Below are 56,093 nucleotides of genomic sequence, written 5' to 3' on the forward strand. Positions count from 1 at the left end.
CGGCCGGCTCGCCGCCCGCCGCGCCTGGCTCACCATCGGCACCTGGCTCGCCGTGCTCGCCATCCTCGGTGGCCTCATGGCGGCCTTCGCCACCCCGCCCACGGCGCAGATCAGCATCCCGGGCGCGGGGTTCCAGACCGTGCTGGCGAAGCTGGGTCGTGAGATCCCGGCCGCTGCCGGCGGCATCGGCACCATCACCGTGGAGACCAGGGACGGGAAGGCCTTCACCGCCGACCAGCGCGCCGCCGTGGAGACGACGATCGCTGCGTGGGAGAAGGCTCCCCACGTGCAGTCGGTGACCGACCCGTTCGCGAACCAGAAGCGCCTCGACGACGCCGCCGCGAAGGTCGCCGGCGCCGACCGGAAGCTTGCCACCGAGGAGGCCAACCTCGAGTTCGGCCACAACTTCCTCAACATGGGCGCCATCGACCTCGACAAGGCGCGGGCCGAGCTCGCCCGCCTCGAGCGCGCCGGCCAGGGCGACAGCGCCAGGGCGAACGAGCTGCGCTTCGAGATCCCCCACCGCGTCAAAGGGAACGCCGACCTCGCCGCCCGGCTGCGCGAGGGTGACCGCAAGATCGCCGACGCGCGCGCCGGGCTCGCCGTGGGGCAGCGCACGCTGGCCCTGAGCGACGGCCTGCGGTTCGTCAGCACCGACGGCAGCGCGACGATGCTGCAGATCCAGTTCGACCAGTCCATCCCCCAGCTCGACCCGAAGGTACGCGCCGAGGTGCCCCGCATCGGCGAGCAGCTCGCGAGTGACGGCCTGCGCGTCGACTACAACTCCGACATCCTCCAGACCCGCAGCGTCGTCGGCGCGGGCGAGGTCATCGGCCTCGCGCTCGCCGGTGTCGTGCTGGTCGTCATGCTCGGCACCCTCGTCGCGGCCGGCCTGCCGCTCCTCGTCGGCCTCATCGGCGTCGGCGCCGGCCTGCTCGCCGCCATGGTGGCGACCGCGTTCTTCGAGATGAACTCGATGACGCCGGCACTCGCGCTCATGCTCGGCCTCGCCGTCGGCATCGACTACGCGCTCTTCATCGTCAACCGGCACCGCCAGCAGCTGCTGCACGGCATGAACCTGCAGCACTCCATCGGCATGGCCACCGGCACCGCGGGCAACGCCGTGGTCGTCGCCGGCGTCACGGTCGTCATCTCGCTGGCCGCGCTGACGGTCACCGGGCTGCCGATCCTCGCCCAGATGGGCCTGGTGGCCGCCGGCACGGTGCTCATGACGGTGCTGGTCGCCCTCACGGTGACCCCGGCCGTGCTCAGCCTCATGGGCGAGCGGGTCCTGCCCCGCCGGACGCGGATCGCGCACGAGCGTCCGCAGCGTCGGTTCGGTCGTGGCCAGGGCCGCTGGGCCGTCCACGTCACCAACCACCCGGTGGCCGCCATCGCGCTGACCGTCGTCGTGATCGCCCTCATGGCGGTGCCCGCCGCCGCCCTGCGCCTGGGCCTGCCCGACGGCAGCAGCGAGCCCAAGGACTCCAGCGCCTTCCACTCCTACGTCACGATCGAGAAGAACTTCGGTCCCGGCGCCAACGGCCCCATCGTGGCGATGGTGACCCTCGACCAGCCGGTGGCCGCAGCCGACGTCTCCGCCCGCCAGCTCGAGGTCGGCGAGCGCATCAAGGACCTCGACGGCGTGCGCCAGGTGGTGCCGTTCGGCGTCAGCGCCGACCGCGACACCCTCGCCTTCCAGGTGGTGCCGAAGGAGGGCCCCACGACCGAGGCGACCGTCGAGCTCGTGCACAACCTGCGCGAGCTGCGGAACGACCTGCCCGCCGGCGCCCACCTGGGCATCACCGGGCAGACCGTGGCCAACATCGAGATCGCCGAGCGCCTCTCGGCCGCGCTCCCGCTCTACGTCGCCATCGTCGTCGGCCTCTCCCTGCTGCTGCTCATGGCGGTGTTCCGCTCGGTGGTGGTGCCGCTGGTCGCCACGGCAGGCTTCCTGCTGTCCGTCGCCGCGAGCTTCGGCGCCGTCGTCGCGGTCTACCAGTGGGGTTGGCTCGGCGACCTGCTCGACGTCAGCCGGCCTGGACCGATCCTGCCCTTCATGCCGACGCTGCTCATCGGCGTGCTCTTCGGGCTCGCGATGGACTACCAGATGTTCCTGGTCTCCGGCATGCACGAGGCCCGCGCCCACGGCGAGGACGCCCGCACGGCCGTGCGCACCGGCTTCCGCCAGGGCTACCGGGTGGTCACCGCTGCCGCGATCATCATGGTCTCGGTCTTCGCGGGCTTCGTCTTCGCCCACCTGACGATGATCCGGCCCATCGGCCTCGGGCTGGCGGTCGGCGTGGCCGTCGACGCCTTCCTCGTGCGGATGACCCTGACCCCGGCCGCGATGCACCTGCTCGGTGACCGGGCGTGGTGGATCCCCCGCTGGCTCGACCGCATCCTGCCGAACCTCGACGTCGAGGGCGCCGGCCTGCGCCGCAGCCTCGCCGAGCGTGGGATCGCAGGCGACGGCGGGTATGCCGCGGAGCCCGGGAAGGTCGACGCCGCCCCCACCCCCGTGGGCGGCAACACCGACGCCGCCCCCGCCCTGGTGGGCGGGGACGGCGCGGAGACCTGGCACGACTTCGAGCGCGAGAGCGCTGGGGTCGGTGCTAGCCGGTCTTGACGGCCAGCACCGGGCAGGAGGCGTCGAGCAGGATGCGCTGCGCCACCGACCCGAGCAGCAGCTTGCCCACCGGTGAGCGGTGCCGGATGCCGATGACGAGCACGGACGCCTTCTCCTCCTCGGCGACGGCCAGCAGCGCCTCCGCGGCGTCGTTGCCCTCCTCGATCTGGCGCACCTCGAACGCGGTGCCCAGCTCGCCGAGGTCGCGGCCCACCCGGGCCAGCTGGTCCTGACCGGCGCGGTGGGCGTCGACGAGCACGTCGTCGCGCGACATGTTCACGACGAGCAGCCGTTCGTGCCTCCGCTTGGCCTCCTCGACCGCGGCGGACAGGGCCGCCTCGCCGAACGCGTTGGGCACGTAGCCCACCAGGACGGTCACACCGACACCTCCGTCTTCGTCTCGACGTCGTGGAGGTCGCTGCCACCACGACGAGCCTTGACCAGCTTGGCGACCAGCGGCCACGCGAGGGCGAGGACGATGAGCACGTAGCAGAACCAGGCCACCGGCCCGCCGACGAGGCCGGAGATGTCACCGCCGGTCAGCTGCAGGGAACGTCGTCCCTGGCGCTCGACGAGCGGGCCGAGGATGACGCCGACGATGAGGGGCAGCACCGGGAGCCCGAACCGTCGCATCGCGAAGCCGAGGAGGCCGAGCACGAGCAGCAGCCACAAGTCGAACGGCTGGGAGTTCACGGCATACGCACCCATGGACGCGAAGAAGAGGATGCCGGCGTAGAGGTAGGGCCGCGGGATCTGCAGCAGCTTGGCCCACGCGGGGGCCAGCGGCAGGTTGAGCAGCAGCAGCATCGTGTTGCCGACGAACAGGCTCGCGACGAGGGCCCAGACCAGTGCCGGCTCCTTGGTGAGCAGGAGCGGCCCGGGCTCGATGCCCCAGCCCTGCAGGGCGAACAGCATGATCGCCGCCGTGGCGTTGGTCGGCAGGCCCATGGCGAGCAAGGGCACGAGCGTGCCGGCGGCCGAGGCGTTGTTCGCCGCCTCCGGGCCGGCGACGCCCTCGATGGCGCCGTGGCCGAACTCCTCCGGGTGCTTGGAGAGCTTCTTCTCCGCCGTGTAGGAGAGCAGCGTCGGGATCTCGGCGCCACCGGCGGGGAGGGCTCCGAAGGGGAAGCCGAGGACGGTCCCGCGCAGCCACGGCTTCCACGACCGCGACCAGTCGCTGCGCCCCATCCACGGACGCCCGACGGGGATGACCTCGCCCGCCTTGCGGCGCAGGTGGGCGGCGACCCACAGGGCCTCGCCGACGGCGAAGATGCCGACCGCCACGACGACGACGTCGATGCCGTCCGCGAGCTGGGGCAGCCCTCCGGTGAGCCGCTGCTGGCCCGTGACGAAGTCGATGCCGACGAGGCCGATCGTGAGGCCGACCAGCAGCGACGCGAGGCCGCGGATCCTCGAGGCACCGAGCACGGCGGTGACGCCGGTGAAGGTGAGCAGGATGATCGCGAGGTACTCCGGGGCACCGAGGCTGATCGCGAACTTCGCGACCTGGGGCATGAGGAAGACGATCCCCAGCGTGCCGATGGTGCCGGCGATGAACGACCCGATGGCCGACGTCGCGAGCGCCTGGGCGGCCCGCCCGGCCTTGGCCATCTTGTTGCCCTCGATGGCCGTGACCACCGACGACGACTCGCCGGGGGTGTTGAGCAGGATCGACGTCGTCGAGCCGCCGTACATGCCGCCGTAGAAGATGCCGGCGAACAGGATCAGGCCCTGCACGGGCTCGAGGTCCTGGGCGATCGGCAGGAGCAGGGCCACGGTCATGGCCGGCCCGATGCCGGGCAGGACCCCGACGGCCGTGCCGACGGTCACGCCCAGCAGCGCGATGAGGAGGTTCATCGGCGACAGGACGTCGCCGAAGCCCCCGATGAGGCTGGTGATGTTGTCCATCAGAGGATTCCCTGGAGGATGCCCGCGGGCAGGTTGACGCCGAGGCCGATGGCGAAGACGTAGAAGGTGATGAGGGACAGCGCGACTCCGGCCGCGAGGCCGCGGACGTGGTGGCGGTTGCCGAGGGCGAACGCCGAGCCCCAGAAGAGCAGGGCCCCGCTGATCACCCAGCCGAGCGGCTCGATGAGCACGGCGTTGAGGGCAAAGGACGCGATCAGCAGGCCGATGGTGCGCCAGTCGACGCTGGTCGACAGGTCGACGTCCTCGCCCTCCTCCGCCTCACCGGAGCCGCCGCGAGCGACGTCCATCGCGTAGAGGACCGCGACCACGAGCAGCAGCACCCCGAGGAGGATCGGCATGGGCTTGGGGCCCACGGGGTCGTTGCTGCTCGACACCGCGCCGATTCGGCTGGCGTCGAAGAGCACGTACGCACCGAGCAGTACCAGTCCTGCGCACAGGCCGTACTGCGCACGATCCTTGGTGCCGTGTCCCGTGTTCTCGGGGTGCTGCTGGCTCACGCCAGGCCCAGCTGCTTGAGGATGTCGGCGACCTGGGTGTCCTGCTCCTTGAGGAACTGGCCGAACTCGTCACCGGTGGCGAAGGCGTCGGTCCAGCCGCGCTTCTCCTCCTCGTCCTTCCACGCCTTGGAGTCGTGCATCTTCGTCAGGGCGTCGATCCAGGTCTTCTTGTCGGCCTCGGAGATGCCGGGAGGGGCGACGATGCCGCGCCAGTTGGTGAACACCAGGTCGATGCCGCTGCTCTTCAGGGTCGGCACGTCCTTGAGCGCCGGGATCGGCTGCTCGCTGGTCACCGCCAGGACGCGCACGTCGCCGGCCTCGACCTGGTCGAGGAACTCGCCGAAGCCGCTGGCGCCGAAGGCGATCTTGTTGCCGAGCAGCGCCGGGAGGAGCTCACCGCCACCGTCGTAGGAGACGTAGGAGACCTGCTTCGGGTCGATGCCGACGGTCTTGGCCAGCTGCATCGGCAGCAGGTGGTCGGGGCCACCGGGCGAGGAGCCGCCACCGACGGCCAGCTTCTTCGGGTCCTTCTTCCAGGCCTCGACGAGCTGGTTGATGTCCTTGTAGGGCGAGTCCTTCGGCACGACGATCGCGCCGGCCTCCTCGATCAGCTTGGCGATCGGGGTGGTGTCGTTCAGGGTCGCCTTCGACTTCTGCGTGTAGGCCGCGCCCACGACGCCGAGGCCCATCTGCATGGCGAGCTTGCCGTTCTCCTTCTCGTTCACCGTGCGCTGGAGGCCGACGGTGCCACCGGCGCCGGGAAGGTTGAACACCTGGATGGGGGCGGTGATCTTCTCCGTCTCCATCACCTTCGCGGCGACGCGGGCGGTGGTGTCGTAGCCACCCCCGGGGGAGTTGGGGACCATCAGCTGCAGGCCGGTGGCCGGCTTGCCGTTGTCGGCGGACGCCGAGCCGGACGTGCCCTTGGCGGCGGTGGCACCGCACGCGCTGAGGGCCAGGGCGCCGGTGACGGCCAGGACGCCGAGCAGGGCGGAGGGGCGAGCTCGCATCGTTGAGACCTCTTTCGCTTTTTCGTGGGAGAGCGGGATGATCGTCCTGCCCCTCAGGGAGATTCGTCCCGCTTGTGTCATCAGTGAAGGTTGAGTTCATAGTGGTCATGCGTGCGCTGCGCCGCTCGACCCTCGCCGGTCAGCTCCTGGTCTTCCAGGTCGCCCTCGTGATCGTCGTGCTGGTCGCCGTCGGCGCGCTGTCGCTGGCGCAGTCCGAGGCGACCTTCAACCGCGTCGAGGGCCGGCGCGCCTCGGCCCTGGCCGAGCAGCTCGCCGCCAACCCGCTGGTGCGCGACAACCTCGCGATCCCCGAGCAGCACACCGGCCTCGCCACCCTGGCGCAGCAGTTCGTCGTCCAGTCCCGCGTGACGACCGTGACGGTCGCCGACGCCGACGAGCGGGTGCGCGTCTCCACGGACCCCATCATCGAGCGGTCTCCGCTGCCCCTGGGCGACCGGGGTGTCGACACGGGCAGCAGCTGGTCCGGGACCATGGACGTCAACGGCGACCGCGAGCTCGTGTCGCAGGTGCCGGTGCTCAGCGTGCAGCCGGGTGAGGTCGGCAAGCACCTGGGCACCGTGATGATCACGGTGGACTTCCCGTCGGTGTGGGAACGGCTGCGGGGCGCCTCGTCGTACCTCCTGACCTACGTCGGCATCGCCCTGGTGCTGGGGCTGCTGGGCTCGTGGCTGCTCGCCCGTCGCATCAAGCACCAGACGCTCGGGCTCGAGCCGCGCGAGATCGCCGGGCTGGCCGAGCACCGCGAGGCCCTCCTCTACGGCATCGCCGAGGGGGTCATCGCGCTCGACCCCCAGAACCGCATCACGCTGGTCAACGACGTCGCCCGACGGCTGCTCGACCTGCCCGAGCACGCGGCCGGGGTGAGCCTGGCCGACCTGCGCATCCAGGGGCGCCTGCGCGACGTGCTGTCCGGCGAGGGCGACGCGCGCGACGAGGTGGTCATCCGCCGCGGCCGGGTGCTCGTCATGAACCGGATGGCCGTCGAGAAGGACGGTCACCGTCTCGGCACGGTCACCACCCTGCGCGACCGCACCGAGCTGGCCCAGCTCGAGCGGGAGATCGGCTCGTTCCGCAGCTCCACCCAGCTGCTGCGCGCCCAGGCCCACGAGTTCGCCAACCAGCTGCACACCATCTCGGGCCTGATCCAGATCGGCGAGTACGACGAGGTGGTCAGCTACGTCGACGCCGTCAGCCGGCACCGCGAGTCGCTCGACCTGACCGTGAACCGGAGGGTCCACGACAACGCGGTGGCGGCCCTGCTCATGGCCAAGTCCTCCCTCGCGGCCGAGCGCCGGGTCGAGCTGCGGGTCAGCGGCGACACCTCCCTCGAGCGGCTCGAGCCGGCCGACTCGGCCGACGTCGCGACCGTCGTCGGCAACCTCGTCGACAACGCCATCGACGCCGCCACCGGCTCACCCGACGCCTGGGTCGAGGTGGCCCTGCACCAGGACGCCACCACCGTCGAGGTCGTGGTGCGCGACTCAGGCCCGGGGGTCGCACCCGAGGTGGCGCAGGAGGTCTTCACCCACGGGTTCACCACCAAGGCCGCCGCGTCGGGCGAGCGGGGCATCGGCCTCGCGCTCACGCGACTGGTCTGCCAGCGGCGCGGCGGCGAGGTCGCGCTCTCCAACACCGAGGACGGCGCCATGTTCCGGGCCCAGCTCACCGTCACCGCCGTCGCCGGAGCCGTCACGGAGCCCGTGTCGTGATCCGGGTGCTCGTCGTCGACGACGACTTCATGGTGGCGCGCATCCACACCGGCTTCGTCGCGCGCCTCGCGGGCTTCGAGGTGGTCGGTGCCCGCCACACCGGTCGCGACGCGCTGGCCGCCGTCGCCGAGCTGGGGCCCGACCTGGTGCTGCTCGACCTCTACCTGCCCGACCTCTTCGGCCTCGACGTGCTGGCCCAGCTGCGCGCCGACGGCGAGGACTGCGACGTCATGGTCATCAGTGCCGCCAAGGAGGTCGACGCGGTGCGCCGGGCGTCGCACCAGGGCGTCGTCGACTACCTGCTCAAGCCCTTCGGGTTCGACGACCTGCGCGACCGGCTGGAGCGGTATGCCGCGCGTCGTGACCTGCTGAAGGCGGCCGAGCTCGAGGGCCAGCACGACATCGACCGGCTGCTGGGGCGACGCACCTCCACAGCGACCCAGCCACTCCCCAAGGGCATGAGCGTCGAGACCGCCCAGGTGGTCGAGCGGGTCCTGCGCGACAGCGAGGGCACCCTGTCGGCGAGCGAGTGCGCCGAGCAGGCCGGGCTCTCACGGGTCAGCGCCCGCCGGTACCTCGAGCACTTCACCACCACGGGGCAGGCCGAGGTGCGCCTGCGCTACGGCACCACCGGCCGGCCCGAGCGCCGCTACCGCTGGGGCTCCTGAGGGTCGCTGCCGCAAGGACTCCTGAGCGCCCGGCTCCGGGAGGGGCCGGAGGTCCCTTTCTTTTTCACAAACTTGTTGTGAATATGAATGGTGTCCCCACCCGGAGGTGAACCCATGACCAGCATCCACACGCCGCTCACCATCCTGTACGGCGACTTCTCCTGCCCCTGGTCCTACCTGGCCTACCACCGACTGGCCCGGCTGTACCCCACCGCGGGCGACGTCGAGTTCAGGGCTGTCGAGCACGACCCGTGGCGCGCCCGGCCGAGGAGCTCCGCGAGCGAGTCACTCGCCTGCCTGGACGAGGAGCTCGGCCGCGTCGCCGCGCAGCTGCTGCCCGGCGAGACGCTGCCCCTGGCTCTCCCGCCCGCCGTACCGATCACGCGGGCAGCGGTCTCCGGCTACGCCGAGGCGTTCGGCGCCGACGTCGCCGACCTCGCCGCGACCCGGCTGTTCGAGGCGTTCTGGACCCGCGGCACCGACCTGTCCAGCCCCGCGGCGGTGCGAACCCTCCTGACCGACGCCGTCATGGCGGGCACCTCGCCGAGCGACCCGCTGCGCCGGTGGGGACACGCGGTCGACGTCACCGGCGGCCCCATGACCACGACCGCCTGGCGACTGGTGCGCCGGTGGCGCGAGGAGTGGACGGCCATGGAGAAGGAGGTCGTGCCGGTGCTCGTGCTCCCGGACGGCGAGCACCTCTACGGCGTCGACGCGGTGGAGCACCTCGGTCAGGCCCTGGCGACCAGCGGTGTCGACCCGTCCGCCGACCTGGTCCGGCCGGAGCCGGGACCCCGCCCGCCCCTCGACGGCTACGGCCGCGTGCAGGTCCTCTACCCCGCCACCGGACCGGTCTGGTGAGGTGACGGCTGAGACGACGGCTGAGATGACGGCTGAGATGACGGAGCGATGAAGGACAGCCCTCGAGGTCACGCCTCCACGAACGACGTCGTCGCCGGGCTCGGCCCGCGCCGGGCCGAGGTCCTGGCCGTCGTGCGGCGCTCGTCGACCCCCCTCGACGCCCCGGCTGTCGCCGACCTGCTCGGCATCCACCCCAACAGCGCGAGGTTCCACCTCGAGGCGCTGGTGCGGCTCGGGCTGGCCGACCGCAGCGCGCAGGAGCGGTCCTCCCCTGGCCGACCCGCGGTGGGGTATGCCGCGTCGGCCACCGGGCCGCTCGGGGCGGAGGCGAGCTACCGCGAGCTCGCCTCCACGCTCGCCGATGCCGTCACCCGGCGCGGCCGCACCCCCCAGGAGCGGGCGAGGCGGGCCGGCGCAGCCAAGGGCCGCACGCTGGCCGTGACGCGGTCCACCGGCAGCGCGGCAGCCCTCGACACCGTCGTCCGGTCCCTGGCACGCCTCGGCTTCGACTCCTCAGCGAGCGCCACCCGGGGCGGTGCTCGCATCGAGATCACGCCGTGCCCCTTCCTCGAGCTCGTCGAGGAGCACGGTGCCGTCGTCTGCGCCGTCCACCACGGCCTCATGGACGGCGTGCTCGCCGAGCTCGACGCACCCCTGGTGGTCGACCAGCTCACGCCGTTCGCCGCCCCCGGCCGGTGCGTCGCGACCCTCGCCCGCCGCACCACAACCCGAGGAACCTGACCCACAGCTCGAGGTGGTAACGCGCCGGTGGCGCGCCGCCGCGTGCCACCCTCAGCCTCGTGGGCCGTGCCAGACTCGCCCCGTGGCGAATGCACCCGCTGCGGCCCAGGCCCTCGAGGTCCTCGCCCTCCTCGCCCGGCACACCGAGCCGCTGCCCGCCGGCTCCATCGCGCGCGAGCTCGGCATCCCCCGCTCGAGCACCTACCACCTGCTCGCCGTCCTCCGGGACCACGGCTTCGTGACCCACCTGCCCGAGGAGCGCCGCTACGGCCTCGGCGTCGCGGCCTACGAGCTCGGCTCGGCCTACCAGCGCCAGGCGCCCCTGCAGCGCCTCGCCCGACCACTGCTCGGACGCCTCGTCGACGAGACGACCCACAACGCCCACCTCGCCGTGCTGCACGGCCGCGACGTGCTCTACGTCGTCGAGGAGCGCGCGCCCGGACGGCCGCTGCTCGTCACCGACGTCGGCGTGCGGCTGCCCGCTCCCCTGACCGCGAGCGGGCTGGCCATGCTGGCGGCGCTGCCCGCCGCGCAGGTGCGCGCGCTCTTCCCCCACCGCGACAGCCTCGTCCAGCGCGACGGCCGCGGACCCACCTCGGTCTCGCAGCTGCGCCGCGAGCTCACCGAGGTGCGCAACCGCGGGTATGCCGTGGAGGACGGCTCAGTGAGCGAGGGCCTGTCCTCGGTGGCCCAGGCCGTGCTCGACCACACCGGCCACCCGGTGGCCGGTGTCGCCGTCACCTACCCGTCCGACCAGATCGACGCCGCCGAGCAGGCGCGCCTCGTGGCCGCCGTCAACCGCGCGGCCACCAGCCTGTCGGCCCGGCTCGGCGCGCGCCGCAGCTCCGGCTGAACGGAGCAGTCAGGCCGACCCGTCGCGGACGCGACGGTACCGCTCGTAGACCACCCGCGGGGCGAACGTCCTCGTCTCGAGAAGGCTCAGCCCGATGTCCTCGGTGACCGGTGGCAGGAACGGCGTGCCACCGCCGACGACGACCGGGTTGCGGAAGATGTGGAACTCGTCGACGAGGCCGAGCTCGACCGCCTCCGCCGCCAGGCCGGGGCCGCCGATCCCGACGTCCTTGTCCGTGGAGCCGAGTGCCGCGGCGACCTCCTCGGCGACCGACCCCTCGGCGAGCCGGGCGTTGCTGCCCTCGACGCGGTCGAGCGTGCGGCTGAAGACGACCTTCGGCAGGGACACCCACACGTCGGCGAACGCGGCCTCGAGCTCGGTCTCGCGCAACGAGGGGTCGGTCTCCCAGACCTGCATCGTCTCGTAGAGCCGACGCCCCAGGAGGTGCACGCCGAGCGCGCGGGTCTGCTCGAGGTGGAAGCGGAACTGCTCCTCGCTGGGCACCCCCCACGCGAACTCGCCCCTGCGGTCGGCGGTGAACCCGTCGACCGAGACCCCCATCGAGTAGATCAGCATGGCTCACGATGGCACGGCGCGTGCCGACACCGCACCGGGTTTCGGGCCGGTTCGCGCGCTCTGCCGCGAGCGTGGAAACCTGTCGCCCGTGAGCAGCGAACCGGTGGTGACGACGACGGCGGTCGTCCTGTGCGGCGGAGAGAGCCGGCGGTTCGGCTCCGACAAGACCCGCGCCGACCTCGACGGCCTGCCGGTGCTCGACACCCTGCTCTCCTCGCTGCCCGCCGGCTGGGACGTGCTCTGCGTCGGCCCGGAGCGCCCCACCGGCCGCGAAGCCGTGCGCTGGACCCGCGAGGACCCACCGGGCGGCGGGCCGGTCGCCGGGCTCGCGGCCGCCCTCGCGGTCGTGGACACCCCGGTCACCGTGCTGCTCGGGGGTGACATGCCGCACGCCGGGCCCGTCGCCGCCGAGCTCGCCGCGCACCTCGACGACGTCCCCGACGCGGACGCGGTGGCCGGCGTCGACGGTGAGGGACACGTGCAGCCGCTGCTCGCGGCATACCGGACCTCGGCACTGCGCGCCGCGCTGCCGGAGACGCCGGCCGGCACCCCGCTGCGCCGCCTGCTCGACGGCCTGCTGATCGAGCCGCGCCCGGTGGAGGGCCGCGCCAGCCAGGACATCGACACCCCTGAGGACCTCCAACGCGCGCGTCGCCACGTCGTGCCTAGGCTCGCACCATGAAGGCCATCACCATCCCGCAGCCCGGAGACGCCGACGCCCTGGTCCTCGCCGAGGTGCCCGACCCCGAGCCCGCTGCCGGGGAGGTGCGCATCCGCGTCGCGGCAGCCGGGGTGAACCGTGCCGACGTCATGCAGCGCCGCGGCTTCTACGACCCGCCGCCCGGCTCCTCGCCCTACCCCGGCCTGGAGGTCAGCGGCACCGTCGACGCGGTCGGCGAGGGCGTCACGCGGTGGTCGGTGGGCGACGAGGTCTGTGCCCTGCTGGTGGGGGGCGGCTACGCCGAGCTGGTCTGCGCGCCCGAGGGCCAGGTGCTGCCGGTGCCGGCCGGGCTCGCGCTCGAGGACGCGGCCGCCCTGCCCGAGGTGGCGTGCACGGTGTGGTCCAACGTCTTCATGACGGCCAACCTGCTGCCGGGCCAGACGCTCCTCGTGCACGGCGGGTCCTCGGGCATCGGCACGATGGCCATCCAGCTCGCCCGCGAGGTGGGCGCCCACGTGGCTGTCACCGCCGGGTCGGCCGAGAAGCTCGAGGCCTGCAAGGACCTCGGCGCCGAGGTGCTGGTCAACTACCGCGAGCAGGACTTCGTGGAGGAGGTGCGGGCGGCCACCGGCGGTGCCGGCGCCGACGTCATCCTCGACAACATGGGGGCGAAGTACCTCGCGCGCAACGTGGACGCCCTCGCCACCAACGGCCGCCTCGTCGTCATCGGGCTGCAGGGTGGCACCAAGGCCGAGATCGACCTGAACGCCCTGCTGCGCAAGCGGGCCGCCGTCATCGCGACCTCGCTGCGGGCGCGACCGCTGGCGGAGAAGGCGACCATCGTGGCCGCGGTGCGCGAGCACGTCTGGCCGCTCGTCGAGGCCGGCCGGGTGCGCCCCGTGGTCCACTCGCGCCACCCCCTCGCCGACGCGCCGGCGGCGCACCGGGAGATGGAGGAGAGCGGCCACATCGGGAAGATCCTGCTGCTGCCCTGAGGACTGCGCCCTGCGAGAGGGGACGCGCTCGCGAGACCGAGCACCCGCGGCCGGCCGGTAGAATGGGGGCAGCTAAGGGTTCCTGTGCGTCCTTGGAGGCGGGTTCGGCGCACGCCCGCTGCGCCGTACCCCGGCACCTGCACAGAAACGAACCCGCGTGTCACCCATCGCCTCCTACCGGCGGCTCTTCGCCCTGGCCGGACCCCTCTTCGTCGTCACCGCCTTCCTCGGCCGGCTGCCCCTGGCCATGAGCCAGATGGGCGCCCTCCTCCTCGTGTCGTCCGCGACCGGCTCGTATGCCGCCGGCGGCCTGGCGGCCGGGACGCTCGCCGTCGCCAACGCCGTCTGCTCCCCCGTCGCCGGAGCACTGGCCGACCGGGTCGGGCAGCGCCCCGTGGTGCTGGTGCAGTCGGTGGTCGGCGGCCTGGCGCTCGCCGCTCTCGTCCTGCTCGCCTCCGCCGGCTCGACGACGTCGCTGTTGGTCGCCTCGGCTGGGCTGGCGGGTGCCTTCATGCCCCAGATCGGCCCACTTGCTCGTGCCCGCTGGCGTCCCATCACCCACGGCAGCGGCGCGCACCAGCCGCGGCTGGTCGAGGCGGCCTTCTCCTACGAGGGCGCCGCCGACGAGGCGTCCTTCGTGCTCGGCCCCGCCCTGCTCGGCACCCTCGTCGCAGTGGCTGCGCCCGGCGCCGGCCTGCTGACGGCCGCCGCGCTGCTGCTCGTCTTCGGTGTCTGGTTCGCGCTGCACCCCACCGCCACGCTGACCCACGCCGCACGCCATGAAGGGCACGCGACCGGGCGCCTTCTGACGCCCGTGTTCGTGGTGCTGCTGCTCGCCCAGCTGCTCATCGGGGTGGTCTTCGGGTCGGTGCAGACCGGCACGACCGTGCTCGCCACCGCCGCGGGCGAGGCCGGGGGGGCCGGCCTGGTGCACGCGGTGCTGGGCATCGGCAGCGTCATCGCAGGCCTCGCGATCGCGGCCCTGCCCGAGCGTGTCACCTACGCGACCCGGGTGCTCGTCACCGCCGGCGCGCTGCTCGTGCTCGGCCTGCCCCTGCTGTGGGTCGACTCGCTCCGCTCGCTCGTCCTGGTCGTGCTGGTGCTCGGCTTCGCCGTCGCGCCCTACATGATCAGCAACTTCACGCTGGGCGAGCGAGCCGTGCCGGTGACCCGGGTCGGTGCCGCCATGACCCTGCTGGCCGCGGCCACCGGCCTGGGCTACGCGCTGGGCTCCGCCACCGCCGGCCGGCTGGCCGACGCGTCGGGACACACGGCGGCCTTCGCGGTCACCGTGTCGGCCGGTGCCGCGGCGCTCGTGCTGGCCGCCGTGGCCCAGCCGCTGCTGCGCTCGGTGGTGCGGCATCCCACCGGCGCGCCGGCCACCCCGTCCCTTGACGCTGTGGGCTGATACTCGGTATACCTCTCCCTCACCAGCAGCAATACCCGGTATTGCCGCTCCAAGGGGACACGGAGGGGTCGACGATGTCGGTCAAGCTGGGACTGTTGGCGCTCCTCGCCGAGGAGCCGAAGTACGGCGCGCGGCTGCGGGCCGAGTTCGAGGCCAGGACCGGGGGGACCTGGCCGCTCAACGTCGGGCAGGTCTACACGACCCTGTCCCGGCTGGAGCGCGACGGGCTGGTCGAGGCGGTGGGCGAGGACGCCGAGGGTCGCATCGCCTACCGCCTGACCAGTACCGGGCGCTCCGAGGTCTCGCGCTGGTGGCTCGAGCCGGTCGACCGTGACTCGACGCCCCGGGACGAGCTCGTCATAAAGCTGGCGCTGGCCGTCACGGTGGAGGGCGTCGACGTGCACCGCGTGGTGCAGACCCAGCGCACCGCGACCCTGAAGCACCTGCAGGACCTCACCCGCCTGAAGCACCGGGCCAGCGCCGGCGACAGGGACACCGGGCCCGACACCGACAGCCATGACACGGCGTGGCTGCTCGTGCTCGAGAACCTCATCTTCGCCGCCGAGGCCGAGGTCCGCTGGCTCGACCACGTCGAGACCCGGCTCGCCCGTGAGGCGAGCCGGCCGCGGCGGCGCACGAGCGGCACACCCACCGACGAACCTACCGACGAACCCACAAACGAACGCGGACCAGGGCACGAGCAGGGGCAGCCCACGACGTCCGAGAAGGACCACCACCGCACCACAGCCTGAGGGGGCATCTGATGGGCACGATGGGCACGACGAACACACCGATCCTCCGGCTGGCCGAGGTCACCCGCGTCCACGGCAGCGACGCCACCGCGGTGCGGGCGCTGGCCGGGGTGAGCATGGAGGTCCACGCCGGCGAGCTGGTGGCCGTCATGGGGCCGAGCGGCTCGGGCAAGTCCACCCTGCTGAACCTGGCCGGGGGCCTCGACGCCCCGACGAGCGGGCAGGTCTTCGTCGAGGGCGAGGCCATCGGCGCCCTCAGGGGCGACGGCCTGGCCCGGCTGCGCCGGCGGCGCGTCGGCTTCGTCTTCCAGGACTTCAACCTCATCCCGTCGCTCACCGCGGCCGAGAACGTCGCGCTGCCGCTCGAGCTCGACGGCCAGCGGGTGCGGCGCGCCCGCCGGCACGCCCTGGCCGCGCTCGACCTCGTCGGGGTGCGCGAGCTCGCCGACCGCTACCCCGACGCCATGTCGGGTGGCCAGCAGCAGCGCGTCGCCATCGCCCGAGCGCTGGTGGGTGACCGCAAGCTCGTGCTGGCCGACGAGCCGACCGGTGCTCTGGACTCGCACACCGGCGAGGACGTGCTCCGCGTGCTGCGCGAGCGGTGCGACGACGGCGCCGCAGGGCTGCTCGTCACCCACGAGGCGCGGCACGCCGCGTGGGCCGACCGCGTGGTGTTCCTCCGCGACGGCGTCGTGGTCGACAGCACGGGGCAGCCTGCCACTGCGGACTCGCTCCTCGAGCCCACCGCCTGAGGGCCCGGGCATGACCACGCTCGAGACCGGGCAGCAGGCGCCCACGCCGGACGTCGTCGACCACCCCGGTACGGACAGCGCCGAGCACCGCGCCACCCGCATGAGCCGGTGGCGGGCGAGCTGGCGGGTGGCGCTGCGGATGGCGCGCCGGGACCTGCGCCGGCACAAGGGCCGCGCCGTGCTGGTGTTCCTCATGGTCGCCATCCCCGTCGGCCTGATCGCCGGCGCCGCCACCCTCGGCGCCACGGAGCAGACCGACTCGGCGGACCTCGTCACGGCCCGCATGGGGTCGGGACAGGCACTGCTTCAGGGGCCGGTCGAGGGCACGGTCGCGCAGGCCCCCGACCCCAACCGTGGAGGGATCAGTTACGGGTCGGACAGCGCTGCCACCCCGGTCCCCGGCTTCAACCGCGGATCCGACCCTGCGACCAACGCCGCTGCGGTGGCTCGGCTCGTGGGCGGCACAGCCGTACCTGTGATGGACGTCGAGGTGCGCTGGGTCACCGGTGACCGTCGGGTCAGGGTCTCCGCCCTGGTCACGGACCCTCGTTCGGCCGACCTCGGGGACAAGGCCCGCCTGACCGGCGGGCGGTGGGGTTCCACGGCCGCCGAGGTGGTCGTCACCCCGGCCGGCCGGGCGAAGGGCCTGCCCGCGTCGGGAACCGTCACCCTCTCGTCAGGCGGCACGCCCTCGACCGCCACCGTGGTCGGGACAGCCCAGGCGCTGGGCGAGTGGGGCCAGCCCGTGGACGTCGTCCTGCCGGTCCTGCCGCCCGCTGCCGCCGTCACCGGCAGCGGCGCGTCATGGATCATCGTCGACGACCAGCCGGTCACCTGGCCCGACGTGCAGCGCCTCAACACCTACGGCTTCACCGTCTCCAGCCGCGCGGTGCTGCAGGACCCACCACCCGACAGCGCCCTGGCGCCGGAGCTGCGGCAGCAGCAGTCGATCATGGAGGACACCGGCCGGATGATCGCCGTGATCGGCGGCGTCATGCTCTTCATCATCACGACGCTGCTGGTCGGCCCCGCCTTCGCGGTCAGCGCCTCGCGGCAGCGGCGGACCCTCGCCCTGGCCGCCACCAACGGCGCGGAGACCCGCCAGCTGCGCCGCACGGTACTCGCCCAGGCCGTGGTGCTCGGCGTCATCTCCGCCATCGGCGGCACCCTGCTCGGCGTGGCCGGGGTGCAGGTCGGCCTGTGGTGGTGGGTGCGCACCCACCCGTCGTCGAGCTTCACCTCCGTCGGCCTCGACATCCCGTGGGCGGCCTTCGCGATCCTGGTGCCCTGCGCGGTGCTCAGCGCCGTCGTCGCCGCGCTGCTGCCGTCGCTGCGGCTCGGTCGTCTCGACGTCGTCGGCGTGATGCGCGGCCAGAGCGTCTCACCCCGCCTCAACAAGGTGCTGCCCGTGGTGGGGCTCGTTCTCGCCCTGCTGGGCGGTTTCGTGGTGCTGTCGTCGGCGCGCGTGGGCTCGGGCGGTGAGATCCGCATCGCCCTCGGCGCGATCGGCCTGGTGCTCGGCGCCCTGTGCCTCATCCCGGCACTGCTCGTGCTGGCCGGACGGCTCGCCTCCGGCCTGCCGGTCGCCCCACGGATGGCCACCCGCGACGCGGCCCGACACCGCAGCCGCTCCACCCCGACCGTCGCCGCCATCCTGGCCGGCGTCACCGCCCTGACCGCGTTCAGCATCGGCCTGGCCAGCGACACCAAGCAGCAGATGGCGACCTACCAGCCCACGAACCTGCCGGGCGAGGGCGTCGTCTACACCGGCGACGCCGAGACCCGGCTCGCCGTCGAGGCGGCCCTCCGCGACGACGCAGGCGGGCTGGTGCAGACGCCGTTCCTGGTCGTCCGGCCACCGGAGGACCCCTTCGCGCAGGGGACCGGCGCGCCCGAGCATCGCGTCACCTTCGTCAGCGCCGTGCCGCCGGGCTGCACCGCTGAGGCGTCGATCGTCATGAGCGGCCCGGACAGCCAGGGCTGCGTCCGGCTCGGCTCCCAGGCCTACGACGGCAACGGCCAGATCGGCGCCCTGCCGGCCGCCGAGATCGGCCGTCGGCTCGGGCTCACCAACGCCCAACGTCGAGCGGTCGAGCAGGGAGCGGTGGCCGTCGCCGTGACGGGGCTGGCCGACCAGCCGGTGCTCCGGTTCGCGAGCGGCACCTTCGTGATGGACCAGAACACCTACACGGCGACCAAGGTGGAGGTCGGCCGCACCGACCAGCTGCCCGTGGTCCGTGTGGACCGGCGCCGCGCGGCCCCCGGCGCCCTGCCGGGACAGGCCGGCGCGCTCGTCACACCAGAGACCGCCAAGCGGCTCGGCTGGGTCACCCAGCAGGAGTCGATCCTCTTGCGCGACGCCAACGGCGCCATCAGCCGTGACACCGAGAAGCAGCTCGACGAGCGGGTCGGTGACGGGGGCGGTCTCCAGGTCGAGCGGGGTTTCCAGCGCTACGACGAGACGGTCATGCGGGTCATGATGGCCGCCGCCGCCTTCCTGGTCCTCGTGGTCACGCTGATCTCGACCGCGCTGGCCATGGCCGAGCAGCAGACCGACCAGGGCACCTTCGCCGCCGTGGGCGCCACCCGGCGCACCCGGCGCGCGCTCGCGGCGTCGCAGTCCATGCTGGTCGGGTTCCTCGGAGCCATCCTCGGCGTCGCGGTCGGGCTGGTGCCCGGGATCGCGGTCACGTATCCCCTGACGACCGAGGGCGGTTACGACCTGGCCGTCGGTCACCCCACCGGCCCGTTCCTCGAGATCCCGTGGCAGCCCCTCCTGCTCGTGGTGGTGGGCGTGCCCCTGCTGGCCGGGCTGCTCTCCGCGCTGGCCGTCCGGCGGGCGCCGGCCGTGACGCGGCGCGGGGCCTGAGGCGCCCCGGGACTGAGGCAGCGGGCGCGGCCTGACCGGCGGGTAGTACCGGCAGGTAACTGGCCGGCATACCTACGCCTGCGTAGGTTGGGTGTGAAGCGTCGGTGACCCCCACGCCGACCACCTGCATCAACCTGCTCGGAGGACGACCGCCATGACCGCTACCACCTGGAGCCAGACCGACCTGCTGCGAGAGCTCAGCCCGGTCGTGGAGGAGAACCTCAACCGCCACCTCGCGATCGCGAAGGAGTGGTTCCCGCACGAGTTCATCCCGTGGTCGGACGGGCGCAACTTCGACGGGCTCATGGGCGGGGACCCGTGGAGCCCCGACGACGCGCCCATCAGCGACGTCGCCCGCTCGGCCCTCATCGTCAACCTGCTCACCGAGGACAACCTCCCGAGCTACCACCACGAGATCGCCATCATCTTCGGCCGCGACGACGCCTGGGGTGAGTGGGTGCACCGCTGGACCGCCGAGGAGGGCCGCCACGGCATCGCCATGCGCGACTACATGCTGGTCAAGCGGATGGTCGACCCGGTGCAGCTCGAGCAGTTCCGGATGACGCACATGTCGCAGGGCTACGAGTCGGCGCACTCCGGCGAGCTGCTGCACTCCCTGGCCTACGTCTCCTTCCAGGAGCTGGCGACCCGGGTCTCGCACCGCAACACCGGCAGGTTCACCGACGACCCCATGTGCGAGCAGCTGCTGTCGCGCGTCGCGGCCGACGAGAACCTCCACATGGTCTTCTACCGCAACCTGCTCGACGCAGCCCTGAAGATCGCCCCCGACCAGACGGTCATGGCGGTCCGCGACGTGGTCAAGGGGTTCCAGATGCCGGGGACCGACATCCCCGGCTTCCAGCGCAAGGCCGTCGAGATGGCCGTCGCCGGGATCTACGACCTGCGGCTGCACAGGGACGATGTCCTGGCCCCGGTGCTGCGCTTCTGGAAGCTCTTCGAGGTCGAGAACCTGGGCGCCGAGGCCGAGCAGGCCCGCCTCGAGCTCGACGCGTTCATGGACGACCTCGAGAAGCAGGCGGCCCGTTTCGAGGACAAGCGCGACACCCTCAAGGCGCGGATGAACATCGCCTGAAGGCGACGGTCCACCGCCGGGGGCTCCCACCCACCGGCGGCAACTGGGATCAACCGGGCGGGATCAACCGGCTGGCATCAACCGGCGGCGGGTGCCGGACCCTCGACGTTGACGGTCACCGGGCCGGTCCCCGACCGGGTCACGACCTCCTGCGACGGTGTCGACCCGGCGTTGACCTCGCGGTGCACGAGGTGCGGAGGAATGAGGATGAAGTCGCCGGGCCCGGCGTCGGCGGCGTGGACGCCGCCGGGGCCGAACTCGATGCGGACGGTGCCCTCGACGACGTAGATGGACGTCTGGTGGTCGCCGTGGTGGTGCCAACCCGACGTCACGCCGGCCTCGGTGCGCACCAGCCCCGACCAGAGCCCGTCCGTCGCGATGGCCTGCTCACGCGTCTTGCCCGGAGTCGGGTCGGAGACGACACGGTCGCCGGGGCGGATGCGGATGACCTCGTCGGCGTCGCTCATCCTGGGCTCCTCCCGTCGCGTCGGCCGAACCAAGGCTAGGCCGCCGGTACCCGCCGCGGAAGGACCGGTGCGGAGGAGAGGCGCCGGACGGCTCGGCCCAACACTGCTGGCCGGATAACGAGTCAATCTGCTCCGATAACAGGTCGGTAACGGCTAAAGTCGGCGCCCATGGGACTGTGGGACGAGCTCGAGTGCGAGATCGTCGCCCCCAACGTCTTCCAGCGGGCGGTGCAGGCGGCCGCCTCCCAGCGACCGGTGAGCCGCGTCCTGGGGCGGATCCACCAGCCGCTCGACCGCGCGGTGGCCGGACTGTCGGGTGGCCGGGTCAGTGCCACCAGGCCCCTCGCGGGACTGCCGACGATCACCCTGGTCACCATGGGCGCGCGTTCCGGGGAGCGCCGGCACACCCCGCTCGTCGCCTTCCCGCTCGACGGCAACATCGCCGTGATCGGCTCCAACTACGGCAGCGACCGCACCCCGGGCTGGGTCTACAACCTGCGCGCGACCCCCGAGGTCGAGGTCGAGCACCGCGGGCGCACGGTGGCGGCCACGGCGCGGCGGCTCGGCCGCGAGGCCGCCGACTCCGTGTGGGCGCTGGCCGAGAGCACGTATGCCGGGTACGCCCAGTACCGCCGTTGGTCGCAGGGCCGTGAGATCACGGTCTGGGTGCTCTGCCCGCGCGACGCCTGAGCCGCGACGTCACCTGACGACCGGCCCCACGGCATACGCGCCCCGCGCCCCCGTGTCGGGCGTTTGGCAGGATGGGGGCCATGACGGAGCAGCCGCAGCAGACGCCGCAGGGCCAGTTCGCCCCGGACAACGGACCGCAGGGTGAGGACCAGCAGCGAGTCGTGGTCGTCACCCAGGACGGCATGGGCGTCGCGCCGCACCCCGAGGACGAGGAGGCGCCGACCAACCCGGCCGATCTGGTGGAGCAGCCGGCCAAGGTCATGCGCATCGGCTCGATGATCAAGCAGCTGCTCGAGGAGGTGCGCAACGCGCCCCTGGACCAGGCCGGCCGGGTGCGCCTGGCGGAGATCCACCGCCGGTCGATCGAGGAGCTCAAGGACGGCCTGGCTCCCGAGCTCATCGAGGAGCTCGAGCGGATCGCGCTCCCCTTCGGCGACGAGGCGCCCAGCGACGCGGAGCTGCGGATCGCCCAGGCCCAGCTCGTGGGCTGGCTCGAGGGCCTGTTCCACGGGATCCAGACGGCGCTCTTCGCCCAGCAGATGGCGGCCCAGGCGCAGCTCGCCGAGATGCGCCGGGCCCTCCCGCCCGGCCACGGTCCGGTGCACCCGGGCGCGGCTGGTGGGCCGGGCATGCCGGGTGCTCCGCAGGGACCCGCCCATGAGGGCGACCGGCCGACGGGCCAGTACCTCTGAACCTGTCCCGTCAGCCCAGCGCCTCGCTGCGCACGGTGGCGTGGCCCCGCAAGGGCGACAGCCACGCGAACGCGGCGGCCGCCGAGACGAACGACACCAGCACGACCATGGCCGCGCGGGCGCCGACCTGCTCGGCCAGCGCCCCAGCCACCAGTGAGCCGAGCGTCCAGCCGACACCCCACGAGAGCATGCGGCCGGCCGTGTTGACACGGCTGAGCAGGTGCTCGGGCGTCTCCTGCTGCCGGTAGGTGAGCGTCGCGATGATCACCAGCTGGTAGGCCAAGCCCCAGACGACCATGAGGGCGGTGACCACCGCCCAGTGCCGGGCCAGGGCCACGCCCAGGCCGGCGAGGGCCGAGACCGGGATGGCGGCCAGGGTCAGGGCCGCCGGGGTCGTCCGCCGCAGCAGCCGCGGCATCACGACCGAGGCGAGGATGCCGCCGATGCCCCACACGCTGAACAACAGCCCGAAGCGCCAGCCGGAGGTGCCGATGCCGAGCACCCGGTCGCACCACACCACGACCAGGGCCATGAAGCCGGCGCCGCCGATCGACTGAAGCATGCCGATGAGGGTCATCGAGCGCACCCCCGGGTGGCGCCAGAGGAACCGCACCCCCTCGGCGACGTCGGCCAGCAGCACCGTCGTGCTGAGTGGTTTGGCGTGCTCGCGCGGCGACGACAGCGGGCGAATGATCGCCCGCACGGCCAGCGCCGACGCCACGTAGCTCAGGGCGTCGACCACCAGCAGGTCGGCAGGGTGCACCACGGCGAGCGCGAGGCCCACCGTGGCAGGCACGAGCAGGTCGAGCACACCACCGAAGCCCCAGATCGCCGCGTTGGCCTCGCCGACCCGGTCACGCCCGACCAGCACCGGCAGCGCGCCGAAGTTGGCGCCGTCGAAGAAGGTGAAGAAGGCCTGGACCAGGAGAGCGGACACCAGGACGTGCGGCACGGTCAGCACGCCGAGCCACCACGCGACCGGCACCGAGCCGATGAGCACCACGTTGACCAGGTCGGCCCGCACCATGACGCGCTTGCGGTCCCACCGGTCGCCCAGCGCGCCGGCGAACAGGCCGATGAGCAGGTAGGGCAGCGCCTCGAGCGTGGTGGTGAGCGCCGTGAGGAACGGCGAGCCCGTCATCCTGTAGATGAGCACCGGCATCGCGACCGCGGTGATGAGGGAACCGGTCAGCGATGCGATGCGCGCCAGCCAGTAGCGCCGGAAGTCCGCGTCGTCCCGCAGGCGCGCAGAGGTCCGCATCTCAGGCTGCATCTCGGGCTGCGGGGCGGGCTGGGTCTCAGGCCGCGTCTCAGGGTGGGAGGCGTCGCTCACACCGGGCAGTCTCGTCGTTGAACCGCGCTTCACGTCAAGCGGGTTTGCGCGGACCCCCACTGCACAGGGGGACGCACCACGGCATACAGCTCCAAGGCGATCCGGACCACCACGAGGACCAGGCCGGGCACCAGGAGCAGCCAGGCGCTGTCCTTCGCCGCCTCAGGCGCCAGCCCTGTGCGCGCGCTGAACGTCCAGGCGGCACCGAGACCGAGGGCGATCTGCAGGATGACGAACCGCTTGAGCGGGTCGGACGCGAGATCGGACGCCCGGTGTCGGTCGCCGAGCGCGAACCAGCGCAGCGCGACGTCGAACCCGTGGGAGGCGAAGAACCCTGCGGCCATCGCGGCGAGTGCCCACGGGCCGGCCCGGAGCCCTGCACTGCCGGCGACGTGGAAGGCGACGACGCTCTGGACGACGGTGAACGCGACGAGGACGCCGACCAGCAGCCAGCTCACCTCGACCAGCTCCGAGCGGCTCATCGCCACGGGTGGCCCACCGTTGGTGCTCACCGTCCCGGCGCTCAGGAGCGGACCGGGGGCGGTCACGACGCGGACCACGGTCCAGAAGAGCACGGCATACAGCTCGAACAGGTAGGAGAGCAGGACGTCGCCGCTCGCCCACTCGCCACCGAGCAGGGCGACGAGGGGCGTGAGGCAGGCGGTGAGCACCAGGGCGATGGACACGGCCCGCGCCGCCCGCGGCGAGACCCGCTGCAGGGCGGTGTGGGCGAGCTGCAGGCCGAGGACCCGCAGGAGGGTGTTCACCGGGCGGCTTGCGCGACCGGCATGGAGGCGGCCACCTCGCGGTGCGTCTGCAGGTGGGCCACCACGTCGATGACGACCTTGATGGCGATGAGCACGAGACCGGGACCGAGCGTCGCGGCCGCGGGCCAGAGCGTCGAGGGGTCGGGGCCCGAGCCCCGGAAGAGGAGGAAGGCCGAACCGAGCACCGCGAGGTGCAGCACGACGATGCGCGAGTAGGGCTGGCGCATCGCACTGCCGATGCCGGTCCTCCAGCGCTCGCCCCTCGCGAACCAGTAGATGCCGGTCGACAGGCCGTGGCTGGCCAGCAGGACCAGGAACATGAGCGCGAAGCCGCGAACACTCCCGGTGACGTCGGTCCGGCGCGCCAGGGCGAAGGTGAAGACCCCGTGGACCACCGTGAACAACCCGTAGTGGAAGGCGAAGAACCCCCCGGTCAGGACGCGCACCACCACCGCGGGCACCTGGAGCGGTGCCCCGTTGACGACGATGGTCATACGGCCGGGGGCTGGTGCGCCTGCGAACCGCCCGTCGGGCGAGGAGGCCGAGGCGGGGCCTCCGCTGCCCACCACCTGGGGACCGGCGACAGTGAGGATCTTGACCAGGGACCAGATCCCGACGGCAACGTTCTCCAGCCAGTAGGCGATGAGGACGTCGCCAGCGCCCCACTCCCCGTTCAGCAGCGCCACCAGGGGGACCGCGTTGACGGTGAGCAGCAGTGCCACCGTGGCGATGCGGGCCGCCGCCGGCGACATCGCCTGCAGCACGGCATACGCAGCCTGCAGGCCCAGCGCCCGCAGCAGCACGGTCATGTGTCCCCCTGTCGCCCGTTCCGGTCGCGCACACCCTAGGAGCGGGATGGCCGACGGGGCCGACATAGTGATGGACCCGAGCCGTTCGGCCGATGCACCGCCGTGCCGTCGGGGGGCGGCGGTAGCGTTCGGGCCCATGAGCGACGACGTGAGGCAGCTGGCCGACGACTTCCACGAGCACACGATGTCGGTGAACCCGACGTGGGCGCACATGCTCGGCGACTACCGGTTCGCCGACCGCTACGAGGACGCCAGCCGCGCGGCCGAAGAGGCCGAGGTGACGGCAATGCGTGAGTTCGCCTCGCGGGCCGCGGCGATCGACGACGGCGAGCTCTCGCTGCAGGACCGCGTCACCCGGGCCGTGGTCGAGTTCCAGGCGACCAGCTCCGCCGACCTCGGCGAGTGCCGGCTGGCCGAGTTCGCCGTCAACCCCGTCTTCGGCATCCAGGTCGACGCGCCCATCACGGTGTCGAACCTGGGCCTGCCGACCGTCGAGGTGGCCGAGGCGATGGTCGCCAAGTTCCACGGCATCGGCCAGCACCTGCGCGACACGGCCCAGCGGCACCGCGAGGGCGTGGCCTCGGGCTGCACGCCGGCCGCGTTCGCGGTGGCCGAGACCGTGCCCCAGCTCGACGCGTGGCTCGCCAAGCCGCTCGACCAGGACCCGCTGCTGCAGACGACGACGCCGCCGGAGGGCGTCGACGTCGACGCGTGGCGGCAGCGGCTCGTCGAGGCCATCGAGACATCGGTGCGACCCGGCCTGCAGGAGTTCCGCGACGTGCTCGTCGACGAGGTGACACCGCACGGGCGCCCCGACGACAAGTGCGGCCTCGTCTGGCTGCCGGACGGCGAGCAGACCTACGCCACAACGCTCGTCGCCAACACCACCACCAACCTGACGGCCCAGCAGGTCCACGACCTCGGGCTCGAGCAGATCGCGAAGCTCGGGGAGGAGTACCGCAAGCTCGGGTCCGAGCTGTTCGGCACCGACGACCTGCCTGCGCTGTACGAGAAGCTGCGCACCGACCCGGCCCTGCGCCACCAGGACGCCGGCGAGATCCTGGCCGCGTGCGAGACGGCGTTCGCCCGGTCGCGCGAGGCGATGCCCGAGTGGTTCGACCGGCTCCCCAAGGCCGACTGCGCCATCAAGACCACCGATCAGGGTGCGCTCGGCTTCTACTTCCCGCCGGCCGAGGACGGCTCGCGCGGCGGCGTCTTCTACGTCAACACCTCCAACCCGAGCGCGTGGGGCCGGTTCGAGATCGAGGCGCTGTCGTACCACGAGGGCATCCCGGGTCACCACCTCCAGCTCGCCATCGCCTCCGAGCTGACCGACCTCCCGGCGCTGCGCCGCCACACGGTCTTCAACGCCTACGCCGAGGGCTGGGGCCTCTACACCGAGCGGCTCGCCGACGAGATGGGCCTGTACTCCACGCCGCTCGACCGGCTCGGCATGCTCACCATGGACTCGATGCGCGCCTGCCGCCTCGTCGTCGACACCGGAATGCACGCCCTCGGCTGGAGCCGCCAGCGCGCCATCGACTACATGGTGGCCAACAGCCCGCTGTCGCTCGGCAGCGTGACCGCCGAGGTCAACCGGTATGCCGTGTGGCCGGGTCAGGCGTGCGGGTACATGATCGGGCGGCTCGAGATCCTGCGGATCCGCGCTGAGGCGCAGGCGCGCCAGGGCGACGCGTTCGACATCCGGCAGTTCCACAACGCCGCGCTCGACTCCGGCAGCGTGCCCCTCGCGGTGCTCGACGACATCGTGAAGGCCCGTCTCCCCTGACGCCCCGCCCACGCCGGTCGAGGTGAACACGCCGGTGTTTCCCGGCGTGTTCACCTCGACCCGAGGAAGGTCTCGACGTTGTCCAGAGTCCTGCTCATCGACCTCGACGACGTGGTCCGCATCTGGGCCCCGGAGCGCGACGCCTCGGTGGAGCGTCGCCACGGCCTGCCGCCGGGGAGCATCGCGGCGGCGGCGTTCGGTGAGGGTTCCTCGCTGCGCGCGGTCGTCACCGGCCGCATCAGCGACGCGGAATGGCGTCGTGACATCGCCAACCGCCTGGCACCGCTGTGCGGCACTGTCGCGGAGGCGGTGGTCGCGCAGTGGTCGGAGTCAGCCGGCGCGGTCGACGTCGAGGTCCTGGAGGTGGTGCGCGCGGTCAGGCGCGAGGGATGGCGGGTCGGGCTGCTGACCAACGCGACGAACCGGCTGGAGGCCGACCTGGCCAGGCTGGGGCTGCTCGAGGAGCTCGACGCCGTCATCAACAGCTCCGAGCTCGGGCTGGCGAAGCCCGATCCCGAGGTCTTCAGGCTGGCCTGCCAGGTGATGGACGCGACACCTGAGGAGTGCGTCTTCGTCGACGACCTCACCGAGAACGTCCAGGCGGCAAGGGACGTCGGCCTACGGGCCCACCTCTTCGAAGGCGCCGGCCCTCTGGCGGAGGTGCTCGGGACGTCGCCCCAGTAGAGGTCAGGCGGTGGCTGCGGCGACAGCCCGTCCGGCGGTGCGGCCGGAGAAGATGCAGCCGCCGAGGAAGGTGCCCTCCAGGGAGCGGTAGCCGTGCACCCCACCGCCGCCGAACCCGGCAGCCTCGCCCGCGGCATACAAGCCGGGGACGGGCTCGCCGTCGTGGCCGAGGACGCGACCGGTGAGGTCGGTCTCGAAGCCGCCGAGGGTCTTGCGGGTCAGCACCGACAGCCGCACGGCGATGAGCGGTCCGGCCTTGGGGTCGAGGATGCGGTGCGGGGCGGCGGTGCGGATCAGCCGGTCGCCCCGGTAGGCGCGGGCGCCGCGGATGGCGGTCAGCTGGGCGTCCTTGCCGAAGTCGTTGTCGAGCTGCCGGTCACGTTCGACGACCTGCCGCTCGATGTGGGCTGCGTCGAGCAGCGGCTCGGGCGTGAGCGCGTTCATCTTGGCGACCAGCTCGCCGATCGTGTCGGCCTGGACGAAGTCCTCACCCTTGTCCAGGAACGCGCGAACCGGCGCCGGCATGTCGGAGGTCGCACGGCCAACGACGTCGCGCACCGACTTCCCGGTGAGGTCGGGGTTCTGCTCCGAGCCGGACAGCGCGAACTCCTTGCCGATGATCTTCTGCGTGAGGATGAACCACGAGTGGTCGTGGCCGGTCTGCCTCAGGTGGGCGAGCGTGCCGAGCGTGTCGAAGCCGGGGAACAGGGGCGGGGGCAGCCGGTTCCCCACGGCGTCGAACCACAGCGAGCTCGGGCCGGGCAGGATCCGGATCGCGTGCTGCGGCCAGATGGGAGCCCAGTTGTGGATGCCCTCGACGTAGTGCCACATGCGGTCGGGGTTGATGATGCGGCCGCCGGCCTCCTCGGCCACCTTCATCATCCGGCCGTCGACGTAGGCCGGGACGCCGGTGATCATCCGCTCGGGGGCGGTGCCGAGCCGGCTGGGCCAGTTGGCCCGAACCAGGTCGTGGTTGCCGCCGATGCCACCCGAGCTGACGAGCACGGCCTGCGCGGTGAGCTCGAACGGGTCGGTGACGTCGCGGTTCGTGGGCCTGCCGCGCTTCGCGTCGTCGCGAGCGAGGACGGCGCCGCGCACCCCGGTGACGGTACCGTCGGACAGCACGAGCTCGTCGACACGGTGGCGGAACCTCAGCTCGAGGCGTCCGGACGCCTGCGCCTGCCGGACCCGCCGGATGAAGGGCTCGAGCACACCGGGGCCGGTGCCCCAGACGATGTGGAAGCGCGGCACCGAGTTGCCGTGGCCGCTCGCACTGCCGTCGCCCCGCTCGGCCCAGCCGACCACCGGGAAGAAGCGCATGCCCTGCGCGTGCAACCAGGGCCGCTTCTCACCGGCGGCGAAGTCGACGTAGGCCTCCGCCCACTGCCGCGGCCAGTGGTCCTCCGGCCGGTCGAAGCCGGCGCTGCCCATCCAGTCCTGCAGGGCGAGGTCGACCGAGTCGTGGACGCCCATCCGCCGCTGCTCGGGGCTGTCGACGAGGAACAGGCCGCCGAACGACCAGTGCGCCTGCCCGCCGAGGTTGGCCTCGCTCTCCTGGTCGACCACCACGACCCGGCGGCCGGCCTCGGCGATCTCGGCAGCGGCGACCAGACCGGCCAGCCCGGCTCCCACGACGATGACATCGGCGTCCATGTGCCGAGAACGTACTCCCGGTCGAGGTAAACGCGCCGGGAATCCCCGGCGCGTTTACCTCGACCCGGCGGAGGGGAGCCTGATCAGAGCGGGTCGAGGATGCGCTGCAGGAACTGCCGGGCCCGCTCGGTGCGCGGGTTGGCCAGCACCTCGCCGGGCGTCCCCCGCTCGACGATGACCCCGCCGTCCATGAAGAGCACCTGGTCGGCGACCTGCTGGGCGAACCGGATCTCGTGGGTCACCACGACCATCGTCCAACCCTGCGAGGCGAGGTCCTTCATCACGTGCAGCACCTCGCCGACCAGCTCGGGGTCGAGCGCCGAGGTGGGCTCGTCGAAGAGCATCAGCTTCGGCCGGAGGGCGAGCGCCCGGGCGATGCCGACGCGCTGCTGCTGGCCGCCGGAGAGCTGGTAGGGGTACTGGTCCGCCTTCTCGGCCAGCCCGACGAGGTCGAGCAGCCGCCGAGCCTCGCCCATGACCTCCTCGCGCGGGCGGCGCTGCACCACGGTCGGGCCCTCGATGACGTTCTGCAGCACGGTCATGTGCGGGAAGAGGTTGTGCGACTGGAAGACCATGCCGCTCTGGTCGCGCAGCGCGGCCAGCTGCTTCTTGCGGGCCGAGCCCTTCGGCGCGGGCCCGGAGAAGTCGACCTCCACCTCGCCGATGCGCACGACACCGCCGTCGGGCGTCTCGAGGGTGTTGAGCGAGCGCAGCACCGTGGTCTTGCCGGACCCCGAGGGGCCGATGAGCACCGTGACCGAGCCGGCGTGCACCTCGAAGTCGATGGAGGTGAGCACCTCGTGGTCGCCGAAGGACTTGGCCAGGCCGGTCACCGCGACGAGCGGGTGGCCGGGTGTCTCGTGCACGGACGGCGGCTGCTCGGGGTGCCCCGGCTGGCCGGAGTGCCCGTACTGGCCGGGCTGGGTCGGGTCGGTCATCGCGCCACGTACCTGTTCTGTCGCTCTTCGAGGCGGGTCTGCAGGGCCGAGAGCCCGAGGCAGATCACCCAGTAGTAGACCGCCGCCACGCTGTACATCGCGAAGAACTGGTAGGTGGGGGCGGCGGCCTCCTGCGCCACGCGCAGCAGCTCGGTCACCTGGATGGTCGACGCGAGCGAGGTGTCCTTCACGAGGGAGATGAGGGTGTTCGACAGCGGCGGGATCGCGGTGCGGGTGGCCTGGGGCAGCACGACCCGGCGCAGCGTGGTCAGGTAGTCCATGCCCACCGTCGAGGCCGCCTCCCACTGCCCCTTCGGCACGGCGAGGATCGCCGAGCGGATGACCTCCGCGGCATACCCGCCGACGTTGAGCGTGAAGGCGATGACGGCGGCCGGGAACGGCTCGAAGGTCACCCCCAGCGCCGGCAGGCCGTAGAAGATGATGAACAGCTGCAGCAGCAGCGGCGTGCCGCGGATGACCGAGACGTAGGCCCGCGCCGCCCCCGAGACGGCCCGCACCGGCGAGAGCCGCATGAGGGCCACCACGAGGGCGACGACCAGCCCGAGCACGAAGCTGACGAGCGTCAGCGGGATCGTGACCGTGACCGCTGCCTTGAGCAGCGGCCACAGGTTGTCGAGGATCAGCTGGACCGTCTGGTCGCTCACGCGACCACTCCCACCAGGTCCTGCTTCGGCATGTCGTCGTTCAGCGAGTCGCGCACGCGGCTACTGCTTCACGGAGACGTCAGTCTGGAAGTACTTCTCCGAGATGGACTTCAGCGTGCCGTCGGCCTTGAGGTCGGCGAGCGCCTTGTTGACGGCGGCGACGAGGTCGGAGCCCTTGCGGGTCGCGACGACCTGCTCGGAGACGTCACCGGTCTTGGCGGCGATCTTCACGGCCTTGTCGCCGGTGCTCTTCTGGTAGTCGAGGACGGCGAGGTTGTCGTTGACGGTGGCCTCGACGCGCTTCTGCTTCAGCAGGGTGATGGCCTGGGTGAAGCCCTCGACCGACTCCACGTCGGCGCCGGCCTTCTTGGCCACCTGGGCCCAGTTGCTGGTCAGGCTCTGCGCGGACTTCTTGCCCTTGATGTCGGCGAGCGAGTGGATGGAGTCGTCGTCGGCGCGGGTGGCGACGACACCCTCGGAGACGGTGTAGGTGTCGGAGAGGCCGTAGAGCCCCTCGCGCTCGGGGTTCTTCGTCACCTGGTTGATGACGGCGTCGTAGCGCTTGGAGGTCAGCCCGGCGAAGATCGCGTCCCACGGCGTCTCGACGTACTCCACCTTGACGCCGAGCTTCTTCGCCACGGCCGCGGCCACCTCGACGTCGTAGCCGACCAGCTTGTTGCTCTTCGGGTCGTGGTAGCTGAACGGGGAGTAGGTGCCCTCGGTGCCGACCTTGAGGACGCCCGCGTCCTTCACCTTCGCCAGGTCGCCCTGGGCCGCGGACGAGCCGCCGCCTCCGCACGCCGTCAGCGCCATCACCAGAGCCGTCGCCAGTGCCGCCAGCGTGAACCTCGTGCGCATCGTTGTCTTCCCCGACCTTCCGTGTCATGTCGTCGGCGCGCAGTGCGCCGACGCAGAATCATAAGCGTTGGTTAGGTCGCAGATAACAACGAGGTATGCCGCGGCATTCCGTTCGAGGTGGACGCGCCGGGAAACACCGGCGTGTCTACCTCGAACCGGGAGGAGCCGGTGAGACGAGGACCCCGCCGCCGGTGCGGGAGAAGACGACGTGGCTCAGGTCGGTGACCACGGCGTCGGCCGCGTCCCCCAGCTCCTCGCGCGGCGTGGTGGTCACGACCGCCAGGGTGGCGCACCCGGCTGCCCGGGCCGCGGCCAGCCCACCCGGGGCGTCCTCGACGACGAGGCAGTGCGCCGGGTCGACGCCGAGACGCCTCGACGCGAGCAGGAACGGGTCGGGGTGCGGCTTGCCCCGCTCGACGTCGTCGGCCGTCACCAGCACCTCGGGCGCCTTCAGGCCGCTCGCCTCGATGCGCGCTGCGGCCAGGGGTGCGGTGCACGAGGTGGCGATGGCCGAGTGCGCGGGGGCCAGCGCGGCGAGCGCCTCCGCCGCCCCGGGGAGCACCTCGATGCCGTCGGTGTCGGCGAGCTCGAGCTCGGTGATGCGGCGCAGCGCGTCCTGGTGGCGCGGCCCCGGCAGCAGCTCGGCGACGATCGCGGCGGCCGGCACGCCGTGGAAGCCCTGCAGGCGCCGCGGGTCGACGTCGTGCTCCTGGGCCCAGCGGATCCAGCTGCGCACAACGACCGCGGTGGAGTCGATGAGCGTCCCGTCCATGTCGAAGACGACGGCAGCGAAGGGGCGCCCGTCCAGCGGGCCGAGCGGTGACGGCATACCGAAAAGGGTAGGTGTGCGGTGTTCTCGTTACGGTGGGCGGGTGAGCACGCAGCCCGGCCGCTCCTGGTGGCGCCGACGCCCACCCCGGTGGGCCGGCGCCGTCCTCGGTGCGCTCGCGCTCGTGCTGGCGTGCATCGGCGGAGGCGTCGCCGCGACCACGCTGTTCCCGTCCACGGTCGAGACCATCAACTACCGCGCGCAGCTGCGCCTGTCGGTGAGCCCCGAGGACGTCTCGAGCCTGCACGCGCCGACGATCTTCGGCGACATCAACCTCGACTTCAACGGACCGGTCATGGCACCGGGCGTGCTGGCCGGGGTCCAGGTCAAGCCCACCATCACCGAGCTCCTCGCCCAGCCCAAGGTCTCGATCAAGGCGCTCCAGCCCGGGCCGCTCGAGCTGTCGAACGCGGCCAAGGATGCCGTCGTCTCCATGGGCGGCCGGTTCGCCGTGGGCTCCCTGCTCGTGGCCGCTCTCGTGGTCGGCGGGTATGCCGTCTGGCGCCGCCGGCGTCCGTCGGTGCGGGTCCTCGGGGTGGCCGGCACCTGCTGGGTGCTCGCCTGCGGGCTGACCGGCGTCAGCATCTGGCAGACCTACCAGCCCGACCGGCTGGACGCATTCCGCACCACGGGCATCCTCGGCGCGGTACAGCGCAACGCCGACCTGCTCAACGGTGTGGAGACCCGGGCGCAGCAGACGACGCCGTACCTGAAGAACCTGCTCGCCCTCTCGGCGGCGCTGCAGGACAAGTACACCCCGCAGTCGCTGAACGAGCCGGTCGCCGCCCGCATCCTGCTGGTCTCCGACATCCACGGCGGGCAGCAGTACCCGCTGATGAAGACCATCGTGAAGGAGGAGAACATCGACGCGGTCGTCGACCTCGGCGACCTCCTCAACTTCGGCGCCGTCACCGAGGGCGACACCGTCGGCCTCTTCAAGGGCATCGCGTCGCTCGGCGTGCCCTACGTGTTCGTGCGGGGCAACCACGACGCCCAGAGCGCCGGCGACACCAGGCTGCTGGAGCGGCTCGCCAAGGTGCCCAACGTCGTGCTGCTCCAACCCGACGAGAAGACCTACACCGAGCTCACGGTCGGCGGGGTGCGGATCGCGGGGTTCAACGACCCCCGCTGGTTCGGCGACGACAACCGCAACAACGCCGCCAAGCAGGTGCCGGCCCGTGACGCGTTCAAGGCGGCGTTCGCCGACCGGCCGCAGCCCGACCTCGTCGTCTCCCACGAGCCCGGTGCGGTGAAGGACATCGAGCGGGCCGACCTCCTCGCCCACGGCCACATGCACAGCAACTCGCTCGACGGCAACATCATCGGCGTCGGCACCTTCACCGGTGGCGGCCCGTTCAGCCACTTCCTCGAGGGCACCGACAGCGAGGAGCTCACCGGCCAGCCCTCGGCCTTCGACATCGCCGTGTTCGGCCAGGACTGCCAGCTCACCTCGCTGACCCGCTACCAGTTCCGCAACGTCATCGAGGGACGGCCGGCATACGACGACGTGACCCTCGTCAACGGCTCACGGATCGAGCGCCCCGCGAAGCAGGACAGCGCAGCAGCCACTCCCACGCCGACTGCCTCCGCGTCCGGCAGCACCGCCGCACCACAGCCGGCACCACGCACGTGCTCCTCGCTGTCCGGAACCTCCCGTGAGCAGGTGCCGGCGGTGCCGAGCGACGCGGCCCAGGGCACCGGCTGACCCAGGGCAGCAGCTGGCCAGCGCACGGGTTGACCCAGGGCACCGGCGGAGCGGGCCAGGCCCAGCTAGGCGGGTGTCACGTCCTCGGCCAGGGGGGCCCGCGCGACGCTCGACTCCAACAGGTCGATGAGCGCCTCGGCGACCTCCGGGCCGGTGACCGGCACCGACGCCAGGCCGTCGACGATGTCGGCGGCGAGCCCGTGCACGGGGACGCCCGCGCGGGTGGCGTAGCCCGTCAGCAGGCGGTAGGCGATCTCGGCGTCGACGCCGAAGGCCAGCATCAGGGCGCCGGTCGCCTGGTCGACGACCGCGCCGACGGGCAGCATCGCGGCCACGGCGCTGCGGGCATGGGCGCCGAGCGGAGCAGTCAGGTCGACCACGAAGCCGCGCAGCACGGTGACCTCGTCCCCCTCGACCACCGGGGTGCCCACGTTGACGACCGGGTGCGCGACCCCGGCGCTGTCGACCAGCCGGTAGAGGCACGAATAGGGGGTGCGGTCCTGGAGGAGCCCGAGGAACTGCCTGAGCGTCGGCTCCCGGTCGTCGGGGTGGACGAAGGCCAGGAGCTGCTCGGTGGTCAGGGGACTGCCGTCGGTGGCGTACTGCAGCACGGGGATGGGCGACGACCACGACCAGCAGTCCTGCAGGGCGTCGTACTCGTAGGTGGTCACCGCGTGGAGCGGGATGATGGATGCGCCGTCGGTCATGCCCGTGCCTCCTCGGCCTGGCGGTCGCCGTGCGGCGGCCCACTGGCCCGGGTCGGCTGCGCCCGACCCGTGCAGGACCAGAGCGACCACAGTAAACCGCGCGGCGGCGCCTCCGGGGCGCGAGCTACCGCGTACTTTGCTTGAATGCGAGGGACTGGACCCGAGAGCAGACCCGAGACCGGACCTCAGCGCATCACAGACCGGGAGGCCGCCGTGACGACACCCAAGATCACCGACCTGCACGAGGTCGCCGGACGGCTGCTCGGCGAGGCCCAGCGGGCGGCGTCGGGCCGCGCTGCCGAGACCGTCGTCTCCGGCTCGGTGCAGCGTTCCACGGTCATCGCCCTGACCACGGACGCGGAGATGGCCGAGCACGACTCGCCGCCGGCAGCCCTGCTCCACGTCATCTCGGGCCGCGTGCGGATGCACACCCACGACGAGGAGTGGGTGCTGGGGGCCGGTCAGGTCACGTCGGTGCCCTCACGTCGCCACGCCCTCGCGGCGCTCGAGGACTCCGCCGTGCTCCTCACCGTCGCCCTGCACGGCTGACGCCCGTCGCGCTCACGCCTCACCGCTCCCGCGTCCGAGGAGCCGCAGCCGGCTCCGGCAGCGCGCCAGGTCCGGCGGCACCTCGCCCTCGGCGCGGTCGAGGTCGAGTGCCTCGCCGACGTCCAGCTGGGACGTGACCACCAGCTGGGTGTCCCGGTCGGCCAGGACGTCGACGAGGGAGGCGAAGCGCTGCCGCGCCTGGGGGTCCGCCAGCTCCAGCGGGGGCACGTCGTGCAGCACCCAGGTCGCCGCCTCCTCGGCGAGCGCGAGGTAGTCCCCCGCCGACCGGCGACCGGCACACAGGCTCTCGAAGGAGACCCAGAGCTCGCCGGGGCGCAGGGCGAGGACGGGCAACGGGTGCCCACCCACCCGCAGGACCCGGTGCTCGTCGGCTCCCGGAGGGCGCAGTCCGAGACGCGCCAGCTGCGTGACCGTTCCCGGCACCAGCCACGCGCCGCTCGCGAAGCCGCCCGCCACAGCGACCCTGCCCTCCCTCAGGTCCGGGGACCCGCTGACCTCGACCACGTCCATGGCCGAGTGGATTCGCGCGATCGTCGGCTCGAGGAGGTGGTGCACGTGCGGGTTCGGCAGCAGTTCCTCCGGCCGGTAGTTGGAGGTGGCCACGAGCCGGACCCGACGGTCGAAGAGGTGGCGCAGCAGGCGTGCCAGCAACATCGCGTCTCCGACGTCGTGCAGGTGCAGCTCGTCGAGCAGCAGCACTCGGCACCCCGCGAGGAGGTCGTCGACGGCACGGTCGACGGCGTTGTCGGTGCTGCGCGGCGGCAGCCGTCGACCATGGCGGTGCACCGCGGCGTGCAGGTCACGGAAGACGTCGAAGGAGTGGAGCCGCCTCCTGCCCTGGGCCGGCACCGCGTCGGCGAAGGCGTCGACGAGCCAGGTCTTCCCCTGCCCCACCGGACCCCAGACGTAGACGCCGCGCGATCCCCCCGCCAGCACCCCGAGCGCCTGCTCCTGCGCGCCGGTGAGGGTGAACCCGGCGCGGGCCGCCGCCCTGCGCACGCTGTCGACCACGCCGCGGGAGGGCGCGACCTCGTCCCGGCGTCCTCGGCTGCGCATCACCGCGACACCGTGTCACTCGTGTGGGGCGCCTGTCTGTGACCCCCGGCACCCGGGGACCGTTCAGCCGGTGCCGAAGGCACGGACGTCGGTGACGACAAAGGCGTATGCCGCGGCCTCACCTGCCGCGCGGCAGGTCAGCTTCGCCGGTGGTCGCCGCTCACGGGTGACGGTCGCCTCGACCACCGCCGGCAGGGTTCCCCGCCCGGTGAGCCGCACCCGCCAGGTGTCGGGCCCGACCGCGTGGGCGGTCTCGCCCACCAGGTCGCGCGCGCCCCCGGGCCCGAACCGCTCATGGGCGGCGACGAGGGCAGCCTGCACCACGGGTTGCTCGGTGCTCAGTCCCCTCAGGTGCGCCGGGGTGACCCTGCCGGCGAGGTGCGCCTCGACGACCGGCACGGCCGAGCTCGCGGAGAGGTTGCCGTAGTAGGCGCCGTCCGGGAGCAGGACGACGTTGGCGGCGAAGCGGTCCCCGCCGACGTGCGAGCACTCCCAGGTGGTCTCGGGCCACCGGTCGGTCAGGGCCTCGGCGACGGGTCGGCCGCGAAGGGCACAGCAGGTGTCGTGCCGGCCGTGGGCGCAGACCAGCAGCAGCGGCTCCTGGGGTCCGGAGGGCACCGGGCCTCCCGCGAAGGCGTCGGCGGCCCGCTCCAGGTCGTCACCGCCATCCCACGTGCCCCACTGCTGGCGGCCGTCGTGGTCGACCACGACCCAGGCCCGCGGGACGTCCAGCCGGCGCCGGCCGTGCCGCCGGACCAGGAGCACCCGTCCGCCGGACGACCGCGCGAGCGCTTCGAGGCGGCCACCCACCCGAGGAGGGATGAGCGGGCTCTGCAGCGCGTGGGTGGCCCAGCCAGCCGGGTACTCGATGAGCAGCCAGCGCCGCGCCGGGGCAGCGGTGCCGACCAGCGGGTCGTCGCGCCGCCGTGCCGCGGTGGCGCAGTGCTCCGGGTTCATGGCGAGGTCACCAGGCGACTCACCAGGGGGCTCACCGAGGGGCTCACCGAGGGACATGAGGGTCGCGACGGCTTCCAGCAGCAGCCGACAAACGTCACTGCGGGACCACGATGCCCTGGAGCAGCAGCTGACGGGCCAGCTCCTCCCCCAGGTCTGACACCGTCGCCGCTCCCTCGGCGAGGAGCCGTCGCACCGCGTCGAGGTCCGCCTCGGCGACCCGCACCTCGCCCGCGCGACTGGCCAGCGCGGCATACCCGTCCCGGGGGGCACCGAGCCGTGCGGCGAGGTGCGGTCGGACCACGAGGCGCTGGTCGGGGCTCAGGCCCTCGGCCGCGCGCGCCTGCGCGAGGGGCCGCACGGGTGCGGCGCGCTGGGCGGCCCGGACCCGTCGGGTCAGGGCGTCCACGAGGTCGGCCGGGTCGATCTCGCCCACGGCCCGCAGGAGCGCGGCGCGCACCAGCTCGAGGTCGCCGGCCCACTGCTCGGGATCGGTCGCGTCGACGCCCAGCGGCAGCGAGCGGCGCACGGCGACGTCCTCGGCGGCCCGCGCGAGCGCGACGTGCAGCGCCTCCTCGGCGAGGTGCTGCCTGGTCCAGGGGTGCACACCGATGGTCAGGTGGGTGCTGACCCCACCGAGCGCGGTCGCGGAGTGGAGGTAGCCCCGGGGCAGGTAGAGGCAGTCGCCCGGCTCGAGCACGGTCTCGATGAGCGGCTCGCGGGTGGCGGCCTGCTCGACCGCTGCCCGGTGGTCGGGCCACGGCTGGTCGCGCAGGGGAAGCGGGTGCACCGGGCGCCGGATGCGCCACTGCTTTCGGCCCTCCACCTGGAGCACGAAGACGTCGTGCACGTCGTAGTGGTCGCTGAACCCGGTGTTCTGCGCGGGAGTGACGTAGGCGTTGACCTGGACGGGGTGCCCGAGGTCGGCCGCGAGGTCCTGCGAGAAGGCGATGACGGGCTGCCACGTGCGGTGCAGGCCCTGCAGCACCATGGTGGCGCCGTCGGCGAACTGCCGCAGGAGGCGGTCGTCGCTCAGCTGGTCGGTGATGCCGGCGCCGATGCCGCCCCCGCTCGTGAAGGAGCGCTCGGGCAGGGTGGCGCCGCTGCTGGCCATCCGCAGGAACGGTGTGCGCAGCCCCCGCTCGGAGACCAGCTCGTCGACGGCGTCGTTGCTGAACAGGTCGCTGAACGCAGCCGGGAGGTCGGCGGCACGGGAGAGGAGGGGCTCACTGCCCCAGTAGGTCTCGGCGAACTCGTCCGCCGGGCAGGAGATGAGGCGTGACAACGCAGGGTGCCCGTGCTGGACGGACACCCTGCGTGGCTCGGTCGTGGTCACCTAGGCGTTGCTGCCGGCACCGCCATCGGCGCCGCCGTCAGCCCCTCCGTCAGCCCCTCCGTCAGCTCCTCCGTCATGGCCCATCGGGTTGGCGCCACCGTCGGCCGTGCCCTCTCCCGCACCGCTGTCAGCGCCGCCGTCCGCGCCACCATCGGCTCCGCCGTCCGCGCCACCGTCGTGGCCCGCCGGGTTGGCGCCACCGTCGGCGGTGCCCTTTCCCCTGCCGCCGGCGCCGCTGTCGGCCCCTCCGTCGGCCCCTCCGTCATGGCCCGTCGAGTTGGCTCCGCCGTCGGCGGTGCCCTCGCCCATGTCGTCCATCGGGGTCTCGCTCATCGTCCACTCCCACGTGCCGGGGGCGCCACGTCGCGCCGCGCTCCCCCTGTCTACGCCAGCCGTCCGGGGCCCGCCACCGGAAGGAGCGACGGGCCCCGGACGGTCAGAAGTCGTCGTCGAAAGCCACCGCGCCGGTGACCCCGACCTGGTAGGCGGAGACCCGTCGCTCGAAGAAGTTCGACAGCTCCTGCACGTCCTGCAGCTCCATGAACGCCAAGGGGTTGGCCGAGCCGTACTCCCGCTCCAGTCCGAGCTGCTGCAGGCGGCGGTCGGCGACGCGCTCGAGGTACAGCCGCATGTCGGTGGTGGACAGGCCCGCGACACCCTGCCCGAGCAGGTCCTCGGCGAACTGCGCCTCGGCGTCGACCGCCTCGCGGATCATCTGCCGCACCGCCGCGGCCATCTCCTCGTCGAACAGGTCGGGCTCCTCCTGCCGCACCGTCTCGACCACGTCGAAGGCGAATGCCATGTGCATGGACTCGTCCCGGAACACCCAGTTGGTGCCCGACGCCAGCCCGTTGAGCAGACCCCGGGAGCGCAGGAAGTACACGTACGCGAAGGCGCCGTAGAAGAACAGTCCTTCGATGCACGCGGCGAAGCAGATGAGGTTGAGCAGGAACGCCCTTCGGTCCTCCCGTGTCTCGAGGCGGTCGAGCTCGAAGACCGAGTCGATCCACCGGAAGCAGAAGTCGGCCTTGTGCTTGATCGAGGGGATGGTGTCGACAGCGGCGAAGGCCTCGTGGCGCTCCCGCTCGTCGGTGACGTAGGTGTCGAGGAGGGTCAGGTAGAACTGCACGTGCACGGCCTCCTCGAACAGTTGCCGCGAGAGGTAGAGCCGCCCCTCGGGGCTGTTGACGTGCTGGTAGAGGTTGAGCACGAGGTTGTTGGCCACGATCGTGTCGCCGGTGGCGAAGAAGGCGACCAGCCTGCTGACGAGGTGGCGCTCGGCGTCGGTCAGCCGGGCGAGATCCTTGAGGTCGGAGTGCAGGTCCACCTCTTCGACGGTCCAGGTGTTCTTGATGGCGTCGCGGTAGCGCTCGTAGAAGTGCGGGTAGCGCATCGGCCGCAGGGTGAGGTTCATGCCGGGGTCGAGCAGCATCCGGGTCTCGCTCGTCGTGGTGGTCATTCGCAGGCCTCGCAGGTCTCGGGGTTCTCGAGGGAGCACGCGATGGCGGCCTCGTCGGTCACGGGTGTCGCGCTGGAGGTTCGGGTGGCGACGCCCACCGTCGCCTGCTGGATCCGGGTCGCCGGCCGCGAGCGCAGGTAGTACGTCGTCTTGAGGCCTGCCTTCCAGGCGTAGAGGTACATCGACGACAGCTTCCCGATGGTGGGAGCGGACAGGAAGAGGTTGAGCGACTGGCTCTGGTCGACGTACGGCTGCCGGGCGGCCGCGAGGTCGACCAGTGACCGCTGGGGCAGCTCCCAGGCGGTGCGGAAGAGGTGGCGCACGTCGTCGGGCAGGGCGGTGATGCCCTGCACCGATCCCTCGTTGCGCTTGACCGCCTCGCGGACCTCGGCGGTCCACAGCCCGCGCGCCTTGAGCTCGCGCACCAGGGCGGTGTTGACCTGGAGGAACTCGCCGGACAGCGTCTCGCGCTTGAACAGGTTGGAGACCTGCGGCTCGATGCACTCGTAGACGCCGGCGATCGAGGCGATGGTCGCGGTGGGGGCGATCGCCACGAGCAGGGAGTTGCGAAGACCTCTCTCCCGGATGACCTTTCGGAGCCCCTCCCACCGCTCGACCTGGGTGGGGGTCACGCCCCACAGGTCCGGTTGAAGGTCGCCACGCGCTGCGCGCGTCTGGTCGTATGCCGGGTGGGGGCCGTGCTCCACCGCCAGCTCCGCCGACCGCTCGAGGGCCGAGAGGTAGATCTCCTCCGCGATCCGGGTCGACAGCTCCTTGGCCGCCTCCGAGTCAAACGGCAGCCGCAGCGCGAAGAACACGTCCTGCAGGCCCATGACACCCAGTCCCACCGGGCGCCACCGCGGGTTGGAGGCGGCCGACTCCGCACTCGGGTAGTAGTTGATGTCGATGACCCGGTCGAGGTAGGTCACCGCGGTGCGGACCGTCTCGCGCAGTCGCTCCCAGTCCATGCCGTCGCGCTCCGGCGTCAGGTGCGCCGCCAGGTTCACCGACCCGAGGTTGCACACGGCGGTCTCACCGTCGCTGGAGACCTCGATGATCTCTGTGCAGAGGTTGGAGAGGTGCACCACCGGGCGGCCGGGCCCCTGCTCGTCGCCGGTCTGGTTGCACGTGCGGTTGCTGGCGTCCTTGAACGTCATCCAGCCGTTCCCGGTCTGGGCGAGCGTGCGCATCATCTTGCCGTAGAGGTCCCGGGCCCGGACCTGGCGCACGTACCGGCCGTCGCGCTCCGCGGCGGCATACGCCTCGTCGAAGTTGGTCCCCCACAGGTCGGGGAGCTCGGGCACCTCGTGCGGGTCGAACAGGCTCCACACCTCGTCGGCCTCGACGCGACGCATGAACTCGTCGGGCACCCAGTTGGCGAGGTTGAGGTTGTGGGTGCGGCGGGCGTCCTCACCGGTGTTGTCGCGCAGCTCGAGGAACTCCTCCACGTCGGGGTGCCAGGGCTCGAGGTAGACGCACGCCGCGCCCTTGCGCCGGCCGCCCTGGTTGACCGCCGCCACTGACGAGTCCAGGGTCCGCAGCCACGGCACGATGCCGTTCGAGTGGCCGTTCGTGCCGCGGATCAGGGCGCCCCGTGAACGGACGCGGGACCACGAGATGCCGATGCCGCCGGCGAACTTCGACAGCTTGGCCACCTGCGCGTAACGGTCGTAGATCGAGTCGAGCTCGTCGCGGGGGCTGTCGACGAGGTAGCACGAGCTCATCTGCGTGTGCCGGGTGCCCGAGTTGAACAGCGTCGGCGAGCTCGGGAGGTAGGCCAGCGAGGCCATGAGGCGGTAGAACGCGATCGCCTCCTGCGGTGTGTGCGAGAGCCCGCACGCGACGCGGAGCAGCCAGTACTGCGGCGTCTCGACGACCGCGCGGGTCTCGGGGTGGCGCAGCAGGTAGCGGTCGTAGACGGTGCGCAGCCCGAAGTACTCGAACCGCAGGTCGTTGCCGGCGTCGACCGCGTGGTCGAGCTTGCGCGCGTTGGTGGCGACGAAGGCTGCCGTCTCGTCGCCGACCAGGCCCTCGAGGTGGGCGAGGCGCACCGCCTGGCTGAAGGAGGCGATCTGCTGGCCCCGCACCTCCTTGTCGATGTAGTTCGACAGCAGCCGGGCGGCGAGGCGGGAGTACTCCGGCTCGCCGGCGGTCATCTCGGCGGCGGTCTGGATCGAGAGGCGGTCGAGCTCCGCCGTTGTCGCACCGTCGTAGAGGCCGCTGATGGTCCGGGTGGCCACGGCCATCGGGTCCACGTGGTCGAGGTCGTCGCACCAGCGCTCGACGGCGCGGACGATCTTCATGACGTCGACGGGTTCGGTGTCGCCGTTGCGCTTGCGCACGCGCATCTGCGGGCGCCTGCTGTCCGTGGCGGTCCTGCCGGTCGTGGCGGTCGTGCCGTCCGTGGCGTCCACGGGCCGGGCTGGGCTGAGGGTCATCTGCTCTCTCCTCGCGAGCGGTTCCGGTGCCCCAGACCACGAGGGGGAGACGACGACTCACGAGCCCGGGCCCGCGGGGGGCCGAACTGCCAGGTGTCGTGCGACCCGCCCTCGAGGTCTGCGACGTCACCGCGCACGACGTGCGCGGCTGCTGGCAGGTCTTCGGACTCGTGGACACCTCTCGGACCGGGGTCCGGACTCTCCTACTGGCCGTCGCTTCCCAGGCGCTCTCGCGCCCAGTGCTGTTGACGGCGGTCGTTTCCACTCACCGCTGCGGGGCAGTCCCGGACTCGCACCGGGTTCCCTCTTGCCCCGGGACCTCCACCCTCGCGGACGGCGGCCCCGGACCAGCGGCATCACCATATCTGGGCGGCGTCCCCACCGAAGGCACCACATGTCGTGTGCGCGTGTCGGTTGGGCAAAGAGTTGGCAAGGGTTTGTCGTCAACGCCCCGCGCCGTGACCGCCGCCCCTACAGTCCAGCCACCGCTCGACACGACGCAGGGGGACCAATGGGGATCAGCCGCGCACTCACCGGAGCCGCCGCGACCGCAGGGGCGATGGCGCTGGCCATCGGCGCCGCACCGGCCCATGCTGCGAACTCGTACGTGGCGCTGGGGGACTCGTACTCCTCTGGTACCGGCACGCGCACCTACATCTCCGATGGCACCTCGTGCCAGCGGTCGGTGTACGCCTACCCGTCGCTGATCGCGGCGAGCAAGGGCCTCACGCTCAACTTCCGCGCCTGTTCCGGCGCGACCGTAGCCGACGTCACCAACACCCAGCTCGGCGCCCTCAGTGCGAGCACCACGCACGTGAGCATCTCCGTGGGCGGCAACGACGCCGGCTTCGCCGACGTGCTCACCGAGTGCGCCCAGCCGGCGTGGATGAGCGACTGCAACGGGGCCATCGACGACGCGCAGTACGTCATCAACAACGTCCTGCCGGCCAGGCTCTCGACGCTCTACTCCTCCATCCGCAGCAAGGCGCCCAACGCCAGGGTCACGGTCGTCGGCTACCCGCGGATCTTCAACGGCGAGGACTGCAACGCCGCCACCTGGTTCTCGCCCACCGAGGAGTCGCGGCTCAACGCCACTGCCGACCTGCTCAACAGCCGCACCGCGACCCAGGCCTCCAACAAGGGCTTCTCGTTCGCCAACCCGACGTCCGCCTTCATCGGCCACGCGGTCTGCGACAGCCCGGAGTGGTTGAACGGCCTGTCCAACCCCATCAGCGAGTCGTACCACCCCAACGTGACCGGTCACAGCAGCGGCTACGCGCCGGTGGTGACGCCCAAGCTGGTCGGCACCTCGTTCACCGCGAGCAGCGCCACGCTCACCAGGGCTGCTGCCAGCGCCGACTCCCTTGCGCAGCAACAGCGTTCGTATGCCGCCGTGGACGCCTCGATCACGCCGAAGGAGTTCGTGGCGCCTGACCTCACCAGTCCGCGGGCACGCGCCGCGGCCAAGGCGGCCGGCGTCGACCTGCGCAGCAGGGCGAGCATCGACGCCGCCGACCGGGCGTGGTCGAAGCGGCAGGCCCAGGAGTGGGCCGGCCGCCACTGACGTACCGGCGGGCAGGTTCCCCGCACCGGCACTGGGCTCAGACGCGGGTGCCCGGCTCGAGCCGGGCGCCCGCCTCCACGACGGCGTTCCGAGAGATCCGGCTCTGCCGCCCCACCAGCGTGATGTCCTTGTCGCGCGGGCGGTTCGAGGGCGCAGCAGCTCCCACCACGGCGCCGCGCGCGATGACCACCTCGTCGTCGACGATGCAGGTGCGGACCTCGGCGCCCGCCTCGACCACGACGTCACCGAAGAGCACGCTGTCCTCGACCAGCGCACCCGCCCGGACCACCACCCCAGGTCCGAGCACCGAGCGCACGACCCGGCCCCGCACGTCGCACGCGACGCCGACGATGGCGTCCTCCACCTCGGCTCCGGCGCGGACCACCCCGGGAGCCCGGTCGGGCGACCGGGTCATCACCGGCCGGTCCGGGTCGTCGAGGGCGTCGACCCGCCCTGCGATGACGTCGCGGTGGGCTGCGAGGTAGGCCTCCGGCCGGCCCACGTCCTTCCAGTACCGCCTCAGCGGGAAGGCGCGCACGTCACCGTGGGCGAGGAGCCACGGGAGCAGGTGCTCGCCGAAGTCGCCGAGGCCGCTGTCGTCCCCGTCGGCCTCGTGCGCCAGCTCGCGGCGCAGGCTGTCGAGGGCGCGGACGAGGGACTCCGCGCGGTAGACGAAGATCTCCGTCGCCACCGTGGTGGTGGCCGGCGACGACGGCTTCACGTCGACGCGGGAGACGCGCCCGCCCCCGTCGCTGTGCACGACGACGTTGTGCCGCGCCTCGCTCCGGCTCGTCTCGGCCGTGACCAGCGTGCAGTCCGCGCCCGACTCCCGGTGGGCTTCCAGGACCTCGGCGATGTCGAGGGCGAACACGTGGTCGGCGCTCAGCACCACCACGGCCTCGGCACCCGACCGCTCGATCTCGTCACGCATGCGGAGCAGGTCGTCCGCGTTGCCCTGCGAGAATCCCGACTCCACGCCACCCCCGGCTCCCTCCTCCGGCACCACCCTGCGGAACCCGCCGCGGGTGCGGTCGAGGTCCCACGGCCGGCCGCCCGCGACGTGCGGGTCGAGCGACGCGGCCTGGTACTGCACCGAGAGCCACACGTCGACGATGCCACTGTTCCCGAGGCTCGAGAGCGCGAAGTCGACCAGCCGGTAGGCGCTGGCGAACGGCAGTCCCGGCTTGGCCCGCTCGCGTGTCAGGACGTCCATACGGCTGCCCTGACCGCCGGCCTGGACGATGGCGATGACCGAGGTGCCCGCTCCCATCCGCCAACCCTAGGCGGAGCCGGTCAGGACCGGGCCAGCAGCGCCCGCGCGAGCTCGGCGTCCGTGACCAGGCTCTGCACCAGCCCGCCGCGCAACGCCGCCCGCACCGCCTCCTCCTTCGCCGCTCCGGAGACCACTGCAACGACCTCGGGTATGCCGCACAGCGCGTCCTCGTCCACGGTCACCAGGCGGTCGGCGACGGAGGGGCGACACACCTTCCCGTCACGGTCGAAGAACACCCCCGCGACCTCGCCGATGACACCCAGCTCGGCCAGCTCGGCCTGCTCGGCGGCGCTCAGCAGGTCGTGGATGGTGGACTCCCCTGGTGCCCACTGGCCCACCCCGACGATGGCCACCGTCACCGACCGGGCCCGGGCCAGGCCCTCGGCCACCGGTGGCTGCCTCCGCACGGCATCCGCGCTGGCGGCGTCGTCGAGGACGAAGGGCGCGTAGAAGACGTGGGACCTGCCCCCCGAGAGCCGGGCGGCGCGACGGACGATGTCGACGGCGCTGCTGTCGAAGTCCGGCAACGCGATGGCGCCGGAGAGCTGCACCACCTCGGCAGGGGCGAGGCGGTTCAGGGCCGACACCACGGCATACACGTTGCGCGACCACGGGAGCCCGAGCACGTCGTCGGCCGTCACCACCTCCTCGACGAGGTGCGCCGCCGCCTCGCCGAGCTGCTGGCGGACGGTCGTGGCGTCGCGGTCCGGGGTGTCGACGACCACGGCGTGCGTGAGCCCGAACCGCTCCTGCAGCTGGGCCGAGACGTCGAGGTCGAGGGTGCCCTGGCGGACGATCTCGATGCGCACCAGGCCCATCTCGCGCGCGGCGTCGAGGAGCCTGGCCACCTTGAACCGGCTGATGCCGAGCTCCTCGGCGATCTCGACCTTCGACCGGTCCTGGAGGTAGTGCCGTCGCGCGACGGCCGCGATGAGCACGAGCTCGGCAGGCCCCTGTCCAGCCACCCCCACTCCTCTCCGGCCATCCGGCCACCCACACCACAGCTGAGACCCCGGTCATAGCACGGGCGGCCACGCACCGAGCGGGCATTGACAGCACGTGACGCACGCCACTTTACTGGCGGGGCTGCTCAAATGTGCATTGGCTTGCTCAGATGAGCGGCGAGTGGTGAGGGCGCCGAAGAGGCCGGGGGACCGAGTCCGCCGGCCACGACGAGAGGACCGAAGCCGATGACGGGACGCAGGAGAGCCGCGGCGGTGGCCACGACCACCGGGCTGTCGGTGGCGGTGGCGCTGGGCCTGTCGGCCTGTGCCGGCTGGGGTGGTGGCGGCATCGGCGGCGGCGGACCGAACAGCATCAACGTGCTGATGGTGAACAACCCGCAGATGGTCGACCTGCAGAAGCTCACCGCCGAGCACTTCACCAAGGAGACGGGCATCAGCGTCAACTTCACCGTGCTCCCGGAGAACGACGTCCGCGACAAGATCAGCCAGGAGTTCACCAGCCAGTCCGGGCAGTACGACATCGCGTCCCTGAGCAACTTCGAGATCCCCATCTACGCCAAGGCGGGATGGGTCGCCCCCATGGACGGCTTCATCGCCAAGGACACCGGCTTCGACCAGGCCGACATCCTGAAGCCCATGACGACCTCGCTGTCGAGCGAGGGCAAGATCTACGGCGAGCCCTTCTACGGCGAGTCCTCGTTCCTCATGTACCGCAAGGACGTCCTGGAGTCCAAGGGCCTGACGATGCCGGCGCACCCCACGTGGCAGCAGGTGGCTGACATCGCAGCGAAGGTCGACGGCGCCAAGCCGGGCATGGCCGGCATCTGCCTGCGCGGCCAGCCCGGCTGGGGACAGCTGTTCGCGCCGCTGACGACGGTGGTCAACACCTTCGGCGGCACCTGGTTCGAGAAGGACTGGACCCCGAAGGTCAACGCCCCCGAGTTCACCGAGGCCACGAGCTTCTACGTCGACCTGGTGCGCAAGCACGGCGAGAAGGGCGCCCCGCAGGCCGGCTTCACCGAGTGCCTCAACAACCTCGCGCAGGGCAACGTGGCCATGTGGTACGACGCGACGTCGGCCGCGGGTTCGCTCGAGGCACAGGACTCCCCGGTGAAGGGCAAGCTGGGGTACGTCGCGGCACCTGTCGTGAAGACCAAGAGCTCCGGCTGGCTCTACGCCTGGGCCTGGAGCATCCAGCAGGCCAGCACCAAGAAGGACAACGCCTGGAAGTTCATCTCCTGGGCCAGCGGCAAGGACTACGAGAAGCTCGTCGGCCAGGAGCTCGGGTGGTCGAAGGTCCCGGCCGGCAAACGGGCGTCGACCTACGAGAACCCCGACTACCTCAAGGTCGCCCAGTCCTTCGCCGTGCCGACCAAGGAGGCCATCGAGTCCGCCGACCCGGAGAACCCGGGCGTGCAGCCGCGACCGGCCATCGGCATCCAGTTCGTCGACATCCCCGAGTTCCCGAGCCTCGGCACCCAGGTCAGCCAGGACGTCAGCGCGGCGATCGCCGGCAAGACGAGCGTGAAGGACGCGCTCGACAAGGGACAACAGCTGGCAGACGACGTCGCGCAGCGCTACCAGGAAAGGGGGCAGTGATGGCCACCGCCACCGCACCTGCCTCGGCACCGCCGGCCCGGTCGAAGGAGACCGCGCTGAACAAGGCCGGCGACTGGGCCCGACGCGCCCCGCTGCTGCCGGCCCTCATCTTCGTGATCGCGATGACGCAGCTGCCCTTCCTGGCCACCATCGTCATCTCGTTCATGAACTGGAACGCGTACTACCCGAAGGAGCGTGGCTTCACCGGGTTCGACAACTACGTGGCGGTCTTCACCGACACCAACGCCCGCAGCGCGGTCATCGTGACGATCGTGCTGACCGTCTCGGTGGTGCTCATCTGCCTGGTGCTCGGGCTCGCCATCGCGCTGCTGCTCGACCGGAAGTTCCGGGGGCGCGGCGTGGTGCGCACCCTCATGATCACGCCCTTCCTCATCGTCCCCGTGGCCGCTGCCCTGCTGTGGAAGCACGCGCTCTACAACCCCGAGTACGGCCTCTTCAACGGCGTGCTCAAGTGGCTGTTCGGCGAGAACGCACCGCAGCCCGACTGGATCAGCAACAACCCACTACTGGCGATCATCGTGGCGATCTCCTGGCAGTGGACGCCGTTCATGATGCTGATCCTGCTGGCCGGACTGCAGAGCCGGCCGCTCGACGTGGTCGAGGCGGCCCGGATCGACGGCGCCAGCACATGGCAGATCTTCACGCACATGACGTTGCCGCACCTGCGCCAGTACATCGAGCTGGCCGGCCTGCTCGGCGCCATCTACGTGGTGCAGAACTTCGACCACGTCTTCACGATCACCTCGGGCGGGCTGGGCACGGCCAACCTCCCCTACTTCATCTACCAGACGTTCTACACGGCACAGGACTACGGCCGGGCCTCGGCCGCCGGCGTGGTGGTCGTGATCGGCACGATCATCATCGCGACCGCCGCCCTGCGCACCGTGTTCAGCCTGTTCCGGGAGGAGAGCCGATGAGCACCACCACACGTCAGGACACCGGGGTGGCACCCGGCGGCGAGCAACGCGCCCGGTCGGGTGCCGTCACCCACGCGAAGCCGCCCAGGTCGGGCATGCTGCTCAGCCTGCTGGCCTGGGTCGTCGGGCTGCTGTTCGCGCTGCCCGTCTTCTGGATGGTGCTGACCTCGTTCCACAGCGAGGCGGACGCGGCCACGAACCCACCGAGCGTGTTCGCGCCGCTCAGCCTGGAGGGCTACCGGACCTTCTTCGGTTCCGACCCCTGGCCGGCACTCCTGAACTCGCTGACCGCCAGCGTGCTGTCGACCGTGCTGGTGCTGGTCCTCGCGTTCCCCGCCGCCTACGCGCTGTCCATCCGGCCGGTCCGGAAGTGGACCGACGTCATGTTCTTCTTCCTCTCGACCAAGATGCTGCCGGTCGTCGCGGGCATCCTGCCGCTCTACCTGTTCGCCCAGAAGGCGCACCTGCTCGACAACATCTGGTGGCTGATCCTGCTCTACACCACGATGAACCTGCCGATCGCGGTCTGGATGCTGCGCTCCTTCCTCGCCGAGGTCTCTGTCGAGATGCTCGAGGCCGCCGAGGTCGACGGCGCGAGCCTGTCGCGCACGCTGCGGGAGATCGTGGCCCCGGTGGTCATGCCGGGTATCGCCTCCGCAGCGCTCATCTGCTTCATCTTCAGCTGGAACGAGCTGTTGCTCGCCCGCGTGCTGACCAGCACCGTGGCGGCGACCTCACCGGTCTACCTGACCGGGTTCGTGACCAGCCAGGGCCTGTTCCTGGCCAAGGTCTGCGCCGCGTCACTGGTGGTGTCGCTGCCGGTGCTTGCCGCGGGGTTCGCCGCCCAGGACAAGCTCGTCCAGGGACTGTCGATGGGAGCCGTGAAGTGACCTCGACTCCCCCTTCTCCTTCCCCACGTCCCCAGGAGGCCTCGCCGGTGCCCCCCTCGCCCGTTCCCCTCTCCAGCCGGACGCTCGGTGAGCTCGACGACCGGGTCGACCGACCGGCATACGACCGCACGCAGGTGCGCGCCGGCATCGTCCACTTCGGCGTCGGTGGCTTCCACCGCGCCCACCAGGCGATGTACCTCGACCGCCTGATGAACGACGGCAAGGCCCTCGAGTGGGGCATCTGCGGTGTCGGCGCGCTGCCGCACGACCGGAGGATCATCGACACCCTGCGCGCGCAGGACGGCCTCTACACGTTGGTCGTCAAGCACCCCGACGGTCGGCGCGAGCCGCGGGTCATCGGCTCCATCGTGGAGACGATGTTCGCGCCCGAGGACCCCGCCGCGGTGGTCGACCGACTCGCCGGTGAGGAGACCCGCATCGTCTCGACGACGATCACCGAGGGCGGCTACCTCGTCAACCAGGTCACCGGTGAGTTCGACGCCGAGGACCCCTCGATCCAGGCCGACCTCGCCGCCGACTTCGCCGGGGGCGACTCCCCCACGACGGTCTTCGGCTTCATCGTGGCAGCCCTCGACCGCCGGCGCCGTGAGGGCGCGGAGCCGTTCACCGTGATGTCGTGCGACAACCTTCCCGACAACGGCGATGTCGCGAAACGCATGATGTGCGCCTTCGCCCGGGTGAAGGACCCCGCGCTGGCCGACTGGATGGAGCGCGAGGTCGCGTTCCCCAACTGCATGGTCGACCGGATCACGCCGGTCACCACGGCCGAGGACATCGAGCGGCTGGAGGACGAGTTCGGGGTCCGCGACGGCTGGCCCGTCGTCTGCGAGCCGTTCGAGCAGTGGGTGCTCGAGGACCACTTCGGCCAGGGCCGGCCGCCGTTCGAGGACGCCGGCGTGCAGATGGTCGACGACGTCGTGCCCTACGAGCTGATGAAGCTGCGGCTCCTCAACGCCAGCCACCAGGCGCTGTGCTATCTGGGCCACCTGGCCGGCTACCGGTACGCGCACGAGGTCTGCCAGGACCCGCTGTTCGTCGAGTTCCTGCTCGCCTACATGGAGCGCGAGGGCACACCCACCCTGCCCGAGGTGCCCGGGGTCGACCTCGACCGCTACCGCCACCAGCTCATCGAGCGGTTCGCCAACCCCGAGGTGCGCGACACCCTGGCCCGGCTGTGTGCCGAGAGCTCGGACCGGATCCCCAAGTGGCTGGTGCCGGTGATCCGGGCCAACCTCGACTCCGGGGGCGAGATCGACCGCTCGGCGCTCGTGGTGGCCTCGTGGGCCCGCTACGCCGAGGGCGTCGACGAGAGGGGCGAACCGATCGAGGTGGTCGACCGGCTCAAGGACCGCGTGATGGCCGCGGCGGCCCGCCAGGGCGACGACCGGCTGGCCTTCATCCGCGACCGCGACCTCTTCGGTGGCCTGGCCGACGACGAGCGGTTCGCCGCGGCCTACACCGCCGCGCTCGACGCGTTGCACAGCAAGGGCGCCCGCGCGACGCTGGAGGCCCTGGCGGAGAAGGATGTGCAGAAGGACGCGGTGAAGGGTGGAGAAGGGATGAAGGGGAGCTGATGCGCGCTGCGGTGCTGAACCGACCCGGCGAAGTCGAGGTCGTCGAGCGACCCACACCCGAGCCCGGCCCGCACGAGGTGCTCGTGCGGGTCCGCGCTGTGGGGGTCTGCGGGTCCGACACCCACTACTACGACCACGGGCGGATCGGCCGTTTCGTCGTGGAGGCGCCACTGGTGCTGGGCCACGAGTCGGCCGGTGTCATCGAGGCCGTCGGCGAGCGCGTCGACCCGGCCCGCGTCGGGCAGCGGGTGTCGATCGAGCCGGGCGTGCCCTGCCGACGCTGCACGCAGTGCCTGGCCGGCCGCTACAACCTCTGCCCGGACATGGTCTTCTACGCGACCCCGCCCGTCGACGGCTCGCTCGCCGAGCTGGCCGTGATCGACGAGGCGTTCGCCCACCCGGTGCCCGACAGCGTCTCCGACGAGGCGGCCGCCCTGCTCGAGCCACTCTCGGTCGGCATCTGGGCCTGCCGCAAGGGCGGTGTGGGCCCGGGTTCGCGTGTGCTCGTCACCGGTGCCGGCCCGATCGGCATCGTCGCCGCCCAGGTCGCGCGGGCGAGCGGCGCGGCCGAGGTCGTGGTGGCCGACGTCAACCCCCACCGCCTCTCCGCGGCCACCGCGCTGGGCGCGAGCCGGGCCGTCGACACGGCGGAGACCTCCCTGGAGCAGGCGTATGTCGGGCGGCCGGGTCCCGACGTGCTCCTCGAGTGCTCGGGTCACCCCGGGGCGACGGCCGACGGGATCCGCGCCCTCGCGCCGGCGGGGGTTGCCGTGCTCGTCGGCATGGGCGGCGACGAGCTGCCCCTGCCGCTGTCGGTGGTGCAGGAGCGTGAGCTGACGGTCACGGGGACCTTCCGCTACGCCAACACGTGGCTCACGGCGATCGCACTGGTCGCCACCGGTCAGGTGGACCTCGACGCCCTGGTCACGGCCCGCTTCCCCCTGGCCCAGGCTGAGCGGGCCCTCACCGCTTCGCGCGACGACCCGCACTCCCTCAAGGCCGTCATCCTGCCCCAGACCTGAGGCACGCCTGACAACCCGGCCCACACGAAACCGGCCCACCCGAAGGAGGAGCCCACCGTGGCCACGATGCAGGGGGTCCGCCTCCCCGGTGACAGCACGGTCGAGCACGTCAGCGTGTCCGTACCGGAACCTGGGCCCGGACAGGTGCTCCTGCGGATGCGCGCGTCCTCCATCTGTGGCAGCGACATCCGCGCCATCTACCGCGAGCACCTCGGTCACGGGGCCGAGGCCTACCAGGGCGTGGTCGCGGGACACGAGCCGTGCGGGGAGGTCGTGGCGCTCGGTCCCGGCACGCGACGGCTCGGCGTCGGTGACCGGGTGGTCGTCTACCACATCGCGGGCTGCGGACTCTGCGACGAGTGTCGACGCGGGTATGCCGTCGGCTGCCACTCCCCCTTCCGCGCCGCCCACGGGTGGCAGCGGGACGGCGGCCATGCCGAGTACCTGCTGGCGGAGGAGGTCTCCTGCCTGCTGCTGCCCGAACCCCTGACCTTCGTCGACGGGGCCCTCGTCTCGTGCGGGTTCGGCACAGCCTACGAAGGGCTGCTCCGCGCGGAGGTGAGCGGCCTCGACCGGCTGCTGGTGACCGGCCTGGGTCCGGTGGGCCTGGCCACCGCGATGCTGGGTCGAGCGATGGGCGCGACGACCGTGGTCGGTTCGGACCCGTCCGCCGAGCGGGTGCGCCTGGCCGAGGAGCTCGGGCTCGTCGACGTCGGCGTCAGCGATCCCGGCGCCCTGGCCGACGCCGTCGACGTGTCGACGGACGGACTCGGGTGCGAGGTCGCCATCGACTGCTCGGGCAACGCGGCCGCGCGAGAGTCCGCCCTGCGGCACACCCGCACCTGGGGGCGCTGCGTCTACGTGGGCGAGGGCGGATCGGTCTCGTTCGACGTCTCGAACCTGTTGATCCACAAGCAGATCCGGTTGCACGGTTCGTGGGTCACCTCCTTGCTGCACATGGAGGAGCTGCTCGAGCGCCTGGTGCGCTGGGAGCTGCACCCTGAGGTCGTCGTCACGCACCGCTTCTCGCTGGACCAGGCCGCGGAGGCATACCGTGTAGCCGCCGCCGGCGAGGCGGGCAAGGTATGTCTGGTGTGGGAGGACTGACGTGAGCAGGACACTGGTGGCCGGGGTGGACTCCTCCACCCAGTCGACCAAGGTCGTCGTGTGCGACCCCGACACCGGTGAGGTGGTCCGCAGCGGACGCGCACCCCACCCGGACGGCACCGAGGTGGACCCGCAGCGGTGGTGGGACGCCTACCGGGCCGCGACCGCCGACGGCCTGCTCGAGGGCGTCTCGGCGATCGCGGTCGGTGGCCAGCAGCACGGCATGTGCGCCCTCGACGAGAAGGGCGACGTCGTGCGCGACGCCCTTCTCTGGAACGACACCCGCTCTGCCGGGTCGGCCGCTGAGCTCGTCGCCGAGCTGGGCGGCCCCACCGCCTGGGTCGAGGCGGTGGGCCTGGTGCCGGTGGCCAGCTTCACCGTGACGAAGCTGCGGTGGCTTGCCGAGCACGAGCCGGACAGGGCCGCCCGGGTCCGCGACGTCGTGCTCCCCCACGACTGGATGACCGGCCGGATCCTCAAGGAGGGCAACGGGTTCCGCGAGTGGACCACCGACCGTGGCGACGCTTCAGGCACGGGGTACTGGTCGCCCATCACGGGTGAGTACCGGCCCGACCTGCTCGAGCGCGCCTTCGGTCGGGTCGTCGGCACCCCACGGGTGGCGGCCCCCTCGGAGGTCGTCGGCGAGACCGACACAGGGGTGCTCGTTGCCCCGGGCACTGGCGACAACATGGCGGCGGCCCTCGGCCTCGGCATCCAGCCCGGCGACGTCGTCGTGTCGCTGGGCACGAGCGGCGCCGTCTTCGGTGAGCACTCCACGCCCGTCTTCGACACCGGCGGCGACGTCGCGAGCTTCGCCAGCGCCGCCGGCGACCACCTGCCCCTGATGTGCACCCTCAACGCCGCCCGGGTGCTCACCGCGGCAGCCCGGATGCTCGGCACCGACCTCGCCGGCCTGGACACCCTCGCCCTGGCGGCCGAGCCCGGCGCCGGAGGGCTGACCCTGCTGCCCTACCTCGACGGCGAGCGCACCCCGAACCTCCCGGACGCCACCGGCACGCTCGGCGGCCTGACCCGCGCCAACGCCACACCGGAGAACCTCGCCCGCGCCGCGGTCGAGGGCATGCTGTGCAACCTCGTCGCCGGCGTGGGCTCGCTGACCCGTCTGGGGGTGCAGGCTCGGCGGGTGCTGCTCATCGGCGGGGCCTCGGCCTCGCAGGCGGTGCGGGCCGTCGCACCGATGCTCTTCGGCGTGCCGGTCGTGGTGCCCCGGCCGGGCGAGTACGTGGCCGTCGGCGCCGCCCGCCAGGCGGCCTGGGCGCTGCGTGGCGGTGACGCCCCGCCGGTCTGGGCGGTCGGCACCGAGTCGGAGTACGACCCCCACCCGGGCCCGGAGGGCTCGGAGGTCACCAGCCGGTATGCCGCGCTGCTGCGGACCGTGCACGGCCGCTGAGCGAACGGGCAGGTGCGGCGCCCCGTGACCGGGTGCCACGACAGCCCTTCCCACACCACGGCGCCGGCCCGGCGCAGACGCGCCGGGCCGGCATACCCGTGGTGTGGACGCCCGGAGGGCGTGCAGGTCAGGCGCGCCCGTGGGCGGCCCGGCTGCGGCGGCTGAGGGAGTCGACGGTCACGGCGAGCAGCAGCACGCCACCGGTGACCATGTAGCGGATCGAGCTGTCGAGGTTGAGCAGGCTCAGGCCGCTCGAGATCGACTGGATGACGATGATGCCCAGCAGCGCGGAGTAGGCCGAGCCGCGGCCGCCGAAGAGGCTGGTGCCGCCGATGACCGCGGCGGCGATCGCGTTGAGGTTGGTGTCGCCACCACCGCTGCTCTGGTTGGCGGCTGCGAGCCGGCCCGCCGCGAGCAGGCCGCCGATCGCCGCGAAGGTGGAGCAGAGCGCGAAGACCGAGAGGTAGATGCCCTTGACGTTGATGCCGGCGCGGCGCGCGGCCTCGACGTTGCCGCCGACCGCCATGACCGAACGGCCCCAGCCCGTGCGACGGATCGCGAAGTCCATCACCACGACGAGCGCCACGAACAGCAGGAACATCACCGAGACACCGCGGTCGCGGTTGAGGACGTAGGTCGGCACGAGCAGCACCACCGCGAGCACCAGCGCCCGCAGCCCGATCATGACGTTCGGCGTGGTGGACAGTCCGGCGGCGGCGCGCTGGCTGTTCACGCGCAGCCGCGTCAGGACGTACAGCGCGACGGCGAGCAGCGCGACGACGTAGGAGACCGCCAGGGGCAGGAACGTCTGCTGGGCGAACTTCACGAGACCCGAGTCGAAGGGGATGTTGATGGTCCCCTCCTTGCCCAGCACGTAAAGCTGGAGGCCGAGGACGGCGAGCAGTCCCGCCAGGGTGATCACGAAGCTGGGCACCCCGAACCGGGTGAACAGGGCGCCGTACGCGAGGCCGATCACCATCCCCGCCACGATGGCGACGACGATCGCCACCACGCTCGGCCAGCCCTGGTTGACCATGCCCACGGCCAGGATCGCCGACGACAGGCCGCTGACCGAGCCGACCGAGAGGTCGATCTCGCCGAGCAGCAGCACCAGCACGATGCCGATGGCGATGGTGCCGACCGCCGCGCTCTGCAGCGTGAGGTTGACCAGGTTGCGGCTGGAGAGGAAGGAGTCGTTGAGCGCCTGGAAGACGCCCCAGATGATGACCAGGCCGATCACGACCGGCAGCGAGCCGAGGTCGCCGCTCTTGAGCCGCGAGAGGAAGGCGCCAGCCCAGCCGCGCAC

General features: G+C 72.1%; 51 protein-coding genes and 1 riboswitch (2 of these 52 cut by a window edge). Of the genes, 27 read left to right on the forward strand and 24 right to left on the reverse strand.

Annotated elements, in window-relative coordinates:
* Nucleotides 1-2,629 carry the 3' portion of an MMPL family transporter gene (locus BMW78_RS09845; RefSeq protein WP_091758781.1) on the forward strand. The gene continues 23 nt to the left of window position 1, outside the view, so the window shows 2,629 of its 2,652 coding nt (coding positions 24-2,652); the start codon falls outside the window, past its left edge; it ends in the stop codon at nucleotides 2,627-2,629.
* On the opposite strand, the gene BMW78_RS09850 is transcribed toward BMW78_RS09845, so the two are convergent.
* The 4 genes from BMW78_RS09850 to BMW78_RS09865 are packed head-to-tail and all read right to left on the reverse strand — an operon-like array spanning nucleotide 2,616 to nucleotide 6,065.
* Nucleotides 2,616-3,008, reverse strand: a complete 393-nt coding sequence (locus BMW78_RS09850) for a universal stress protein (protein WP_091758783.1) — start codon at nucleotides 3,006-3,008, stop codon at nucleotides 2,616-2,618. The genes BMW78_RS09845 and BMW78_RS09850 overlap by 14 nt on opposite strands.
* The gene (locus BMW78_RS09855) at nucleotides 3,005-4,537 is read right to left on the reverse strand and encodes a tripartite tricarboxylate transporter permease (protein ID WP_091758785.1); all 1,533 of its coding nucleotides are present in this window, start codon (nucleotides 4,535-4,537) and stop codon (nucleotides 3,005-3,007) included. Before BMW78_RS09855 ends, BMW78_RS09850 begins: the two co-directional genes overlap by 4 nt.
* Nucleotides 4,537-5,055 (reverse strand): tripartite tricarboxylate transporter TctB family protein, encoded by a 519-nt coding sequence (locus BMW78_RS09860; protein ID WP_091758787.1) that lies wholly within the window; start codon nucleotides 5,053-5,055, stop codon nucleotides 4,537-4,539. The genes BMW78_RS09855 and BMW78_RS09860 overlap by 1 nt, the downstream gene beginning before the upstream one ends.
* A complete protein-coding gene (locus BMW78_RS09865; protein WP_091758789.1) occupies nucleotides 5,052-6,065 on the reverse strand; it encodes a Bug family tripartite tricarboxylate transporter substrate binding protein in 1,014 nt (337 codons plus the stop codon). Before BMW78_RS09865 ends, BMW78_RS09860 begins: the two co-directional genes overlap by 4 nt.
* 107 nt (nucleotides 6,066-6,172) lie before the next feature.
* Here BMW78_RS09865 and BMW78_RS09870 point away from each other — a divergent pair, with 107 nt between their 5' ends.
* From BMW78_RS09870 to BMW78_RS09890, 5 genes are all read left to right on the forward strand, one after another.
* Entirely contained in the window at nucleotides 6,173-7,795 is a 1,623-nt protein-coding gene (locus tag BMW78_RS09870) for a sensor histidine kinase (protein WP_091759164.1), read from the forward strand.
* Nucleotides 7,792-8,463: a response regulator gene (locus BMW78_RS09875; RefSeq protein WP_091758791.1), complete on the forward strand. Its 672-nt coding sequence runs from the start codon at nucleotides 7,792-7,794 to the stop codon at nucleotides 8,461-8,463. The genes BMW78_RS09870 and BMW78_RS09875 overlap by 4 nt, the downstream gene beginning before the upstream one ends.
* A gap of 114 nt (nucleotides 8,464-8,577) precedes the next feature.
* The gene (locus BMW78_RS09880; protein WP_177180341.1) at nucleotides 8,578-9,324 is read left to right on the forward strand and encodes a DsbA family oxidoreductase; all 747 of its coding nucleotides are present in this window, start codon (nucleotides 8,578-8,580) and stop codon (nucleotides 9,322-9,324) included.
* A 48-nt stretch (nucleotides 9,325-9,372) separates the two neighbouring features.
* Nucleotides 9,373-10,065 carry a helix-turn-helix transcriptional regulator gene (locus BMW78_RS09885; protein WP_091758795.1) on the forward strand — a complete coding sequence of 231 codons (693 nt, stop codon included), beginning with the start codon at nucleotides 9,373-9,375 and terminating at the stop codon, nucleotides 10,063-10,065.
* 82 nt (nucleotides 10,066-10,147) lie between these two features.
* Complete coding sequence (locus tag BMW78_RS09890) at nucleotides 10,148-10,918, forward strand: IclR family transcriptional regulator (protein WP_091758797.1); 771 nt, start codon at nucleotides 10,148-10,150, stop codon at nucleotides 10,916-10,918.
* Between the two features lie 9 nt (nucleotides 10,919-10,927).
* Here the strand turns inward: BMW78_RS09890 and BMW78_RS09895 are convergent, their stop codons facing one another.
* Nucleotides 10,928-11,494: a dihydrofolate reductase family protein gene (locus BMW78_RS09895; protein ID WP_091758799.1), complete on the reverse strand. Its 567-nt coding sequence runs from the start codon at nucleotides 11,492-11,494 to the stop codon at nucleotides 10,928-10,930.
* A gap of 88 nt (nucleotides 11,495-11,582) precedes the next feature.
* On the opposite strand from BMW78_RS09895, the gene mobA reads away from it, so the two are divergent.
* From mobA to BMW78_RS09930, 7 genes are all read left to right on the forward strand, one after another.
* Nucleotides 11,583-12,176, forward strand: a complete 594-nt coding sequence (gene mobA, locus BMW78_RS09900; protein ID WP_177180342.1) for a molybdenum cofactor guanylyltransferase — start codon at nucleotides 11,583-11,585, stop codon at nucleotides 12,174-12,176.
* Nucleotides 12,173-13,150, forward strand: a complete 978-nt coding sequence (locus BMW78_RS09905; protein ID WP_091758803.1) for an NAD(P)H-quinone oxidoreductase — start codon at nucleotides 12,173-12,175, stop codon at nucleotides 13,148-13,150. Before mobA ends, BMW78_RS09905 begins: the two co-directional genes overlap by 4 nt.
* A gap of 157 nt (nucleotides 13,151-13,307) precedes the next feature.
* Entirely contained in the window at nucleotides 13,308-14,558 is a 1,251-nt protein-coding gene (locus BMW78_RS09910; protein WP_218144303.1) for an MFS transporter, read from the forward strand.
* A 74-nt stretch (nucleotides 14,559-14,632) separates the two neighbouring features.
* The gene (locus BMW78_RS09915) at nucleotides 14,633-15,310 is read left to right on the forward strand and encodes a PadR family transcriptional regulator (RefSeq protein ID WP_091758805.1); all 678 of its coding nucleotides are present in this window, start codon (nucleotides 14,633-14,635) and stop codon (nucleotides 15,308-15,310) included.
* A gap of 20 nt (nucleotides 15,311-15,330) precedes the next feature.
* Nucleotides 15,331-16,062 (forward strand): ABC transporter ATP-binding protein, encoded by a 732-nt coding sequence (locus BMW78_RS09920; RefSeq protein ID WP_091759166.1) that lies wholly within the window; start codon nucleotides 15,331-15,333, stop codon nucleotides 16,060-16,062.
* 10 nt (nucleotides 16,063-16,072) lie between these two features.
* The gene (locus tag BMW78_RS09925; RefSeq protein ID WP_091758806.1) at nucleotides 16,073-18,931 is read left to right on the forward strand and encodes an FtsX-like permease family protein; all 2,859 of its coding nucleotides are present in this window, start codon (nucleotides 16,073-16,075) and stop codon (nucleotides 18,929-18,931) included.
* 154 nt (nucleotides 18,932-19,085) lie between these two features.
* Nucleotides 19,086-20,024, forward strand: coding sequence for an acyl-ACP desaturase (locus tag BMW78_RS09930; RefSeq protein WP_091758809.1), 939 nt, complete (start codon nucleotides 19,086-19,088; stop codon nucleotides 20,022-20,024).
* 77 nt (nucleotides 20,025-20,101) lie between these two features.
* Here BMW78_RS09930 and BMW78_RS09935 read toward each other — a convergent pair whose 3' ends face one another.
* Nucleotides 20,102-20,491: a cupin domain-containing protein gene (locus BMW78_RS09935; protein WP_091758811.1), complete on the reverse strand. Its 390-nt coding sequence runs from the start codon at nucleotides 20,489-20,491 to the stop codon at nucleotides 20,102-20,104.
* A gap of 168 nt (nucleotides 20,492-20,659) precedes the next feature.
* Here BMW78_RS09935 and BMW78_RS09940 point away from each other — a divergent pair, with 168 nt between their 5' ends.
* Nucleotides 20,660-21,181, forward strand: coding sequence for a nitroreductase family deazaflavin-dependent oxidoreductase (locus BMW78_RS09940; protein WP_091758813.1), 522 nt, complete (start codon nucleotides 20,660-20,662; stop codon nucleotides 21,179-21,181).
* Between the two features lie 80 nt (nucleotides 21,182-21,261).
* Nucleotides 21,262-21,873 (forward strand): bacterial proteasome activator family protein, encoded by a 612-nt coding sequence (locus BMW78_RS09945; protein ID WP_091758815.1) that lies wholly within the window; start codon nucleotides 21,262-21,264, stop codon nucleotides 21,871-21,873.
* A gap of 10 nt (nucleotides 21,874-21,883) precedes the next feature.
* Here BMW78_RS09945 and BMW78_RS09950 read toward each other — a convergent pair whose 3' ends face one another.
* Genes BMW78_RS09950 through BMW78_RS09960 form a run of 3 tightly spaced genes read right to left on the reverse strand, consistent with a single transcriptional unit; the run spans nucleotide 21,884 to nucleotide 24,782 of the window.
* Nucleotides 21,884-23,206, reverse strand: coding sequence for an MFS transporter (locus BMW78_RS09950; protein WP_091758817.1), 1,323 nt, complete (start codon nucleotides 23,204-23,206; stop codon nucleotides 21,884-21,886).
* A 29-nt stretch (nucleotides 23,207-23,235) separates the two neighbouring features.
* On the reverse strand, nucleotides 23,236-23,973 hold the full coding sequence (locus tag BMW78_RS09955) for a DUF6498-containing protein (protein ID WP_091758819.1): 738 nt from the start codon (nucleotides 23,971-23,973) through the stop codon (nucleotides 23,236-23,238).
* A complete protein-coding gene (locus BMW78_RS09960) occupies nucleotides 23,970-24,782 on the reverse strand; it encodes a DUF6498-containing protein (RefSeq protein WP_177180344.1) in 813 nt (270 codons plus the stop codon). Before BMW78_RS09960 ends, BMW78_RS09955 begins: the two co-directional genes overlap by 4 nt.
* Before the next feature lie 136 nt (nucleotides 24,783-24,918).
* On the opposite strand from BMW78_RS09960, the gene BMW78_RS09965 reads away from it, so the two are divergent.
* Nucleotides 24,919-26,571 carry a DUF885 domain-containing protein gene (locus tag BMW78_RS09965; RefSeq protein ID WP_177180345.1) on the forward strand — a complete coding sequence of 551 codons (1,653 nt, stop codon included), beginning with the start codon at nucleotides 24,919-24,921 and terminating at the stop codon, nucleotides 26,569-26,571.
* A gap of 78 nt (nucleotides 26,572-26,649) precedes the next feature.
* Complete coding sequence (locus tag BMW78_RS09970; protein ID WP_091758825.1) at nucleotides 26,650-27,255, forward strand: HAD family hydrolase; 606 nt, start codon at nucleotides 26,650-26,652, stop codon at nucleotides 27,253-27,255.
* Nucleotides 27,256-27,258: 3 nt separating this feature from the next.
* Here BMW78_RS09970 and BMW78_RS09975 read toward each other — a convergent pair whose 3' ends face one another.
* The 5 genes from BMW78_RS09975 to BMW78_RS09990 all read right to left on the reverse strand — a co-directional run bounded on the left by BMW78_RS09975 (nucleotide 27,259) and on the right by BMW78_RS09990 (nucleotide 32,198).
* Nucleotides 27,259-28,908: an FAD-binding dehydrogenase gene (locus tag BMW78_RS09975; RefSeq protein ID WP_091758827.1), complete on the reverse strand. Its 1,650-nt coding sequence runs from the start codon at nucleotides 28,906-28,908 to the stop codon at nucleotides 27,259-27,261.
* An 83-nt stretch (nucleotides 28,909-28,991) separates the two neighbouring features.
* On the reverse strand, nucleotides 28,992-29,846 hold the full coding sequence (locus tag BMW78_RS09980; RefSeq protein ID WP_177180346.1) for an amino acid ABC transporter ATP-binding protein: 855 nt from the start codon (nucleotides 29,844-29,846) through the stop codon (nucleotides 28,992-28,994).
* Nucleotides 29,843-30,511, reverse strand: coding sequence for an amino acid ABC transporter permease (locus BMW78_RS21015; protein ID WP_218144304.1), 669 nt, complete (start codon nucleotides 30,509-30,511; stop codon nucleotides 29,843-29,845). Before BMW78_RS21015 ends, BMW78_RS09980 begins: the two co-directional genes overlap by 4 nt.
* A 60-nt stretch (nucleotides 30,512-30,571) precedes the next feature.
* Nucleotides 30,572-31,369, reverse strand: a complete 798-nt coding sequence (locus BMW78_RS21020) for an amino acid ABC transporter substrate-binding protein (protein ID WP_218144305.1) — start codon at nucleotides 31,367-31,369, stop codon at nucleotides 30,572-30,574.
* A gap of 145 nt (nucleotides 31,370-31,514) precedes the next feature.
* Complete coding sequence (locus BMW78_RS09990; RefSeq protein WP_091759170.1) at nucleotides 31,515-32,198, reverse strand: HAD-IA family hydrolase; 684 nt, start codon at nucleotides 32,196-32,198, stop codon at nucleotides 31,515-31,517.
* Between the two features lie 43 nt (nucleotides 32,199-32,241).
* On the opposite strand from BMW78_RS09990, the gene BMW78_RS09995 reads away from it, so the two are divergent.
* Nucleotides 32,242-33,903, forward strand: a complete 1,662-nt coding sequence (locus BMW78_RS09995; RefSeq protein WP_143056207.1) for a metallophosphoesterase family protein — start codon at nucleotides 32,242-32,244, stop codon at nucleotides 33,901-33,903.
* A gap of 65 nt (nucleotides 33,904-33,968) precedes the next feature.
* On the opposite strand, the gene BMW78_RS10000 is transcribed toward BMW78_RS09995, so the two are convergent.
* Nucleotides 33,969-34,610, reverse strand: a complete 642-nt coding sequence (locus BMW78_RS10000) for a PAS and ANTAR domain-containing protein (RefSeq protein ID WP_091758829.1) — start codon at nucleotides 34,608-34,610, stop codon at nucleotides 33,969-33,971.
* A gap of 213 nt (nucleotides 34,611-34,823) precedes the next feature.
* On the opposite strand from BMW78_RS10000, the gene BMW78_RS10005 reads away from it, so the two are divergent.
* Complete coding sequence (locus BMW78_RS10005) at nucleotides 34,824-35,159, forward strand: cupin domain-containing protein (protein ID WP_091758831.1); 336 nt, start codon at nucleotides 34,824-34,826, stop codon at nucleotides 35,157-35,159.
* A gap of 12 nt (nucleotides 35,160-35,171) precedes the next feature.
* On the opposite strand, the gene zapE is transcribed toward BMW78_RS10005, so the two are convergent.
* The 6 genes from zapE to BMW78_RS10035 form a co-directional block, all read right to left on the reverse strand.
* Complete coding sequence (gene zapE / locus BMW78_RS10010) at nucleotides 35,172-36,236, reverse strand: cell division protein ZapE (RefSeq protein WP_091759172.1); 1,065 nt, start codon at nucleotides 36,234-36,236, stop codon at nucleotides 35,172-35,174.
* Between the two features lie 63 nt (nucleotides 36,237-36,299).
* Complete coding sequence (locus BMW78_RS10015; protein WP_091759175.1) at nucleotides 36,300-37,193, reverse strand: ferredoxin family protein; 894 nt, start codon at nucleotides 37,191-37,193, stop codon at nucleotides 36,300-36,302.
* A 94-nt stretch (nucleotides 37,194-37,287) separates the two neighbouring features.
* Nucleotides 37,288-38,526 (reverse strand): cupin domain-containing protein, encoded by a 1,239-nt coding sequence (locus BMW78_RS10020; protein ID WP_177180347.1) that lies wholly within the window; start codon nucleotides 38,524-38,526, stop codon nucleotides 37,288-37,290.
* The gene (locus BMW78_RS10025; protein ID WP_091758833.1) at nucleotides 38,527-38,859 is read right to left on the reverse strand and encodes a hypothetical protein; all 333 of its coding nucleotides are present in this window, start codon (nucleotides 38,857-38,859) and stop codon (nucleotides 38,527-38,529) included.
* A gap of 103 nt (nucleotides 38,860-38,962) precedes the next feature.
* Entirely contained in the window at nucleotides 38,963-39,985 is a 1,023-nt protein-coding gene (locus tag BMW78_RS10030; RefSeq protein ID WP_091758835.1) for a ribonucleotide-diphosphate reductase subunit beta, read from the reverse strand.
* A complete protein-coding gene (locus BMW78_RS10035; RefSeq protein ID WP_091758837.1) occupies nucleotides 39,982-42,423 on the reverse strand; it encodes a ribonucleoside-diphosphate reductase subunit alpha in 2,442 nt (813 codons plus the stop codon). The genes BMW78_RS10030 and BMW78_RS10035 overlap by 4 nt, the downstream gene beginning before the upstream one ends.
* Nucleotides 42,424-42,559: 136 nt before the next feature.
* Nucleotides 42,560-42,790, reverse strand: a riboswitch (cobalamin riboswitch).
* Between the two features lie 144 nt (nucleotides 42,791-42,934).
* Between BMW78_RS10035 and BMW78_RS10040 the strand changes: the two genes are divergently transcribed.
* Nucleotides 42,935-43,987 (forward strand): SGNH/GDSL hydrolase family protein, encoded by a 1,053-nt coding sequence (locus BMW78_RS10040; RefSeq protein ID WP_091758839.1) that lies wholly within the window; start codon nucleotides 42,935-42,937, stop codon nucleotides 43,985-43,987.
* A 37-nt stretch (nucleotides 43,988-44,024) separates the two neighbouring features.
* On the opposite strand, the gene BMW78_RS10045 is transcribed toward BMW78_RS10040, so the two are convergent.
* Nucleotides 44,025-45,257 (reverse strand): glucose-1-phosphate adenylyltransferase family protein, encoded by a 1,233-nt coding sequence (locus BMW78_RS10045; RefSeq protein ID WP_091758840.1) that lies wholly within the window; start codon nucleotides 45,255-45,257, stop codon nucleotides 44,025-44,027.
* Nucleotides 45,258-45,280: 23 nt separating this feature from the next.
* Nucleotides 45,281-46,225: a sugar-binding transcriptional regulator gene (locus tag BMW78_RS10050; RefSeq protein WP_091758842.1), complete on the reverse strand. Its 945-nt coding sequence runs from the start codon at nucleotides 46,223-46,225 to the stop codon at nucleotides 45,281-45,283.
* Nucleotides 46,226-46,450: 225 nt separating this feature from the next.
* On the opposite strand from BMW78_RS10050, the gene BMW78_RS10055 reads away from it, so the two are divergent.
* From BMW78_RS10055 to BMW78_RS10085, 7 genes are all read left to right on the forward strand, one after another.
* Nucleotides 46,451-47,824, forward strand: a complete 1,374-nt coding sequence (locus tag BMW78_RS10055) for an ABC transporter substrate-binding protein (protein ID WP_091758844.1) — start codon at nucleotides 46,451-46,453, stop codon at nucleotides 47,822-47,824.
* A complete protein-coding gene (locus tag BMW78_RS10060) occupies nucleotides 47,824-48,762 on the forward strand; it encodes a carbohydrate ABC transporter permease (protein WP_218144307.1) in 939 nt (312 codons plus the stop codon). Before BMW78_RS10055 ends, BMW78_RS10060 begins: the two co-directional genes overlap by 1 nt.
* Nucleotides 48,763-48,857: 95 nt before the next feature.
* The gene (locus BMW78_RS10065; RefSeq protein ID WP_425439050.1) at nucleotides 48,858-49,652 is read left to right on the forward strand and encodes a carbohydrate ABC transporter permease; all 795 of its coding nucleotides are present in this window, start codon (nucleotides 48,858-48,860) and stop codon (nucleotides 49,650-49,652) included.
* 47 nt (nucleotides 49,653-49,699) lie between these two features.
* On the forward strand, nucleotides 49,700-51,247 hold the full coding sequence (locus tag BMW78_RS10070) for a mannitol dehydrogenase family protein (protein ID WP_091758850.1): 1,548 nt from the start codon (nucleotides 49,700-49,702) through the stop codon (nucleotides 51,245-51,247).
* On the forward strand, nucleotides 51,247-52,269 hold the full coding sequence (locus BMW78_RS10075) for an NAD(P)-dependent alcohol dehydrogenase (protein ID WP_091758852.1): 1,023 nt from the start codon (nucleotides 51,247-51,249) through the stop codon (nucleotides 52,267-52,269). The genes BMW78_RS10070 and BMW78_RS10075 overlap by 1 nt, the downstream gene beginning before the upstream one ends.
* 66 nt (nucleotides 52,270-52,335) lie before the next feature.
* Nucleotides 52,336-53,376, forward strand: coding sequence for a zinc-dependent alcohol dehydrogenase family protein (locus BMW78_RS10080; RefSeq protein ID WP_091759178.1), 1,041 nt, complete (start codon nucleotides 52,336-52,338; stop codon nucleotides 53,374-53,376).
* 1 nt (nucleotide 53,377) lies between these two features.
* Entirely contained in the window at nucleotides 53,378-54,787 is a 1,410-nt protein-coding gene (locus tag BMW78_RS10085) for a xylulokinase (RefSeq protein WP_091758854.1), read from the forward strand.
* Nucleotides 54,788-54,914: 127 nt separating this feature from the next.
* Here BMW78_RS10085 and BMW78_RS10090 read toward each other — a convergent pair whose 3' ends face one another.
* Nucleotides 54,915-56,093: the 3' portion of a sugar ABC transporter permease gene (locus BMW78_RS10090; RefSeq protein ID WP_091758856.1), read on the reverse strand. It continues 90 nt past the right edge of the window; the window shows 1,179 of its 1,269 coding nt (coding positions 91-1,269); the start codon falls outside the window, past its right edge; it ends in the stop codon at nucleotides 54,915-54,917.

It is taken from the genome of Pedococcus cremeus (assembly GCF_900111375.1).
GTDB lineage: Bacteria > Actinomycetota > Actinomycetes > Actinomycetales > Dermatophilaceae > Pedococcus_A > Pedococcus_A cremeus.

What these genes read in the sequence shown, in the direction of transcription:
- BMW78_RS09855 (WP_091758785.1), bottom strand. Translation starts at nt 4,537, where the DNA reads ATGGACAACATCACCAGCCTCATCGGGGGCTTCGGCGACGTCCTGTCG.
- BMW78_RS09865 (WP_091758789.1), bottom strand. Translation starts at nt 6,065, where the DNA reads ATGCGAGCTCGCCCCTCCGCCCTGCTCGGCGTCCTGGCCGTCACCGGC.
- BMW78_RS09870 (WP_091759164.1), top strand. Translation starts at nt 6,173, where the DNA reads ATGCGTGCGCTGCGCCGCTCGACCCTCGCCGGTCAGCTCCTGGTCTTC.
- BMW78_RS09880 (WP_177180341.1), top strand. Translation starts at nt 8,578, where the DNA reads ATGACCAGCATCCACACGCCGCTCACCATCCTGTACGGCGACTTCTCC.
- BMW78_RS09885 (WP_091758795.1), top strand. Translation starts at nt 9,373, where the DNA reads ATGAAGGACAGCCCTCGAGGTCACGCCTCCACGAACGACGTCGTCGCC.
- BMW78_RS09895 (WP_091758799.1), bottom strand. Translation starts at nt 11,494, where the DNA reads ATGCTGATCTACTCGATGGGGGTCTCGGTCGACGGGTTCACCGCCGAC.
- BMW78_RS09905 (WP_091758803.1), top strand. Translation starts at nt 12,173, where the DNA reads ATGAAGGCCATCACCATCCCGCAGCCCGGAGACGCCGACGCCCTGGTC.
- BMW78_RS09915 (WP_091758805.1), top strand. Translation starts at nt 14,633, where the DNA reads ATGTCGGTCAAGCTGGGACTGTTGGCGCTCCTCGCCGAGGAGCCGAAG.
- BMW78_RS09920 (WP_091759166.1), top strand. Translation starts at nt 15,331, where the DNA reads ATGGGCACGACGAACACACCGATCCTCCGGCTGGCCGAGGTCACCCGC.
- BMW78_RS09925 (WP_091758806.1), top strand. Translation starts at nt 16,073, where the DNA reads ATGACCACGCTCGAGACCGGGCAGCAGGCGCCCACGCCGGACGTCGTC.
- BMW78_RS09930 (WP_091758809.1), top strand. Translation starts at nt 19,086, where the DNA reads ATGACCGCTACCACCTGGAGCCAGACCGACCTGCTGCGAGAGCTCAGC.
- BMW78_RS09935 (WP_091758811.1), bottom strand. Translation starts at nt 20,491, where the DNA reads ATGAGCGACGCCGACGAGGTCATCCGCATCCGCCCCGGCGACCGTGTC.
- BMW78_RS09940 (WP_091758813.1), top strand. Translation starts at nt 20,660, where the DNA reads ATGGGACTGTGGGACGAGCTCGAGTGCGAGATCGTCGCCCCCAACGTC.
- BMW78_RS09945 (WP_091758815.1), top strand. Translation starts at nt 21,262, where the DNA reads ATGACGGAGCAGCCGCAGCAGACGCCGCAGGGCCAGTTCGCCCCGGAC.
- BMW78_RS09960 (WP_177180344.1), bottom strand. Translation starts at nt 24,782, where the DNA reads ATGACCGTGCTGCTGCGGGCGCTGGGCCTGCAGGCTGCGTATGCCGTG.
- BMW78_RS09965 (WP_177180345.1), top strand. Translation starts at nt 24,919, where the DNA reads ATGAGCGACGACGTGAGGCAGCTGGCCGACGACTTCCACGAGCACACG.
- BMW78_RS09975 (WP_091758827.1), bottom strand. Translation starts at nt 28,908, where the DNA reads ATGGACGCCGATGTCATCGTCGTGGGAGCCGGGCTGGCCGGTCTGGTC.
- BMW78_RS09980 (WP_177180346.1), bottom strand. Translation starts at nt 29,846, where the DNA reads ATGACCGACCCGACCCAGCCCGGCCAGTACGGGCACTCCGGCCAGCCG.
- BMW78_RS21020 (WP_218144305.1), bottom strand. Translation starts at nt 31,369, where the DNA reads ATGCGCACGAGGTTCACGCTGGCGGCACTGGCGACGGCTCTGGTGATG.
- BMW78_RS09990 (WP_091759170.1), bottom strand. Translation starts at nt 32,198, where the DNA reads ATGCCGTCACCGCTCGGCCCGCTGGACGGGCGCCCCTTCGCTGCCGTC.
- BMW78_RS10000 (WP_091758829.1), bottom strand. Translation starts at nt 34,610, where the DNA reads ATGACCGACGGCGCATCCATCATCCCGCTCCACGCGGTGACCACCTAC.
- zapE (WP_091759172.1), bottom strand. Translation starts at nt 36,236, where the DNA reads ATGCGCAGCCGAGGACGCCGGGACGAGGTCGCGCCCTCCCGCGGCGTG.
- BMW78_RS10015 (WP_091759175.1), bottom strand. Translation starts at nt 37,193, where the DNA reads ATGAACCCGGAGCACTGCGCCACCGCGGCACGGCGGCGCGACGACCCG.
- BMW78_RS10025 (WP_091758833.1), bottom strand. Translation starts at nt 38,859, where the DNA reads ATGAGCGAGACCCCGATGGACGACATGGGCGAGGGCACCGCCGACGGC.
- BMW78_RS10030 (WP_091758835.1), bottom strand. Translation starts at nt 39,985, where the DNA reads ATGACCACCACGACGAGCGAGACCCGGATGCTGCTCGACCCCGGCATG.
- BMW78_RS10035 (WP_091758837.1), bottom strand. Translation starts at nt 42,423, where the DNA reads ATGACCCTCAGCCCAGCCCGGCCCGTGGACGCCACGGACGGCACGACC.
- BMW78_RS10040 (WP_091758839.1), top strand. Translation starts at nt 42,935, where the DNA reads ATGGGGATCAGCCGCGCACTCACCGGAGCCGCCGCGACCGCAGGGGCG.
- BMW78_RS10045 (WP_091758840.1), bottom strand. Translation starts at nt 45,257, where the DNA reads ATGGGAGCGGGCACCTCGGTCATCGCCATCGTCCAGGCCGGCGGTCAG.
- BMW78_RS10055 (WP_091758844.1), top strand. Translation starts at nt 46,451, where the DNA reads ATGACGGGACGCAGGAGAGCCGCGGCGGTGGCCACGACCACCGGGCTG.
- BMW78_RS10060 (WP_218144307.1), top strand. Translation starts at nt 47,824, where the DNA reads ATGGCCACCGCCACCGCACCTGCCTCGGCACCGCCGGCCCGGTCGAAG.
- BMW78_RS10065 (WP_425439050.1), top strand. Translation starts at nt 48,858, where the DNA reads ATGCTGCTCAGCCTGCTGGCCTGGGTCGTCGGGCTGCTGTTCGCGCTG.
- BMW78_RS10075 (WP_091758852.1), top strand. Translation starts at nt 51,247, where the DNA reads ATGCGCGCTGCGGTGCTGAACCGACCCGGCGAAGTCGAGGTCGTCGAG.
- BMW78_RS10080 (WP_091759178.1), top strand. Translation starts at nt 52,336, where the DNA reads ATGCAGGGGGTCCGCCTCCCCGGTGACAGCACGGTCGAGCACGTCAGC.